Annotated in this window: 51 protein-coding genes (1 of these 51 cut by a window edge); 21 read left to right on the plus strand and 30 right to left on the minus strand. The window is 71.8% G+C overall.

The features are described from left to right. A partial coding sequence (locus tag JYK17_RS16935) for a phage holin family protein (protein ID WP_222810658.1) occupies window positions 1-334 on the minus strand: 334 nt, incomplete at its 3' end. Window positions 335-455: 121 nt separating this feature from the next. On the opposite strand from JYK17_RS16935, the gene JYK17_RS16940 reads away from it, so the two are divergent. Then, entirely contained in the window at window positions 456-803 is a 348-nt protein-coding gene (locus JYK17_RS16940) for a VOC family protein (protein WP_128801506.1), read from the plus strand. A 21-nt stretch (window positions 804-824) separates the two neighbouring features. Here JYK17_RS16940 and JYK17_RS16945 read toward each other — a convergent pair whose 3' ends face one another. After that, window positions 825-2,789 carry a DUF5107 domain-containing protein gene (locus JYK17_RS16945; RefSeq protein WP_108006381.1) on the minus strand — a complete coding sequence of 655 codons (1,965 nt, stop codon included), beginning with the start codon at window positions 2,787-2,789 and terminating at the stop codon, window positions 825-827. A 159-nt stretch (window positions 2,790-2,948) separates the two neighbouring features. Here JYK17_RS16945 and JYK17_RS16950 point away from each other — a divergent pair, with 159 nt between their 5' ends. Next, a complete protein-coding gene (locus JYK17_RS16950) occupies window positions 2,949-3,296 on the plus strand; it encodes a DUF6204 family protein (protein WP_108006383.1) in 348 nt (115 codons plus the stop codon). On the opposite strand, the gene JYK17_RS16955 is transcribed toward JYK17_RS16950, so the two are convergent. From JYK17_RS16955 to JYK17_RS17000, 10 genes are all read right to left on the minus strand, one after another. Next, window positions 3,268-3,843 carry a GNAT family N-acetyltransferase gene (locus JYK17_RS16955; RefSeq protein ID WP_108006385.1) on the minus strand — a complete coding sequence of 192 codons (576 nt, stop codon included), beginning with the start codon at window positions 3,841-3,843 and terminating at the stop codon, window positions 3,268-3,270. The two genes, JYK17_RS16950 and JYK17_RS16955, sit on opposite strands and share 29 nt — an antisense overlap. Before the next feature lie 20 nt (window positions 3,844-3,863). After that, window positions 3,864-5,648, minus strand: a complete 1,785-nt coding sequence (locus JYK17_RS16960; RefSeq protein WP_108006387.1) for a CocE/NonD family hydrolase — start codon at window positions 5,646-5,648, stop codon at window positions 3,864-3,866. Between the two features lie 131 nt (window positions 5,649-5,779). Then, a complete protein-coding gene (locus JYK17_RS16965; RefSeq protein WP_222810659.1) occupies window positions 5,780-6,715 on the minus strand; it encodes a S66 peptidase family protein in 936 nt (311 codons plus the stop codon). Then, window positions 6,712-8,664 (minus strand): prolyl oligopeptidase family serine peptidase, encoded by a 1,953-nt coding sequence (locus JYK17_RS16970; protein WP_308011688.1) that lies wholly within the window; start codon window positions 8,662-8,664, stop codon window positions 6,712-6,714. Before JYK17_RS16970 ends, JYK17_RS16965 begins: the two co-directional genes overlap by 4 nt. An 18-nt stretch (window positions 8,665-8,682) precedes the next feature. After that, on the minus strand, window positions 8,683-9,987 hold the full coding sequence (locus tag JYK17_RS16975; protein ID WP_108006391.1) for a M20/M25/M40 family metallo-hydrolase: 1,305 nt from the start codon (window positions 9,985-9,987) through the stop codon (window positions 8,683-8,685). Continuing rightward, a complete protein-coding gene (locus JYK17_RS16980; protein ID WP_222810661.1) occupies window positions 9,980-10,813 on the minus strand; it encodes a M55 family metallopeptidase in 834 nt (277 codons plus the stop codon). The genes JYK17_RS16975 and JYK17_RS16980 overlap by 8 nt, the downstream gene beginning before the upstream one ends. Window positions 10,814-10,864: 51 nt before the next feature. Then, complete coding sequence (locus JYK17_RS16985) at window positions 10,865-11,590, minus strand: class I SAM-dependent methyltransferase (RefSeq protein WP_108006395.1); 726 nt, start codon at window positions 11,588-11,590, stop codon at window positions 10,865-10,867. 216 nt (window positions 11,591-11,806) lie between these two features. Next, window positions 11,807-14,302 (minus strand): ATP-binding SpoIIE family protein phosphatase, encoded by a 2,496-nt coding sequence (locus tag JYK17_RS16990; RefSeq protein WP_181362314.1) that lies wholly within the window; start codon window positions 14,300-14,302, stop codon window positions 11,807-11,809. A 186-nt stretch (window positions 14,303-14,488) separates the two neighbouring features. Further along, on the minus strand, window positions 14,489-16,879 hold the full coding sequence (locus JYK17_RS16995) for an MFS transporter (protein ID WP_108006397.1): 2,391 nt from the start codon (window positions 16,877-16,879) through the stop codon (window positions 14,489-14,491). Window positions 16,880-17,062: 183 nt separating this feature from the next. After that, window positions 17,063-17,506 (minus strand): SRPBCC family protein, encoded by a 444-nt coding sequence (locus JYK17_RS17000; protein ID WP_108006399.1) that lies wholly within the window; start codon window positions 17,504-17,506, stop codon window positions 17,063-17,065. A gap of 177 nt (window positions 17,507-17,683) precedes the next feature. Between JYK17_RS17000 and JYK17_RS17005 the strand changes: the two genes are divergently transcribed. The 4 genes from JYK17_RS17005 to JYK17_RS17020 all read left to right on the plus strand — a co-directional run bounded on the left by JYK17_RS17005 (window position 17,684) and on the right by JYK17_RS17020 (window position 21,434). After that, window positions 17,684-18,727, plus strand: a complete 1,044-nt coding sequence (locus JYK17_RS17005) for an Rv2578c family radical SAM protein (protein ID WP_222810662.1) — start codon at window positions 17,684-17,686, stop codon at window positions 18,725-18,727. A gap of 135 nt (window positions 18,728-18,862) precedes the next feature. Then, a complete protein-coding gene (locus tag JYK17_RS17010) occupies window positions 18,863-20,443 on the plus strand; it encodes an alpha/beta hydrolase (protein WP_108006403.1) in 1,581 nt (526 codons plus the stop codon). Between the two features lie 71 nt (window positions 20,444-20,514). Further along, window positions 20,515-20,913 (plus strand): RidA family protein, encoded by a 399-nt coding sequence (locus tag JYK17_RS17015; protein WP_108006405.1) that lies wholly within the window; start codon window positions 20,515-20,517, stop codon window positions 20,911-20,913. Then, on the plus strand, window positions 20,910-21,434 hold the full coding sequence (locus JYK17_RS17020) for a GNAT family N-acetyltransferase (RefSeq protein WP_108006407.1): 525 nt from the start codon (window positions 20,910-20,912) through the stop codon (window positions 21,432-21,434). The genes JYK17_RS17015 and JYK17_RS17020 overlap by 4 nt, the downstream gene beginning before the upstream one ends. Before the next feature lie 87 nt (window positions 21,435-21,521). Here JYK17_RS17020 and JYK17_RS17025 read toward each other — a convergent pair whose 3' ends face one another. Further along, complete coding sequence (locus JYK17_RS17025; RefSeq protein ID WP_108006409.1) at window positions 21,522-22,097, minus strand: adenylosuccinate lyase; 576 nt, start codon at window positions 22,095-22,097, stop codon at window positions 21,522-21,524. A 392-nt stretch (window positions 22,098-22,489) separates the two neighbouring features. On the opposite strand from JYK17_RS17025, the gene JYK17_RS17030 reads away from it, so the two are divergent. From JYK17_RS17030 to pssA, 9 genes are all read left to right on the plus strand, one after another. Further along, window positions 22,490-24,295 (plus strand): 3-hydroxyacyl-CoA dehydrogenase family protein, encoded by a 1,806-nt coding sequence (locus tag JYK17_RS17030; protein WP_222810663.1) that lies wholly within the window; start codon window positions 22,490-22,492, stop codon window positions 24,293-24,295. 160 nt (window positions 24,296-24,455) lie between these two features. Further along, window positions 24,456-25,268 carry a TetR family transcriptional regulator gene (locus JYK17_RS17035; RefSeq protein ID WP_181362315.1) on the plus strand — a complete coding sequence of 271 codons (813 nt, stop codon included), beginning with the start codon at window positions 24,456-24,458 and terminating at the stop codon, window positions 25,266-25,268. 418 nt (window positions 25,269-25,686) lie between these two features. After that, the gene (ccrA, locus tag JYK17_RS17040; RefSeq protein ID WP_181362334.1) at window positions 25,687-27,024 is read left to right on the plus strand and encodes a crotonyl-CoA carboxylase/reductase; all 1,338 of its coding nucleotides are present in this window, start codon (window positions 25,687-25,689) and stop codon (window positions 27,022-27,024) included. 17 nt (window positions 27,025-27,041) lie between these two features. Further along, window positions 27,042-29,114, plus strand: a complete 2,073-nt coding sequence (locus JYK17_RS17045) for an ethylmalonyl-CoA mutase (protein WP_108006417.1) — start codon at window positions 27,042-27,044, stop codon at window positions 29,112-29,114. Further along, complete coding sequence (locus JYK17_RS17050; RefSeq protein WP_030948307.1) at window positions 29,111-30,073, plus strand: HpcH/HpaI aldolase/citrate lyase family protein; 963 nt, start codon at window positions 29,111-29,113, stop codon at window positions 30,071-30,073. Before JYK17_RS17045 ends, JYK17_RS17050 begins: the two co-directional genes overlap by 4 nt. A 5-nt stretch (window positions 30,074-30,078) precedes the next feature. Next, window positions 30,079-30,591 carry a MaoC family dehydratase gene (locus JYK17_RS17055; RefSeq protein WP_108006419.1) on the plus strand — a complete coding sequence of 171 codons (513 nt, stop codon included), beginning with the start codon at window positions 30,079-30,081 and terminating at the stop codon, window positions 30,589-30,591. Window positions 30,592-30,593: 2 nt separating this feature from the next. Then, window positions 30,594-31,799 carry an acyl-CoA dehydrogenase family protein gene (locus JYK17_RS17060; RefSeq protein WP_108006421.1) on the plus strand — a complete coding sequence of 402 codons (1,206 nt, stop codon included), beginning with the start codon at window positions 30,594-30,596 and terminating at the stop codon, window positions 31,797-31,799. Between the two features lie 170 nt (window positions 31,800-31,969). After that, window positions 31,970-32,626, plus strand: coding sequence for a phosphatidylserine decarboxylase (locus JYK17_RS17065; RefSeq protein WP_108006423.1), 657 nt, complete (start codon window positions 31,970-31,972; stop codon window positions 32,624-32,626). A 22-nt stretch (window positions 32,627-32,648) separates the two neighbouring features. Next, window positions 32,649-33,470, plus strand: coding sequence for a CDP-diacylglycerol--serine O-phosphatidyltransferase (gene pssA, locus JYK17_RS17070; RefSeq protein ID WP_108006425.1), 822 nt, complete (start codon window positions 32,649-32,651; stop codon window positions 33,468-33,470). Window positions 33,471-33,549: 79 nt separating this feature from the next. Here the strand turns inward: pssA and JYK17_RS17075 are convergent, their stop codons facing one another. The 5 genes from JYK17_RS17075 to JYK17_RS17095 are packed head-to-tail and all read right to left on the minus strand — an operon-like array spanning window position 33,550 to window position 38,476. Beyond that, complete coding sequence (locus JYK17_RS17075; RefSeq protein WP_108006427.1) at window positions 33,550-34,836, minus strand: ABC transporter substrate-binding protein; 1,287 nt, start codon at window positions 34,834-34,836, stop codon at window positions 33,550-33,552. Window positions 34,837-34,859: 23 nt separating this feature from the next. After that, entirely contained in the window at window positions 34,860-35,987 is a 1,128-nt protein-coding gene (locus JYK17_RS17080; RefSeq protein WP_372465156.1) for a branched-chain amino acid ABC transporter permease, read from the minus strand. A 1-nt stretch (window position 35,988) separates the two neighbouring features. Beyond that, window positions 35,989-36,879 carry a branched-chain amino acid ABC transporter permease gene (locus tag JYK17_RS17085; RefSeq protein ID WP_108006431.1) on the minus strand — a complete coding sequence of 297 codons (891 nt, stop codon included), beginning with the start codon at window positions 36,877-36,879 and terminating at the stop codon, window positions 35,989-35,991. Then, complete coding sequence (locus JYK17_RS17090; RefSeq protein ID WP_108007454.1) at window positions 36,876-37,670, minus strand: ABC transporter ATP-binding protein; 795 nt, start codon at window positions 37,668-37,670, stop codon at window positions 36,876-36,878. The genes JYK17_RS17085 and JYK17_RS17090 overlap by 4 nt, the downstream gene beginning before the upstream one ends. A 5-nt stretch (window positions 37,671-37,675) precedes the next feature. After that, window positions 37,676-38,476, minus strand: a complete 801-nt coding sequence (locus JYK17_RS17095; protein ID WP_108006433.1) for an ABC transporter ATP-binding protein — start codon at window positions 38,474-38,476, stop codon at window positions 37,676-37,678. Window positions 38,477-38,657: 181 nt separating this feature from the next. Here JYK17_RS17095 and JYK17_RS17100 point away from each other — a divergent pair, with 181 nt between their 5' ends. Next, window positions 38,658-39,854, plus strand: coding sequence for a PucR family transcriptional regulator (locus JYK17_RS17100; RefSeq protein WP_108006435.1), 1,197 nt, complete (start codon window positions 38,658-38,660; stop codon window positions 39,852-39,854). 844 nt (window positions 39,855-40,698) lie between these two features. On the opposite strand, the gene JYK17_RS17105 is transcribed toward JYK17_RS17100, so the two are convergent. Then, window positions 40,699-41,817 (minus strand): glycerate kinase, encoded by a 1,119-nt coding sequence (locus JYK17_RS17105; RefSeq protein WP_222810765.1) that lies wholly within the window; start codon window positions 41,815-41,817, stop codon window positions 40,699-40,701. 237 nt (window positions 41,818-42,054) lie between these two features. Here JYK17_RS17105 and JYK17_RS17110 point away from each other — a divergent pair, with 237 nt between their 5' ends. Further along, window positions 42,055-43,128: an ADP-ribosylglycohydrolase family protein gene (locus JYK17_RS17110; RefSeq protein WP_222810664.1), complete on the plus strand. Its 1,074-nt coding sequence runs from the start codon at window positions 42,055-42,057 to the stop codon at window positions 43,126-43,128. Between the two features lie 134 nt (window positions 43,129-43,262). Continuing rightward, window positions 43,263-43,757 (plus strand): NUDIX domain-containing protein, encoded by a 495-nt coding sequence (locus JYK17_RS17115; RefSeq protein ID WP_108006441.1) that lies wholly within the window; start codon window positions 43,263-43,265, stop codon window positions 43,755-43,757. Window positions 43,758-43,760: 3 nt separating this feature from the next. Here JYK17_RS17115 and JYK17_RS17120 read toward each other — a convergent pair whose 3' ends face one another. Next, complete coding sequence (locus JYK17_RS17120) at window positions 43,761-44,021, minus strand: hypothetical protein (RefSeq protein WP_222810665.1); 261 nt, start codon at window positions 44,019-44,021, stop codon at window positions 43,761-43,763. Between the two features lie 86 nt (window positions 44,022-44,107). Here JYK17_RS17120 and JYK17_RS17125 point away from each other — a divergent pair, with 86 nt between their 5' ends. Further along, on the plus strand, window positions 44,108-44,845 hold the full coding sequence (locus JYK17_RS17125) for an SIR2 family NAD-dependent protein deacylase (RefSeq protein ID WP_222810666.1): 738 nt from the start codon (window positions 44,108-44,110) through the stop codon (window positions 44,843-44,845). Here the strand turns inward: JYK17_RS17125 and JYK17_RS17130 are convergent. The 6 genes from JYK17_RS17130 to JYK17_RS17155 form a co-directional block, all read right to left on the minus strand. Beyond that, a complete protein-coding gene (locus tag JYK17_RS17130; protein WP_108006447.1) occupies window positions 44,842-45,054 on the minus strand; it encodes a DUF4287 domain-containing protein in 213 nt (70 codons plus the stop codon). The two genes, JYK17_RS17125 and JYK17_RS17130, sit on opposite strands and share 4 nt — an antisense overlap. Before the next feature lie 112 nt (window positions 45,055-45,166). Further along, window positions 45,167-45,649: a methylated-DNA--[protein]-cysteine S-methyltransferase gene (locus tag JYK17_RS17135; RefSeq protein WP_128804395.1), complete on the minus strand. Its 483-nt coding sequence runs from the start codon at window positions 45,647-45,649 to the stop codon at window positions 45,167-45,169. Window positions 45,650-45,669: 20 nt separating this feature from the next. Continuing rightward, a complete protein-coding gene (locus JYK17_RS17140) occupies window positions 45,670-47,145 on the minus strand; it encodes a DNA-3-methyladenine glycosylase 2 family protein (RefSeq protein ID WP_222810667.1) in 1,476 nt (491 codons plus the stop codon). A 143-nt stretch (window positions 47,146-47,288) separates the two neighbouring features. Continuing rightward, window positions 47,289-47,972, minus strand: a complete 684-nt coding sequence (locus tag JYK17_RS17145) for a DedA family protein (protein ID WP_222810668.1) — start codon at window positions 47,970-47,972, stop codon at window positions 47,289-47,291. Between the two features lie 125 nt (window positions 47,973-48,097). After that, window positions 48,098-49,711, minus strand: a complete 1,614-nt coding sequence (locus tag JYK17_RS17150; protein ID WP_222810669.1) for a transglycosylase domain-containing protein — start codon at window positions 49,709-49,711, stop codon at window positions 48,098-48,100. Next, window positions 49,708-50,766, minus strand: coding sequence for a sigma factor-like helix-turn-helix DNA-binding protein (locus tag JYK17_RS17155; RefSeq protein WP_222810670.1), 1,059 nt, complete (start codon window positions 50,764-50,766; stop codon window positions 49,708-49,710). The genes JYK17_RS17150 and JYK17_RS17155 overlap by 4 nt, the downstream gene beginning before the upstream one ends. 178 nt (window positions 50,767-50,944) lie before the next feature. Between JYK17_RS17155 and JYK17_RS17160 the strand changes: the two genes are divergently transcribed. Then, window positions 50,945-51,460 (plus strand): SigE family RNA polymerase sigma factor, encoded by a 516-nt coding sequence (locus JYK17_RS17160; protein ID WP_128801529.1) that lies wholly within the window; start codon window positions 50,945-50,947, stop codon window positions 51,458-51,460. Then, window positions 51,450-52,106: a hypothetical protein gene (locus tag JYK17_RS17165; protein ID WP_222810671.1), complete on the plus strand. Its 657-nt coding sequence runs from the start codon at window positions 51,450-51,452 to the stop codon at window positions 52,104-52,106. Before JYK17_RS17160 ends, JYK17_RS17165 begins: the two co-directional genes overlap by 11 nt. 12 nt (window positions 52,107-52,118) lie before the next feature. Here the strand turns inward: JYK17_RS17165 and JYK17_RS17170 are convergent, their stop codons facing one another. The 4 genes from JYK17_RS17170 to JYK17_RS17185 form a co-directional block, all read right to left on the minus strand. Further along, on the minus strand, window positions 52,119-52,628 hold the full coding sequence (locus JYK17_RS17170; protein WP_222810672.1) for an O-acetyl-ADP-ribose deacetylase: 510 nt from the start codon (window positions 52,626-52,628) through the stop codon (window positions 52,119-52,121). Next, window positions 52,625-54,034 carry a phytoene desaturase family protein gene (locus JYK17_RS17175; protein WP_108006461.1) on the minus strand — a complete coding sequence of 470 codons (1,410 nt, stop codon included), beginning with the start codon at window positions 54,032-54,034 and terminating at the stop codon, window positions 52,625-52,627. The genes JYK17_RS17170 and JYK17_RS17175 overlap by 4 nt, the downstream gene beginning before the upstream one ends. A gap of 134 nt (window positions 54,035-54,168) precedes the next feature. Beyond that, window positions 54,169-55,014 carry an inositol monophosphatase family protein gene (locus JYK17_RS17180; RefSeq protein WP_222810673.1) on the minus strand — a complete coding sequence of 282 codons (846 nt, stop codon included), beginning with the start codon at window positions 55,012-55,014 and terminating at the stop codon, window positions 54,169-54,171. A gap of 84 nt (window positions 55,015-55,098) precedes the next feature. Further along, a protein-coding gene (locus JYK17_RS17185; protein WP_222810674.1) for a gamma-glutamyltransferase family protein crosses the window boundary here: on the minus strand, window positions 55,099-56,761 show its 3' portion. Its footprint extends 167 nt past the window's final position; only the last 1,663 of its 1,830 coding nucleotides appear in the window; its start codon lies off the right edge, out of view — the gene reads right to left on this strand; it ends in the stop codon at window positions 55,099-55,101.

Genomic DNA, 56,761 nt, shown 5'->3' on the forward strand with positions numbered 1-56,761 from the left:
CCGCGGCGAGGTCGGCCTCGGACGGGCCCGCGGGCCGGGGCGCGGAGGGCCGGGCCGCCTCGCGCAGGGCGTAGGCGGCGATACCGAGGACGGCCGCGGTGATGAGGGCGGCGGCCCAGCCGGGCAGGCCGATCGCGAGGGCCAGCCCCACGGCGAGCGCGACGGCCGCGCCCGCGTACAGGGCCATGGCTCCGGACGCGCCGTACAGCGCGGCCGTGCGACGCTGCTTGCGAGCCTGTTCGCGCAGTTCGTCGCGCACGGCCTCGCGCGCCACCCGCGTCAGCTCGTCGACCAGGTGCTTGTCCAGGTGTTCCAGATGATCCAAGCCTTCCATGGGCGCCGGGTACCCGGACACCCGCACGCGTAACGCGCCCCGCGGCACGGCCGGCGATGCGTGCGGGCCGATCGCTGGAAACGATCACCTTCGCCCGGCCGCCCCAATTAGGCTCGTCCGCATGGACATTCTGGGAGCCACGCTGCGCATCTGCGTCGACGACCTGGACCGGGCGGTGCCCTTCTACGAACGGCTGGCGGGCGGCACGGCGCTCCGCTTCGAGCGCGGTGGCGTCCAGGTGGCCGCGGTCGGCTGTTTCCTGCTGATGAGCGGGCCCGAGGCCGAGCTGGAGGTGCTGCGCAAGGTCGCCGCGACCATCGCCGTCAAGGACGTCGAGGAGGCCCACCGGGTGCTGACCGAGCTCGGGGCGCACATCGTCGCGGGCCCGGTGGCCACGCCGGCGGGCCGCAACCTGATCGCGATGCACCCGGACGGCACGATCTACGAGTACGTGGACCGCAACCCGTAACCGCGCCCCGGGCGCACCCCCTCAGACCTCGGGCGGCCGCATCCGGAAGTCGTAGTGCTCCGGCAGCGGTTCGTCGGTCAGCCGTGCCCACAGGCGGCCCACGGCCTCGGCGCCCTCGCGCAGGTCGGCGGCCTCGAAGCCGGCCCGGAAGACGTCCAGCGCCTCCTGTGGCCTGCCCTCCGCGAGCAGCAGCTGTGCCTCGATCAGCCGGAACCGCCCGCGCTCCCGGGTGGCGGGGTGCAGCCGCTCCCACACAGCGCGCGCCTGGTCCGTGCGCCGTACGGCGAGCAGCGCCTCGATCGCCTCGCGACCCAGCGCGGCCGTGGCCGCCGTCCACCGCTCGCTGTCGTCGCGCCGCTCGTGGCACAGGTCGTCGAAGGCGTCGGCGTACCGGTCGGCGGCCCGCTCGTGGTTGCCGGCCTCCTGGTCGGCTACGGCCAGACAGCGCAGCAACGGCCAGAGCGACGGGGCGAGTTCGAGGGCCCTCTCCCAGCTGCGCACGGCCTGCGCCCGATCGCCGGCGTGCCACTGGGCGACGCCCAGGTGGTACTCGGTGAGCGGGGTCGCGGGCGCGGTCTCCAGCATGTCCCGCCAGTGGCGGGCGACCAGCGTCCCGCCGGGCGGCCGCACCCGGCGCGGCTCGGGCAGCGAGCCCGTCCGCAGCAGCTGCAGCCAGGGTTCCTGTGGCTCGCCGAGGGTGCTCTCGTCGAAGGGCGTGCCGGGCAGCTTCAGGTCCGCGCGCAGCACTTCGAGGGCGCCCCAGCCGGAGCCGGTGGCGAGCGGCTCGCCGGGTTCGGTGTCGGCGTACGGCTTCCAGGCGGCGTGGGCGGCGTCGACGTCGGCGCGCGGGAGCACGGCCTCCAGGCGGGCCTCGGCGGCGTCCACGACGGCGGACCAGGAGGCACCGTCGGGCGACGCGTCCAGCGGCCCGTACGCCTCCGTCCAGCTCACTTCGCTCTCCGGGTCCAGCCGCACGTGCTCCAGCTGGGTGCGGGCGAGCCCGGCCTGGATCTCGCAGTAGCCGCCGCTGCCCGGCTCGGTGAGCCAGTTCTGCCAGCGCCGCCCGCCGCTGCCCGCGCCCCACACGAACAGCTTGCGGCCGCGCAGCACGTCGGTGGACGTCTGCACCAGGCCGTGGCCGTCGTCGCCGAGGGCGGCGATCCAGCGTCGGCGTTCCTGCGGCACCTCGTAGAAGTAGTCGGCGGCGTAGGGGTTGTTGAGCGGATACGAGCGGTCGATGCCGTCGTACGCCGGTACCGGCACCCGGCGCAGCCGGCGCTCGTAGCTGAAGTGCCAGGCCTCCTGGGCGGGCGCCAGCACGCGGCGCTCCTCGGGCACGGCGATGTTGGACCACCAGTAGACCGGCGCGGGCCGCTGGTGCGGATTGCGGATGCGGACGCCGACGTGGAGGAAGTCGGAGTGGCGCGGCAGCCAGAGGTCGATCTGGAAGGGCAGGTCGCGCAGGCGTTCCCACTCCCACAGGCGGAGCATCTCGCCGCCGTCGGGGGCGGGGACGCGGGCGGCGTGCAGCGGGGAGCAGGACAGGGTGGTGTGGCCGGTGGCGCCGATGTTCCACTCGATGCCGCCGGAGAACCATGCGCCGTTGAGCGCGAAGTTGGCGGGCTGGAACACCGGGTTGCGGTAGAGGAGTTCACGGCCGGTGGGCTTGTGCAGGAGCGAGGCGACACGTCCGCCGAGGCCGGGCAGGACGGTCGCCCGCAGCCGGTCGTTCTCGATCACGAGCGCGTCGAGCTTCCGGGGTTCGCGGGTTCTGCCGTAACCGTCCCGCACGCGCACCGGCAGCAGGCTGCGCAGGGGTTCGTAGTCCGTCTGCCGCGCCATGTCGCGCGGCAGTTCGTCCCGGTCGCGTTCGTCGATGCGGTGGACCTCGTGGAGCAGCCGCAGCGGGGGCAGGGGGTTGTCCGGACCCAACTGTGCCGCGGGCAGGGTCAGTACCTCACGTCGGATCGTCGTCACGATCACCATGGAAGCCTCTCGCCGGAGCGAGGACCAGGGGACGTACGGGTCAGGATTGCGCAAAGGCGGTGGCCGCCGGGCGCCGGGAAATTCCGCGTGCGGTCCGTGCCCGGCGACGTACAGTCGGGCCTTCGACCCATTTCGGCGCGGAAGCACGGGAGCAGACGGATGAGCGAGCAGCACACGTACCGGGTGATCGTCCGGGGCACGTGGGAGGGGCTGAGCGAGGCGGCCCGGGAGCGGCTGCTGGCCGAGGCCGGGGAGCACGGCATGACGAGCATGCGGTTCACCGAGGAGGGCTCGCTGTCGTACGAGCCGAGCCCGCTCAAGCACTTCTCGATGCGGTACGTGGTGGTGTCGGACGCGGCGGACGGCGAGGAGATGGCGGGGGCGATCGCGGAGGACCGCGCCGAGGCCGCGCTGCGGGACCTCGGCTACGGCTTCGGCGAGCTGAAGTCCACCGTGACGGACCTCGACACCATGAAGATCAACCGGAAGTCCGCATCTCGGCGGTGAGCGCCCAGCGCTCGTGGTCGCGCCAGGCCCCGTCGATGAAGATCATGTCGGGCGAGAAGCCCTCCAGGCGGAAGCCGCAGGTCCGGGCGAGCGCGATCGACGCGAGGTTCTGCGGCTGCACGTTGATCTCCAGCCGGTGCAGCCGCATGGGGCCGAAGGCGTGGTCGATGACGAGGTTCAGGCCCTCGCGCATCAGCCCCCTCCCGGCGGCGTGCGCGAAGGCGCCGTAGCCGAGCGCGCCGCACCTGAAGCCGCCCTCGACGATGTTGTTGATGTTGATGAACCCGGCGATGGCCCCGTCGGCCGCCCCACCGCCCTGCCCGCCCTGCTTCTCGCAGACCAGGAACCCGGCCTTGGCCGGGTCCTCGATCAGCCGGCTCGCGTACGAGGTGTACGCCGTCGGGGTGTCCGGCGGGAACAGCCAGGGCTGGTGCAGCGCCTTGCTCTCGCGGGCCCGTGCGGCGAACTCGACGCCGTCGTCGTAGGTGAAGTGACGTATGCCCACGCGGGGGCCCTCGGCCAGATAACGGGATGCGGTGTGCGGCATTCCGCCACCCTACGGCGGGCTCAGTCGCCGAGCACAGGCAATTTCAGCAGCCCGGTGTCCCCGGGCGCGCTGACCACGGTCACCGGCTTGATCCCCCGGTTGCCGGTGTACGCGTCGTCGCTCGCGGCGATCACGAAGCGCAGCCGGTGGCCCTTCTCGAAGCGGTGCACGATGCCCGGCAGGGTCACGGTGAAACTCTTGGTCACGTCCGGCACCCGGACTGGCGCGATCAGCCGGTGCACCAGCGTCCTGCTGCCGTCGGGCGCGATGTCGTAGAGCTTGGCGAACAGGACGAGCCGGTCGGCGGCGTCGCCCGAGCGCTGTACGCGTGCGGCGGCCGGTGAGACGACCCTGAGCGTGGCCCGGGGCGAGCCGACCACGTCGGTGGCGCGGGCGAGCGGTGCCCCCGTCCAGCCGAGATAGGTGCCCGCGGTGTCGTACGGCGCCGGGTCCGGCAGTCCGGCGATCCCGGCCAGCATGTTCTCCGAATGGCTGGTGGGGATCAGGTGGTTGGTGTACGTACGGCTGCCGCGGGCCACCTTGTCGCGGTCGTCGACCAGCTTGCCGTCGCCGGAGAGGTACAACGTCCGGGTGAGGGACGGGAGTTGTGCGGACGTGGCGTAGGTGCGGGCCGTGTCGGTGATCCAGTCGCGGTAGTACGCGAAGGCCGGGCCGGTGTCGGTGCTGCGCCGGTGCAGATAGCGGTCGAACCACGCGAGGATGCGTCTGCCGACGTAGCTCGTCTCCAAGTTGCCCTGGGTGAGGTTGAGTTCACCGCTCGCCGGGTCGGTCATGCCGCCGCTGTGGCCCCAGGACTGCCAGATCATCTTGGTGGTCGTGCCCTGCGCCTTCAGCGTGTTGTACGTCGCGGTCGCCTCGTTGAGGTTGAACAGGGTGTCGGCCTGTCCCTGGATCAGCAGGGTGGGCGCCTTGACCCGGCTCAGATACGAGCGGGGGGAGACGCTGTGCGCGTAGGCGAGCATCGCGGCGGTCGGGGCGGAGCGGTAGCTCCCGGAGTTCAGCAGCCGCATGGTCTCGCAGGCCTTGGTGACGAAGTGCAGACAGGCGAGGGAGTTGATCCGCGACGGGTCGAGGTTCGGCGCGGTCAGCGGCTGGCCCTCGCCGATGAGGTAGAAGCCGTTGGACCACTGCCACTTGAAGGCGCCGGGGACGGCGCTGGAGGCGTTGTTGGGGTCGAGCGAGTAGGCGAGGTCGTTCCAGGTGATCAGCGGGACGAGCGCGTCCACCCGGTGGTCGACCGCGGCCGTCGCCAACTGGATGGCCCCGCCGTACGAGCCGCCGATCATGCCGACCCGCGGGTCGCCCGGGCCGTCGAGGGTGACGAAGTCGGCCCTGGTGCCGTCGTCGGCGGCACGCTTGCCGCCGAGGAAGTCGATCAGCCGGGCGGCGGCCGTGCCGTCGATGCCCGGGTCGTCCAGCGAGATCAGGCAGCCGGACTTGCCGAAGCCGAGTCCGGAGTAGATCAGGGACACATAGCCGCGCTCGGCGAAGGCCTTGCCGATGGCGTCGGTGGAGCCGTCGGACTTGCTGCCGCCGAAGCCGTTCGTGGCGACCACGGCCGGGGCGGGATGCGTCGGGTCGACGCCCGCGGGACGGTACAGATCGGCGTCGACCGCGCAGGTGCGGCCGCCGGCCTCAACGGTGAACTTCAGTGCGGTGACGCTGTACTGGCCGGCCGAGGCCGCGGGCGCGGTGACGGCCAGGGGCGCGGTGAGCGCCGCACACAGGGCGACGGCGAGGGCAGGCCCTCGTGCGGCTCGGGAACGGGGCACGCGTCGGGACACTGAGACCTCCACACTCGGGGCAGCCCTGCTTACCGACCAGTAAGTACTGGCCGGTTGTCATGGTGTGACACGTGTCAGAGGAGGTCAATCGCCCAGACGAGTGTTGTTGACGGATGTTCAGTACAGAGGGCTCAGGCGAGGGCGGGCTGATCGAGCGTCAGCGTGCGCGCGTCGGCGTCCAGTTCCGCGGTGACCCCGACGGGGACGGTCAACGCCCCCGCGCAGTGCCCGAATCCGAACTGCTCGACGACGGGCACACCGAGTCCGGCCAGCCGGTCCGTCAGCACCGCGCGCACACGGTCGTAGGGACCGCACTCCTCCCACGACCCGAGCGCGATCCCGCCGACGCCGTCCAGCCAGCCGCTGCGCAGCAGTTGGGTCAGCATCCGGTCGATGCGGTACGGCTGCTCGCCGACGTCCTCGACCAGCAGCAGTCCGCCGCGGGTGCCGGGGTGGGCGTGGGGCGTGCCGAGGTCGGTGGCGAGCAGGGCCAGACAGCCGCCCACGGTGACGCCGCGAGCCCGACCCGGCACCACGGTGGCACCCCCGGAGGCAATGATGCGGGCGTCCTCGGGGGTGAACAGCGTGGTCCGCAGATGCTCCTGCGCCCGGGCGTTCTTGATGAAGTCGACACCGGCGGCGGCAGGGCCGTACAGCGTGACCAGGCCCAGCCGGGTGGCGAACGCCTGGTGCAGCGTGGTGACGTCGCTGAAGCCCACGAACACCTTGGGGCCCGCGGCCCGCATGGCCTCCCAGTCGAGCAGGTCGACCATGCGCTGCGCCCCGTAACCGCCCCGCGCACACATGACGGCTGCCACCGACGGATCGCACCAGGCGCGCTGCAGATCGGCGGCCCGGTTCGCGTCGCTGCCCGCCAGATAGCCGAACTCCCCGTGCCGGTCCAGCACATGGGGCGCCACCACCGGGTCGAGGTCCCAGCCGCGCAGCACGTCGAGCCCCGCCTGCACCCGCTCCTCGGGCACGGGCCCACTGGGTGCGACGATCGCCACGCGGGCGCCGGGGGCCAGCCGCGAGGGCCGTCGCAGTTGCCGGAGGTGTTCGCTCACTTGGACAGCTCCAGGGTCGGGACGCCGCGCGGGTTGAGGCCGAACACCTGGGCGTACAGGGAGAGTTCGGACTCCAGGACGCGGATCATGGTGTCGGCCCGGCGGAAGCCGTGCCCCTCCCCCTCGAAGGCGATGTAGGCGTGCGGCACCCGTCGTCCCTCCATCCGGGCCAGGAAGCGTTCGCACTGCGCGGGCGGGCAGATCACGTCGTCCAGGCCCTGCAGCAGCAGGAAGGGCGCGGTGATGCTGTCGGCGTGCTCGACGGGCGAGCGCTCCGTGTACCGGCCCGGCACCTCGGCGAGCGGCCCGACCAGTGTCTCCAGGTACTGCGACTCGAAGTCGTGGGTCTCCCCCGTGCCCCAGGCGGTGAGATCGAGGATGGGGTAGATGATCGTGCCGCAGGCGTACACGTCGGTGGCGGCGAGCGAGGCGGCCGAGGTCCAGCCGCCCGCGCTGCCGCCGCGGATCGCGAGCCGGCGGCGGTCGGCGGTGCCCTCCTCGGCGAGCGCGAGGGCGACCGCCGCGCAGTCCTCGACGTCGACCACGCCCCACTGCTCGCGCAGCCGTCCGCGGTACTCACGCCCGTAGCCGGTCGAGCCGCCGTAGTTGACCTCGGCGACCCCGATGCCCCGGGAGGTGAAGTAGGCGATCTCCAGGTCGAGCACGAGCGGCGCCCGGCTGGTGGGGCCGCCGTGCACCCACACGACGTAGGGCGGCAGTTCGCCGCCGGGCGCGACGCAGCCGGGGTTGTGCGGCGGGTAGATGTGCGCGTGGATGTCGCGCCCTGCCGGTCCGGTGAAGGTGCGGATCTGGGGTTCGGGGTAGTAGGCGGGATCGACGGCGTCGTCGTGCTCGGCGCCGATCACCCGGGCCCGGCCCGTGCGCGTGTCCAGCTCCACGACCTCGTACGCGCTGCGCGGGCTGGCCCCGACGGAGACGACCCGCTCCCCGTGCACCGCGAGCGTGGGGCTGAACTCGGTCCAGGGTCCGGCCGCGTCGACGACCTCGCCGGTGTCGGGGTCCAGTATCCCGAGCGCGGTGGCGCCCCGGCCGTGCACGACGGCGATCAGCCCGCTCTCCAACGGAGCGAACCAGCGCTGGCCGAGCTTCCACAGCGGCCCGCCGAACTCCTCCTCGCGCGGGCACAGCGGGGTGCCGTCGCGGTAGAGGTTCCACCAGCCGGTGCGGTCGCTCGCGTACAGCAGCGAGCCGTCGCGCGCCCACTCCACCTGGGCGACGGACTCCTCCGGGCCGCCGGCGAGGGTGCGCGCCGCACGGAAGGTGCCGTCGTCTCCGACCTCGGCGACGATCAGCTCCGTGCCGTCCCAGGGCATCCGGGGATGGTCCCAGGCCAGCCAGGCGGCGCGCCCTCCGTCCGGCGAGAGGCGGGGCCCGGTGACGAACCGGTGCCGGTCGTCGGTGAGTTCGCGCACGGCGTCCCGGTCCTGGGCCGCCGAGCCGTCCAGCGGAACCGCGGCCAGGACGCGCCGTACATCGGTGGGGCCGTCGCCGGTGAACTCCTCCAGCACGCACCACACTTCACCGCGCTCCACCAGCACCTGCGGCTCGGCCCAGCGCAGTCCGCCGCCCACCGGGGAGAGGGGGGTCAGGGGGCGCGGCTCGCCGCCGGGTTCGAGGCGGTAGAGACGCTGGTCGGCGAAGTCGGCGAACACCACGAGCGGTGCGCCGTCCACCACGGCGGCGGACCAGGGCTGTCCGCCGTACTCGATGACGCGGCTGCGGACGTTCCACGGCGCGGGCAGCACCTGCTCCTCGCGGCCGTCGGCGCGGCGCCGCACCAGGGTGCGCCTGCCGCCCTCGGCGGGGCGCGGCTCGGTCCACCACGCCTCGTCGCCGACGAAGCCGACGAACTCGGGCCGCCCGTCGTGCGCGGCGGCCAGCGCCGCGCCGATGGGCGACGGCCAGGATCCGTACGCCAGGGTCTGCACGCTCTCCCCCACCTTCACTCAGGCCGTCCGCAGGAACCGGTCGAGTACCCGCACACCGAAGTGCAGTGCCCCCACCGGGACCCTTTCATCCACTCCGTGGAACATGGCCTGATAGTCGTAGCCCTCCGGGAGCTTCAGCGGGGTGTACCCGTAGCCCGTGATGCCGAGGCGGGAGAACTGCTTGGCGTCCGTGCCGCCCGACATGCAGTACGGCACCACATGCCCCTCGGGCGCGAACTCCTCGATGGCGGCCCGCATCCTCGCGTACGTCGGCGAGTCGACGGGCGCCTCCAGGGCCACCTCGCGGTGCAGGAACTCCCACTCCACGTCGGGCCCGGTGAGCCGGTCCAGGGTGGCGCGGAACTCGTCCTCGGCGCCGGGCAGAAAGCGTCCGTCGACGTGGGCGAGGGCCTGTCCGGGGATCACGTTGACCTTGTAACCGGCGTCCAGCATGGTCGGGTTGGCGCTGTTGCGGACGGTCGACTCGACCAGCTTGGCGGCCGGGCCGAGCTTGCGCAGCAGCCCGTCGACGTCGGACAGGTCGGCGTCGAGGCCGTAGACCTCGGCGAGTCCGGCCAGTGCGGCCCGCACGGTCGCGGTGGGCCGCAGCGGCCACTCGTACTCGCCGATGCGGGTGATGGCGGCCGCGAGGCGGGTGACCGCGTTCTCCTTGTTCACCTTGGAGCCGTGTCCGGCGCGCCCGTGCGCGCTGAGTTTCAGCCAGCCCGTGCCGCGCTCCCCGGCCGCGAGCGGATAGATCTGCCGGCCGCTGCCGTCGTGGAAGGTGAACGCCCCCGACTCGCTGATGCCCTCGGTGCATCCCTCGAAGAGCTCCGGGTGCTCGTCGGCCAGGAACCCCGAGCCGTCCCGGGCGCTGTCCTCCTCGTCGGCGGTGAACGCGACGACGACATCGCGGCGGGGCCGGACCCCCTCGCGCGCCCAGGCCCGCACAAGGGCGAGAATCATCGCGTCCATGTTCTTCATGTCGACCGCGCCGCGCCCCCACACGACGTCGTCGCGGACCTCTCCGGAGAAGGGGTGCACGCTCCAGTCGTCGGCCTGCGCCGGGACGACGTCGAGGTGACCGTGGACGAGCAGCGCGTCGGCGGACGGGTCGCTCCCCTCGATCCGGGCCACCACGTTGGTCCGCCCCTCGGTGCGCTCCAGAAGCGTGGGCTCCAGCCCCGCGCCCGCAAGTTGCTCCGCCGCGTACTCGGCGGCGGGCCGCTCCCGGCAGTCGCCGCCGCCCCGGTTGGTCGTGTCGATGCGGATGAGATCGGAGGTGAACCGGACGACCTCGTCCAGCGCCTGCTCGTCAGCCATACTGCTCCTCCACCGCGGCCGAGACGATCGTGGTGACCGCCTTGAAGGTACGGATGCCCTCGTACATGGTGTCGCTGGTGTACGCCACCTTCCGCTCGCCGATCCGTTCCACGCCCGGCACGACGGTCGCGGAGAGCGCGAGGTGCTCGGCGTCGAACTCCAGCGCCACGGTGAACGGGCCGCCCCGCACCGGCTCCTGACGGACCGCCAGTCGCGCGGCCTCCTTCGCGGCGGCCCGGATGTCGGCGGCGGTCCTGGCCGGGGTGCGGCATACGGCGGCGTAGCGCGAGACATGGTCCTTGACGGCGACCTTCAGCGCCTCCGGGGCATAGCCGAGGGCGTCCTCGCAGGCCAGGTCGTCGCCGGTGACGAGGACCACGGGCACGCCGTACTCGGCGACGACGTGCGCGTTCAGCAAACCCTCGCTGGCCCGTACGTCGTTGAGCCACACGCCGGTGATGGAGTTGGCGAGGTAGGTGTGGGCGAGCACGCCCTCCATCCCGGCGCCCGTGTGGTAGCCGACGAAGGCGATGCCGTCCACGTCGCCGTGCTGGACGCCCTCCACCATGGACAGGGACTTGTGCCGCCCGGTGAGCATCTCGGTGCGCTCGTCCAGCTGCTCGAGGAACAGGTTGCGCATGCTCCAGTGGGCCTCGTTGACGACGACCTCGTCCGCGCCGCCGTCGAAGAACCCCAGCACGGCCGCGTTCACGTCCGAGGTGAACATCGAACGGCACCGCTCCCACTGCGGTGTGCCCGGCAGCACGTCGGCCGGCCAGGTCACCCCCGTGGCGCCCTCCATGTCGGCGCTGATCAGGATCTTCATGGAGCGCCACGTTACGCGCCGCGGGGGAAACCGGCCAGGAAGCCGCCGCTCTCAGCCCGTGCGGCCCGCCACCAGCCACTTCGAGGGCAGCACGATCCGGCTGCCGTCGGGGCCCGACTCCGTGGTCGACAGCGGGAGTTCGCCGCTCGCGAGGACGGTGAGGCCCGCGGCGCGCAGATACCGCGGCATCGCGTCGTCGGCCACTTCGCCGGGCGCGATGCCGTGCTGGAAGATCGGTGCGAGCTTGGGCGGCGGTCCCGTGGGGCTCTGCGCCAGGCCCATCAGCACGGGCTTGGCGGATTCGGACAGTTCCACGAGGAAGACCCGGCCGCGCTGTCCGACGAGCGCCGCGAGCCCGTCCGCCATGGGCTGCCGGTCGTCCGGTTCGGCCTGGTGCAGTACGCCGCGCATATAGACGTTGGCGTCGCCGAGTTCGGCGTGCAGCGTCTCCGTCTCGCCCTTCTCCACGGCGTCGAGCACACGGTAGGTGGCCTGTCCGGCCGGGTCGGCGTGCCGGGCGTGGTCGAGGGCGGCGCCCGACAGGTCGGCGCCGACGACATGCCGGAAGCGCTGGGCGAGGAACCGCGTCTGGGTGCCGTTGCCGCAGCCGAGGTCCACCATCGCCAGGCCGGGGTCGGCGAGGTGCGGCTCGAACAGCGCCAGGTGGACCCCGACGGTCTCGGCCGGATCGGCGTCCCAGAACACCGCCCCCTGCTCCTCGGGCGCCTCACGCCAGAAGCCCTCCCAGGCCTCCCGGTACCGACTCGTCACGCTCATGCCCACTCCCCAGGGTGCGACGATCCCGCCCGTCCGCGCGACGGGCGAGTACGGTCTATCGCGCCCTGGTCACCGCTACAAGCGCGGGGCGCATTCCTTCACTCCGCATTCGAAGGGATGCGCCCCTGGTGCGCCCTTCGCACCCCGGAGTCGTGATCAGCGCCGCGGATGCGGGATCAGCTCCACGGATGCGGGATCAGCTCCGCGGATGCGGGATCAGCGCCGTGGCAGGGTCAGTTCGCACCACACGGTCTTGCCCGTCTTCGTGCGGCTGGTGCCCCACTCCCGGGAGAGAGTGCTCACCACGCGCAGCCCGCGCCCGAACTCGTCGGCCGGACCGGCGTTGCGCAGCGTCGGCAGGTCGTGGTCGTCGTCCTCCACCTCGAACAGCAGGTGGTCGCCCCGGACCAGCCGCAGTGCGACGGGGCGGCTGTGGGAGTGCCGTACGGCATTGGTGACGAGTTCGCTGACCATCAGCTCGGCGGTGGGGACGAGCCCGGCGAGCCCCCAGTCGTGGAGCTGTTCCCGGACGACGGCACGCGCGCGTGCGACCTCGATCGGGTCGAGGGCGAGACGCCACTCGGCCACGTCGTCGGCCGCGACGCCGTTGAGCCGTGCCATCAGCAGCGCCACGTCGTCCTTGCGGCCGCCGCGGGTGTTCAGGGCGCGGATGATCCGGTCGCAGGCGTCGTCCATGGAGGCGGCGGGATGCGCCGCGGACTCGCAGAGCGTCGCCAGGCCCACGGCGATGTCCTCGCCGCGCACCTCGACCAGCCCGTCGGTGCACATCACCAGCCGGTCGCCGGGCCGCACGGACACGCGTGCCGCCTCGAAGGCCACCCCGCCGACCCCTATCGGCGCGCCCGTCGGCAGTTCGAGCAGCTCGCTGCGGCCGTCGGCGGCACGGACCAGGACGGGCGGGATGTGACCGGCGTTGGCGATCTGCAGCTCGCCGGCGATCGGATCGTAGACGGCGTACAGACAGGTCGCGAGGTAGTTGTCGCCGAGCCGCTGGGCGAGGTCGTCGAGATTGCGCAGGAGCTGGGCGGGCGGCAGGTCCAGGGCGGCCATGGTCTGCACGGCCGTACGCAACTGGCCCATCATCGCGGCGGAGTTGAGGCCGTGCCCCATGACGTCGCCGACGACCAGCGCGGTGCGGGCGCCGGGCAGCTTCACCGAGTCGAACCAGTCGCCGCCGACCCGGCCCAGCAGCGTGCCGGGCAGATAGCGGGTGGCGATGTCGCAGCCCGCCATGCGCGGCGGGATGTGCGGCAGCATGCTGTCCTGGAGGGTCTCGGCGACACTCTCCTGGTAGGTGTACATGCGCGCGTTGTCGAGCACGAGGCCCGCACGGGCGGCGAGTTCGGCGCCCGTGACCCGGTCCATGTCGTTGAACTCGACGCGCTCCGGGTGGCGCAGCAGGATCATGAAGCCGAGCACGACGTTACGGGCCTTGAGCGGCACGACCAGCATGGAGCGGTTGGTGATCAGCGGCCGGATGTCGCGCTTCTCGAACTGCGAGGCGATGGCGTGGCCCATCTCCTCGCTGATCCGGGGCACGAGCACGGGCTCGCCGCTGGTCATGCACTGGAAGAACGGCGTGTGCGCCGGAAAGGGCATGGCCTCGCCGACCGGCACGACGTCGTCCCAGCGGCCGGGTTCGTCGGTGTGCTCCAGGGCCACTCGGTGCCACATGGTGGTGGTGTCCGGGACGCCGTCGGGGAACCCCTCGCCGGCGACCACCTGTTCGCGCAGATAGGTCCCGGCGACGTCCGTGAAGCGCGGCACGACGGCCCTGCTCACCTCGACGATGGTCCGGGACAGGTCGAGGGAGGTGCCGATCCGGGCGCTGACCTCGTTGAGGAACTCCAGGTGTTCCCGTACGGCGGCGTACTCGAGGTCCTGGGCCTCGTCGGCCGCCTCCTGCGGCACAGCCAGACCCTCGGCCGCCGCCCGCGCGGCCAGCTCGCGGCGGGCCTTGCGCTCGGCGCGCCGCGGCACACCCCAGTCGGGGGTGACCGGCACCCGGTCGCTCTGGCTGAACTCCAGCACGGGGTAGCCCAGTTCGAGGACCTGCGCGACGATGCGGGCGCTCTCGTCGACGCTCATGCTGGGCAGGATCTCGGGCAGCCTGCGGGCCAGCTGCTCGGCGCCGGGGAAGTCGGTGTGCAGGGCGAAGCCGGGCGCGATCCGCTCGAAGGCCATGTCGGCGGCGCCGCCGTCGGGATCGTCCTGGCGCAGCCCGTTGGCGTCCGCGGCGAGCACCAGCAGCCGCTCACTCCCCGGGCCCACCAGGGGGTACGCCCACCACAGCACGTCCACGCGCGCGTGCTCCGGTTCGGGGGCGGGCACGGTGAGGCGGGCGCGGCCCGCCGCCGGGTAGGAGAGCCTGCCGTCGAGGGAGGATTCGAGGTCGGGCCCGAGTCCGTCGTAGACGGCGTACGCCCCGTACGGCGTGAGGTCGTCGGGCTCGGGCAGGGCGCCGGAGACGGGCAGCAGGTCGACCGCCGAGCGGCCGAGCGCCTCCTCCTTGGGGACCCCGAACAGCCGTCCCGCGCCGCGGCTCCAGTGGGAGACCAGGCCGTCGCGGTCGGCCACGACCACGGCCAGCGGGATGCGGCCGACCGCGACGGATTCCGTCGCCGTGCCGCTCCCGGTTCCGCGGGCGGGAGGGGTGTCCCTCCCGGTGCCACGGTCGGTGCCGTACTCCATGGCCCAGGGCCTCCCTCCCCCACGGCTTCGCAAGATCTGTGCCGCCTGCTCCACCGTACGGCCCCGGTCGGAGGCGATGTGCGGCAATGCGGGAATTGGTGCGGCGGTGGCGTGCCCCCGCGCGCGGGGCGCGTGCGCAGGGGGCGCCGGGCCGACCCGGATGTGACCGGCGCGGGTGGGTTCCCGTCAGTCCTCGTGCCCCAACTGCAGGTCCCGCTCGGTCCGTCCGCCTCCCGCGACCTGGAGCACGGTGGCGACAGGCGGGTAGCCCGCGGCGATGACGGTGTACTCGCCGGAGGAGAGATCGACGAACCGGAACGTTCCGTCGGGTCCGGTGGTGAGCGTGTCCACGACGTTGCCCGCCGCATCGAGCAGCGTCACGCGCGCGTCCTCGACGGGCCGTCCGCCGCTCGCCCGTACGGTGCCGCGCAGCACGGCGCCGCCCGCGAGCTCGACGTCCTGGCGGGTCTCCCGGGCGGCCTGGACGCTGACGGGGAGCGCGGCGGGACGGAAGGCGGGCGCGCTGGCGGCGAGGGTGTACTCGCCCGCGACCAGCTCGGTGATGACGTAACCGCCCTCGCGTGCGCTGCGGGTGGTGGCGACGACCTCGCCGTGCACATTGGTGAGCGTCACGGTGGCGTCCCGCACGGGACTGCCGTCGGCGGTCAGCACGGTGCCGGCGAGGCGTCCGGCGCCGCCGAGGACGACGTCCAGTTCGACGGGGCGCTCGCCGACGGTGACGGAGACGGCCTGCGGCTGGTGGCCGCCCGCGGCGGCGATGAGGACGTAGGAGCCCGGGCCGGGCGTGGACAGTGCGTACCGTCCGTCCTCGCCGCTCGCGCCCCGGCCGATCTGCACTCCCGCCACGTCGATGAGCGTGAGCGCCGCGCGCGGGACCACGGTTCCGTCGGGGTGCTGCACCGTGCCGCAGACGGGGATGCCGGCGGAGTGGGGCGAACGGGCCTGCGGCACCGTGATGTTCAGGGGCTCCGATTCGGCCGCGTGAGGGGACGCTGCGCTGTTCAAGAGGGGGATCTCCTTGAGGAAGAAGGCGATGACGAGGCCGAGGGCCAGTACCGGCACCAGGTAGAGGAAGATCCGGGGCATGGCGTCGGCGTACGCCCGGATGTAGTCGTCGCGCAGCGGCGCGGGCAGCGCGTGGACGAGCTGCGGGGTGATGGACTCGGGGTCGGGCAGGCGCTCACCCGCGCGCGTGGGCAGCCTCTTCGCGAGGGCGTCGGTGAGCCGGTGCGCGAAGAGGGTGCCGAAGATCGCGGCTCCGACGCTGCCGCCGATCTGCCGGAAGTAGTTGTTGGCGCTGGTGGCCGTGCCGAGGTCGGCGGGGCGCACGGAGTTCTGCACGGCGAGGACCAGGACCGGCATCACCATGCCGATGCCGGCGCCGAGGACCGCCATCCAGATGCTGTAGTGCAGCCGGGGCGTGTCGGCCTGGAGCCGGGACAGCAGCCACATGCCGAGCACGGAGACGGCGCTGCCGAGCATGGGGTAGATCTTGTAGCGCCCGGTGTGGCTGATGAGCTGCCCGGAGATGATCGAGGCGCCGACGATGCCACCCATCATGGGCAGCATCAGCAGACCCGACTCGGTGGCGGAGGCCCCGTCGACCATCTGCAGGAACGTCGGCAGATAGCTGGCGGCGCCGAACAGCGCGACGCCGATCACCAGGCCCACCAGGCCGGTGACGTTGAAGACGGAGTCCCTGAACAGCCGGAGCGGGATGAGGGGTTCGGCGGCGAAGTGCTCGGCGACGACGAAGAGCACCGTGGCGGCCAGCGCCGCGGCCCCGAGCCCGAGGATGACGCGTGAGCCCCAGGCGTACTCGGTGCCGCCCCAACTGGTCAGCAGGACCAGGCAGGTTGATGCGGCGGCGAGCAGCAGCGCACCGAGGATGTCGAGCCGTGGCCTGGTTTTCGGCCTCGGCAGTTTCAGTACGACGGTGACGACGGCGAGCGTGAGGAGGCCGAAGGGGACGTTGAAGTAGAAGCACCAGCGCCAGGAGAGGTGGTCGGTGAAGTAGCCGCCGAGCAGTGGGCCGGCGACGGACGCGAGGCCGAACGCGGCGCCGATCAGGCCCATGAAGCGGCCCCTGCGGCGGGGCGGCACGATGTCCGCGATGATCGCCTGCACGCCGATCATGAGCCCGCCCGCGCCGACGCCCTGGACCGCGCGGAAGGCGATCAGCTGGTCCATGGACTGCGCCCGGCCCGCGAGCGCGGCGCCGATCACGAAGATGACGATGGCGAACTGGAAGACGCCCTTGCGGCCGAGCAGATCGCCGAGCTTGCCGTAGATCGGGAGCCCGACGGTGGCGGTGAGCAGATACGCGGTGATCGCCCAGGACATCCGGTCCAGGCCGTGCAGCTCGCCGACGATCTTCGGGAGCGCGGTGGCGACGATCATCTGCTCCAGGGCGGCGAGCAGCAGGGCCAGCATCAGCCCGAGGAAGACCAACCGCACCCGGCGCGGGCTCAGTTCGGCCGGAACGGCCGGTGCGGCGGCGGGGGCCCGCACAGGTGCCGGCGCCGCTTCCCGGTGCACCAGAGTCGTCCCGCCCACGTACCGCTCCCCTCGTCACGCTGCCACGCAATTCCCGCGTAAGGCGACAACTGCGAGCAAGCGCGACGAGTTACGGCGAACCGGAGCGATCCCTGCAGATCCACTCGATCCGGTGAGAGGGTCAACGCCCCCTGCGCACCGGGGACTTATTCCTCGTACCGGGAGTTCCTCGTGGCGGTGGGACTACTTCTCGACCTCGGTGGCGAGCCTGGCGAGCACGGCGTCGTAGATCCGGCCCAGGCCCTTGGGGGCGAAGGTCTTCTCGAAGAAGCCGCCGATGCCGCCGGCGCCGTTCCACACGGTGGTCACGACGACCCGGGAGCTGCCCTCGCCGGCCGGGGTGACCCGCCAGGTGGTGACCATGGAGGAGTTGCGGTCCTTCTCGACGAGTTCGCCGTCGGTGGGCTCGCTGACCTCCAGGAGGCAGTCGCGCACCCGCTTGCTGGTGGCCTGGAGCTTCCAGTGGACGAGGGTGCCCTCGCCGTCACCGCCCTCGCGCACCTCGTACTCGCTGAAGTGCTCGGGCAGCAGCTTCGCGCGCGTGCCGCTGTAGTCGGCGAGGGCGTCGAACACCTTCTCCGCGTCTGCTGCGACGACCCGCTCGGTAGTCGCCTCGACCTGCGCCATCGGTTCCTCCAGGACTTGCGTTCTCGGGCTTGGGGCAAGCCAACCACCCCCGCCCACGGCCGCCCAAATCGGGGTGCCCCCGGCGTTCGAAGGAAGCGCGCCCGCCCACCGAAGTGCCCTTGCACGGGAAATCGAACACGTGTTTCACTCTGGGGGCAGTGCTACCGAGGAGGCGTCATGCGCTGGGAGAACCTCACAGTGGAGTCCGGCGGTCACAGCAGGGCGGCCGACGCCGCGCTGTTCGGCGCGGACGCGGTGGTCAGCCGTACCTTCGACACGCCGGAGTTCCGCGGGATCACCTTCCACGAGGTGCGGGCCCGCTCGATCATCAACCGGGTGCCCGGGGCCTCGCGAATGCCCTTCGAGTGGACGGTCAACCCCTACCGCGGTTGCTCGCACGCGTGCGTGTACTGCTTCGCGCGCAGGACGCACACCTATCTGGACCTCGACTCGGGCCTCGACTTCGACTCGCAGATCGTGGTGAAGGTGAACGCGCCGGAGCTGCTGCGCCGCCAGCTCGGCTCGCGCCGCTGGCAGGGCGAGCACATAGCGATGGGCACCAACGTCGACTGCTACCAGCGCGCCGAGGGCCGCTACCGCCTGATGCCGGGCATCCTGTCCGCCCTGCGCGACCACGCCAACCCCTTCTCGATCCTGACCAAGGGCACGCTGATTCTGCGCGACCTCGACCTGCTGGTGCAGTCGGCCGAGGTGACGGACGTCGGCATCTCCGTCTCGGTCGGCTTCACCGACCCCGAGCTGTGGCGCACGGTGGAGCCGGGCACACCCGCCCCGGAGCGCCGCCTCGACGTCGTGCGCACGCTCGCCGACCACGGCCTCGGCTGCGGTGTCCTGATGGCCCCGGTGATCCCGTTCCTCAGCGACCACCCGGCCCAACTGCGCGCCACCGTACGGGCGATCGCGGCGGCCGGGGCCACCTCGGTCACCCCGCTGGTGCTGCATCTGCGCCCGGGGGCGCGCGAGTGGTTCATGGCCTGGCTAGCGCAGCACCACCCCTATCTGGTGCGCCGCTACGAGCGGCTGTACGCGGACGGCTCGTACGCCCCGAAGTGGTACCAGCGCCGGATCACCCGTCAGGTGCACGACCTGGCGCGGGAGTACGGGATCGGGCCCGCGCGCGCGGGAATGCCCCGCCGGATCCAGCCACCTGAGCCGCCCGAGCCGACCGTGACCGAATCAACCCAACTTACGTTGATTTGAGATCATTCGAGGGCATCCGGCGGCCCAATTGGGTCAAGTATTGCCAGAACGAGTTCCTCCGCAGCCGCTTTCCGGGACGATGCGGCGAGGACCGTGAGACTCGCGGCCCAAAACCCTCCGTCCTGGGAGGACTCCATGAGAAAACGCGCAGCCGTGCTGTGCGGTGCCGCCGTCGTCGTGGCCGGGACCTTCACGGCCCTCCCCGCCGACGCGAGCACCTCGCAGACCTCGCACACCGCTCCCGCGGCGAAACTCACCTGGAAGAACTGCGGCACCGCCGACTATCCGACGCTGCAGTGCACCTCGCTGAAGGTGCCGTTGGACCACGACAACCCGCACGGGCGGCAGATCACGCTCGCGCTCTCGCGCGTGCAGCACACCGCCGAGAAGAGCCAGGGCCCCCTGCTGGTCAACCCCGGCGGCCCCGGCGGCAGCGGACTCTCACTGGCCGGATTCGTCGCCTCCTCGCTGCCCAAGGCGGTCGCGGCGCAGTACGACGTCATCGGCTTCGACCCGCGCGGGGTGGGCCAGAGCACGCCCGCACTCGACTGCAAGCCGGGCTACTTCGACCCGGTGCGCCCCGACTCCGTGCCGAAAACGCGGGTCCTTGAGAAGGCGAATCTCTCCCGTGCCAAGTCCTTCGCCGCCGCCTGCGGCACGAAGTACGCGAGCCTGCTGCCGTACATCAACACCGTGCAGGCCGTGCGCGACATGGACTCCATCCGCGCGGCCCTGGGCGCCAGGCAGACCAGTTACTTCGGCTACTCCTACGGCACCTACCTCGGCGCGGTCTACGCGAAGCTCTTCCCGCAGCGCGTCAAGCGTCTGGTCCTGGACTCGATCGTCGACCCCACGGGCGTGTGGTACGACGACAACATCGCGCAGGACTACGCCTTCGACGCCCGGCAGAAGGCCCTGATGGCGTGGATCGCCAAGTACGACTCGACGTACAAGCTGGGCACCGACCCGGCCAAGGTCGAGGCCAAGTGGTACGCGATGCGGGCGGCGCTCGCCAAGAAGCCGGCCGAGGGCAAGGTGGGGGCCTCCGAGCTGGAGGACACCTTCATCCCGGGCGGCTACTACAACGGCTACTGGCCCTATCTCGCCGAGGCGTTCGCGGCCTATGTGAACGACAAGAACGCCGACCCGCTGGTCGAGGCGTACGACAACTTCGCGGCCGTCGACGCGTCCGGGGACAACGGCTACAGCATCTACACCTCGGTGCAGTGCCGTGACGCCGCCTGGCCGCGCGACTGGAACCAGTGGCGCAAGGACAACTGGGCCGTGTACCACAAGGCGCCGTTCATGGCATGGAACAACGCCTGGTACAACGCGCCGTGCGCCTTCTGGCCGACCGGCACGAAGCACCCGGTGAACATCACCAACCACAAGCTGCCGCCGGTGCTGCTGTTCCAGGCGACCAATGACGCGGCCACCCCGTACGAGGGCGGTGCGACGGTCCACCGGAAGCTGGCCCGCTCCAGCTTCGTGGTCGAGCAGGGCGGCGGGAACCACGGCATCACGCTGAGCGGGAACGCCTGCCTGGACAAGTACCTCGCGAACTATCTGTCCGACGGGACGGTGCCGCGCAGCGGCGGCGAGGTCGACGCGGTGTGCCCCAAGGTGCCCGATCCCACTCCGCTGGCAGCCGCGAAGTCGGCGTCCGGCTCCTCCAACGGTTCGGAGCTGCACGGAATGCTGGGTTTCCGCGGCTGAGCCCGGCCTGGACATCCGGCGGATGAGGGCCCGTCGGGGGCGTTGTCAGACCCATGGTCCACGATGGACGCATGAGTGAGCTGACCAGGATTCCCGCCCCCGACGGGGTCTTCCCCGCCGCCCAGTACAGCCATGTCGTGATGGGCACCGGCCGCCTCGTCGCGATCGCCGGGCAGGTCGCCGTGGACGAGCAGGGCAGGATCGTCGGCGAGGGTGACGCGGAGGCCCAGGCCCGCCAGATCTTCGAGAACCTCCGCCGCTGCCTGGCCGCCGCCGGCGCCACCTTCGACGACGTCGTCAAACTCACCTACTTCGTCACGGACATGGCCCACATGCCCGCGATCCGCACGGCCCGCGCCGCCCACATCCCCGACGACCGCCTCCCGGCCGCCTCAGCAGTACAGGTGTCCGCCCTGGTGCGCCCCGAATTCCTGCTGGAGATCGAGGCACTCGCGGTCCTGGGCACATGAGCGGCTACCGCGTCCGCGAGATGACCCTCGCCGACTGTGACCGCGTGGCCGAGATCAGGGTGGGCGGCTGGCAGTGGGCGTACCGCGGGCTGATACCGCAGGCGCACCTCGACGCGATGAGCACGCGCGAGGACGCGGACCGCCACCGCACCCGCTTCCGGCAGGGAAAACCCGGGGTGCTGAACCTGCTCGCCGAGCGCGACGGCGAGACGGTGGGCTGGCTCTGCCACGGGCCCTACCGCGACGGCGAAGTGCCGCCCGGGAGCGTCGAGTTGTACGCCCTCTACGTCGACCCCCTGCACTCCGGCACCGGCGCCGGGCGGGCGCTCCTGCACGAGTCGATACGGCGCTGCTCGGCCGCCGGGCACACGCGGATGTACCTGTGGGTGCTGCGCGACAACGCACGCGCCCGGCGCTTCTACGAGCGGTCCGGCTTCCGCCCCGACGGCGTCGAGGAGCCGTACGAGGTGGCGGGCGTCGCGGTGCCCGAGGTGCGGTACGTCCGGGAGTTGACGGGGTGACGGGGGCGCCCGCCGCCCAGGGTCACCGTCGCACCAGGTCACCGTCGCCCGAGGTCACCGTTGGCCAAGGTCACCGCCGCCCGGGGGTCACCTCTGCTTCGGGATGCGTGCCAGGGCTCGTACCGCTGCCTCCGCGAGGGCCGGGTGGGCGAGGGCCTCGTTCAGGACGGGGCGGGCGCGGGGGTCCTGGAGGGTGCCGAGGCCGTCGACGCAGGCGAGGGCCACGCGGCGGTAGGGGTCGTGCGGGCGCAGTCTGCGTTCCAGTGTCGTTATGAGCGCGGGCACGGACTCGGGTGCGCGCAGGTCCGCGAGCAGCCTGACCGGGTGCAGGGCGTAGGCGACCCGGAGTTCGTTGGTGGCGAGGGCGGCGGCCGCGCGGGCGGTGCGCGGGTCGCCGAGGCGGGCGAGGGCGTGGGCGGCGGACCCGCAGCGCTGCGGGTCGCGGTGGTTGAGGAACAGGACGAGGGACTCGAAGGCGCGCCGGTCGCCCGCGAGCCCCAGCCGGAACGCGGCCAGCTCCCGGGCCCACAGGGGCCGCCCCGGCTCGGTGAGCACCCGTGCCAGCTCGTCGAGGTCATCGGTCGCCACCAGACGTTCGTACGCGAGGGAGCCTCCCGACTCCGTCCGTAAGCGCTCCGTGAGTGATCGCAACTCTTCGTCCATGGCTCCGACATTAGAGGGGGCGGCGATCTCTCGGGACGTACATCACAAACACGGGGGCTGGCGCGCTCGTTACCCGCCGGTTAAGCTCATAAGAGCGAGTTACCCACTCGCACCCTCTTACGCCGGCCTGGTGACGCAGCCGGCTTGAGAAGTCGGTTCGGTACGTCATGTACCGCAGCACGACCCGGCCACGGGACAGGGCCGGTCGGTTTCCCACCGTTCGCTCCAGGCGTGTGCGCGCCCACGGCGACGGCACCGGGCGTGTGCGCTCGCAGCCCGGCAACACCCGCATCCCTCACGCACCCTGTGCGCCGAGGTCCGGCCACGGCCGTCCCTCTCACGGCGCACCAGGGCGCGCTCCCAGTCGTCACCCCTCATCCTGGAGTCCCGCGATGGCCACTCCCCTGTCCCCCTCTTCCTCCTCCTCGCTGTCCACCGTCGCCGTCGTCGGCCTCGGCACCATGGGCACCGGTATCGCCGAGGTCCTCGCCCGGGCCGGCCGCGAGGTCGTCGGCATCGACATCAGCGAGGCCGCGGCCGCCAAGGCCGTCACCGCCCTGGAGACCGCCACCGCCCGCGCCGTGGAGCGTGGCCGGCTGACCGAGCAGGAGCGCGCCGACGCCCTCGCCCGCGTCCGCACCTCCACCGACCTGCGCGCCGCCGCCGAGGCCGATCTGGTCATCGAGGTGGCCCCGGAGTCGTACGAGATAAAGCAGCAGATCTTCCGTGAACTCGACGGCGTCGTGCGGCCGGAGACGATTCTCGCGACCGGCACCAACGCCCTGTCGGTGACCCGTCTGGCCGCCGACTCCTCCCGCCCGGAGCGTGTTCTCGGCCTGCACTTCTTCAACCCGGCGCCCGCGATGAAGCTCGTCGAGGTCGTCTCCTCGGTGCTGACCGCGCCGACCGCCGTCACCGCGGTCACCAACCTCGCCCTCGACCTCGGCAAGGAGCCCGTCGCCGTCGGCGACCGCCCCGGATTCGTCGCCGACGGGCTGCTGTTCGGCTACCTCAACCAGGCGGCCGCGATGTACGAGGCGAAGTACGCCTCCCGCGAGGACATCGACGCCGCGATGCGGCTCGGCTGCGGGCTGCCGATGGGCCCGCTCGCGCTGCTCGACCTGATCGGCGTGGACACGGCCCGCACGGTCCTGGAGGCCATGTACGCCGCCTCCCACGACCGGCTGCACGCCCCGGCACCCATCCTCAAGCAGCTCAGCGAGGCGGGTCTGACGGGCCGCAAGTCGGGCCGCGGCTTCTACAGTTACGAGGCACCGGGCAGCGCCACCGTCGTGCGCGACGCGCTGACACCGCTGGAGGGCGCCACGCTCACCCCCGGCCGCGAGGTCCGCTCGGTCGGCGTCGCCGGTTCCGGGACGATGGCCTCCGGCATCGTCGAGGTCTTCGCCAAGGCGGGCTACGAGGTCGTGCTCACCGCCCGCAGCGAGGAGAAGGCGCAGGCCGCCAAGGCCCGTATCGGCAAGTCGCTCGCACGCTCCGTCGACAAGGGGCGGATGACCGCCGAGGCCGCCGCCCAGACCCTGGACCGGATCACCGCGGCGGGTTCGTACGACTCCTTCGCCGACGTCGACCTGGCCGTGGAGGCGGTCGCCGAGGACCTGGAGATCAAGCAGCAGCTGTTCGCCACGCTGGACAAGGTCTGCAAGCCGGGCGCGGTCCTCGCCACCACGACCTCCTCGCTGCCCGTCGTCGCCTGCGCCCGCGCCACCTCGCGCCCGCAGGACGTGATCGGCATGCACTTCTTCAACCCCGCGCCGGCGATGAAGCTGGTGGAGGTCGTGCGTACGGTGCTGACGGCCGAGGACGTCCACGCGACCGTCCGCGAGGTCTGCACGAGGATCAGGAAGCACGCGGTGGACTGCGGCGACCGGGCCGGCTTCATCGTGAACGCGCTGCTCTTCCCGTACCTCAACAACGCGATCAAGATGGTGCAGGAGCACTACGCGACGCTGGACGACATCGACGCCGCGATGAAGCTGGGCGGCGGCTACCCGATGGGCCCCTTCGAGCTGCTGGACGTCGTCGGGCTCGATGTCTCGCTCGCGATCGAGAAGGTCCTGCACCGCGAGTTCCGCGACCCGGGCCTGGCCCCCGCCCCGCTCCTGGAGCATCTGGTGGCCGCGGGCTGCCTCGGCCGCAAGACCGGCCGCGGCTTCCGTGAATATGCCCGCCGCTGACGCCGTCGGCGACCGGTTCGAAGGCGGCGAGGACTGGGGCGGACTGCTCGACCCGGGCAGTCCGCTCCCGCTCGCGGGCCCGGGCACCGTCCCGCCCGCCGGGGGCGGGGGAAACCCCGTACACGCGCAACAAGCTGCGCACATGCAGTACGTTCGGGTCATGCCCCAGCCCGCCAGGTCCTCACGTACACCAGCCACGCCCGACGCGCCGGAAAGTGCCGCAGGCAGCCGCGCGGCCGCCCAGCGGCTCAGGATGCGCCGCGAACTGGCGGCCGCGGCGATGGAGCTGTTCGCGACCAAGGGGTACGAGGCGACCACCGTCGACGAGATCGCGGCCGCGGCCGGGGTCGCGCGCCGCACCTTCTTCCGCCACTTCCGCTCCAAGGAGGAGGCGATCTTCCCGGACCACGACGACACGCTGGTCCGCGCGGAGGCGGTGCTCAACGCGGCGCCCCCGCACGAGCACCCGCTCGACACGGTGTGCCGCGGCATCAAGGAGGTCATGCGGATGTACGCGGCCCGGCCGGAGATCTCGGTCGCCCGCTACAAGCTGACCCGCGAGGTGCCCACCCTGCGTGAGGCGGAGATCGCGTCGGTGGCCCGCTACGAGCGCCTCTTCACCCGCTATCTGCTCGGCCACTTCGACGAGCACGCGCACGACGACGACGCCAACGACGACCCGCTGCTGGCGGAGGTCGCCGCGTCCGCCGTGGTCACCGCCCACAACCACGTGCTGCGGCGCTGGCTCAGGGCCGACGGGCAGGGCGACGTGGAGGCGCAGCTGGACCACGCCTTCGCGATCGTGCGCAGGACGTTCGGGACGGGCATCGGGGCGGGCCGCTCCACGGCACCGCGGCAGCCGGCCCCGGCGACGGTCTCGCACCAGGGCGAGGTCCTGGTCACGGTCGCCCGCACGGACGCACCCCTGGACGAGGTCATGCGGACCATCGAGGAGGCGCTCAAGGAGCGCTGAGCGGCCTCTCGCCGCTGTGATGACGGCCACCCTTCGGGGTGGCCGTTTTGGCATGTCAGAGCCCCTTTTCGAGCGCTTTCCAGGGCCCGTTCGATCGATCATCGCTCATCTGTCGCGTAAAGATTTCGCCTGAGCGCAATCTCTGGCACTCAGTGCCTTGCGGGGTGACACGCGGTGTCATACGTTGAAGGAGTCCGGGCGGCCGGCGTGCAGCGACCTTTCGTACGCCGGCTGTCCCCGCAAGCCCCCGGCCTGCGCGCCCGGACGCCTGCGTCACAGGCAACCTCCCGCGCCACAAAGCGCTGCCGAAGCACCACCGAGCCGAACCGACGGCACCTTCGAAAACCATCAGCAGCACCGACGTAACCCTCAGCGCCCTTCCCGAAGGGCGCGTATCGCCGGAGGCAACACCGTGACCGTGAAGGACATCCTGGACGCGATCCAGTCGCCGGACTCGACGCCGGACGACTTCGCCGCTCTGCCGCTCCCCGAGTCGTATCGCGCGATCACCGTGCACAAGGACGAGACGGAGATGTTCGCGGGCATCGAGACCCGCGACAAGGACCCGCGCAAGTCGCTCCACCTCGACGAGGTGGCGCTGCCCGAACTGGGCCCGGGTGAGGCACTGGTGGCTGTCATGGCATCGAGTGTCAACTACAACTCGGTGTGGACCTCGATCTTCGAGCCGATGTCCACCTTCGGGTTCCTGGAGCGCTACGGCCGCCTCTCCGAGCTGACCCGGCGCCACGACCTGCCGTACCACATCATCGGCTCCGACCTCGCGGGCGTCGTCCTGCGCACCGGCCCGGGCGTGAACGCCTGGAACCCCGGCGACGAGGTCGTCGCGCACTGCCTCTCGGTCGAGCTGGAGTCCAGCGACGGCCACAACGACACGATGCTCGACCCCGAGCAGCGCATCTGGGGCTTCGAGACCAACTTCGGCGGCCTCGCCGAGGTCGCGCTCGTCAAGTCCAACCAGCTGATGCCCAAGCCCGGCCACCTCAGCTGGGAGGAGGCCGCCGCCCCCGGTCTGGTCAACTCCACCGCCTACCGCCAGTTGGTCTCCCGCAACGGCGCCGGCATGAAGCAGGGCGACAACGTCCTGATCTGGGGCGCGAGCGGCGGACTGGGCTCGTACGCCACGCAGTTCGCGCTCGCCGGCGGCGCCAACCCGATCTGTGTCGTCTCCAGCCCGCAGAAGGCGGAGATCTGCCGGGCCATGGGCGCCGAGGCGATCATCGACCGCAACGCCGAGGGCTACAAGTTCTGGAAGGACGAGCACAACCAGGACCCCAAGGAGTGGAAGCGCTTCGGCAAGCGCATCCGCGAACTCACCGGCGGCGAGGACGTCGACATCGTCTTCGAGCACCCGGGCCGCGAGACCTTCGGCGCCTCCGTGTACGTCACGCGCAAGGGCGGCACCATCGTCACCTGCGCCTCCACCTCGGGCTACAACCACGAGTACGACAACCGCTACCTGTGGATGTCGCTGAAGCGGATCATCGGCTCGCACTTCGCCAACTACCGCGAGGCCTGGGAGGCCAACCGGCTCGTCGCGAAGGGAAAGATCCACCCGACGCTGTCGAAGGTCTACTCCCTGGAGGAGACCGGCCAGGCGGCCTACGACGTGCACCGCAACCTCCACCAGGGCAAGGTCGGCGTGCTGTGCCTGGCCCCCGAGGAAGGGCTCGGCGTGCGCGACGAGGAGATGCGCGCCCGGCACATCGACGCCATCAACCGCTTCCGCAACATCTGAGACACCCGGGGTCATAGATGACTGAGCGTCAGACCGCCGAAGGCGAGCGGGAGTCCACGCCGCAGGCGCAAAAGGACAAGGACCGGCCGTGGCTCATGCGCACGTATGCCGGTCACTCCACAGCCGAGGCGTCCAACGAGCTGTACCGGCGCAACCTCGCCAAGGGCCAGACCGGACTGTCGGTCGCGTTCGATCTCCCTACGCAGACCGGCTACGACTCCGACCACATCCTCGCCCGCGGCGAGGTCGGCCGGGTCGGCGTGCCGGTGGCCCATCTCGGTGACATGCGGCGGCTGTTCCAGGACATCCCCCTGGAGCAGATGAACACCTCGATGACGATCAACGCCACCGCCATGTGGCTGCTGGCGCTCTACCAGGTCGTCGCCGAGGAGCAGGGTGCGGACATCACCAAGCTCCAGGGCACGACCCAGAACGACATCGTCAAGGAGTACCTGTCGCGGGGCACTCATGTGTTCCCGCCGGGACCGTCGCTCCGCCTGACGACGGACATGATCGCGTACACGGTCTCCCACATGCCGAAGTGGAACCCGATCAACATCTGCAGCTATCACCTGCAGGAGGCGGGCGCCACGCCCGTGCAGGAGATCGCGTACGCGATGTCCACGGCGATCGCGGTCCTGGACGCCGTCCGCGACTCCGGCCAGGTGCCGCCGGAGAAGTTCGGCGACGTCGTCGCCCGTATCTCCTTTTTCGTCAACGCGGGCGTGCGCTTCATCGAGGAGATGTGCAAGATGCGGGCGTTCGGCCGCATCTGGGACCGGGTCACCCGCGAGCGCTACGGCATCGAGAACGCCAAGCAGCGCCGCTTCCGCTACGGCGTCCAGGTCAACTCCCTGGGCCTGACCGAGGCGCAGCCGGAGAACAACGTCCAGCGGATCGTCCTGGAGATGCTGGCCGTGACCCTCTCCAAGGACGCACGCGCGCGTGCCGTCCAACTCCCCGCCTGGAACGAGGCGCTGGGCCTGCCGCGCCCCTGGGACCAGCAGTGGTCGCTGCGCATCCAGCAGGTGCTGGCGCACGAGAGCGACCTGCTGGAGTACGACGACATCTTCGAGGGCTCGCACGTCATCGAGAAGAAGGTCGCCGCCCTGGTCACGGACTCGCTCGCGGAGATCGAGCGGATCCAGGAGATGGGCGGCGCGATGGCCGCCGTCGAGTCCGGCTATCTGAAGTCGCAGCTCGTCTCCTCGCACGCCGAGCGCAGGGCCCGTATTGAGTCCGGTCAAGAGAAGATCGTGGGCGTCAACATCTTCGAGACGACCGAGCCCAATCCATTGACGGCCGATCTCGATACAGCCATCCAGACGGTTGATCCAGCTGTCGAGGCCCGAGTCATCGCCTCGCTGCAGCACTGGCGCGACACCCGCTATCAGCCGCCCTTCAACCACCCGCGTCCCTGCAAGGCGCTGGAGCGGCTGAAGGAGGCCGCGAGGGGCACCGGCAACCTCATGGAGGCCACCCTGGAGTGCGCCCGTGCCGGGGCCACGACCGGCGAATGGGCCGGGGCCCTGCGCGAGGTGTTCGGCGAGTTCCGCGCGCCGACCGGCGTCTCCTCGGCGCCGGTGGCGGTCCCCGCCGAGGAGGGCTCGGCGATGGCGCAGGTGCGGCGCAAGGTCGACCTCACCGCCGAGGACCTGGGCGTCGGCAAGCTGCGCTTCCTGGTCGGCAAGCCCGGCCTGGACGGTCACTCCAACGGCGCCGAGCAGATCGCCGTCCGTGCGCGCGACGCCGGCTTCGAGGTGGTGTACCAGGGCATCCGGCTCACCCCGGAGCAGATCGTGGACGCGGCCCTCGCGGAGGACGTGCACGCGGTCGGCCTGTCCATCCTCTCCGGCTCGCACGCCCAGTTGGTGCCGGACGTGCTGGAGCGGCTGCGTGTGGCCGGTGCCACAGACATCCCGGTGATCGCCGGTGGCATCATCCCGAATGGTGACGCCGAGCAGCTCAAGGAAGCCGGAGTGGCCGCCGTCTTCACCCCGAAGGACTTCGACATCACCGGCATCATCGGCCGCATCGTCGACGAGATCCGGAAAGCGAACAAGCTCGACCCTCTGGAGGTCCCCGCATGACGACCGTCAACCGTCTCCGCCCGCGGCGCTCGTGCCTGGCAGTGCCCGGTTCGAACCCCCGCTTCCTGGAGAAGGCGCAGGGCCTCCCCGCCGACCAGGTCTTCCTGGACCTGGAGGACGCGTGCGCGCCGCTGGCCAAGCCCGAGGCGCGGCACACCATCGTCAAGTTCCTCAACGAGGGCGACTGGACCGGCAAGACCAGGGTCGTGCGGGTCAACGACTGGACGACCGAGTGGACGTACCGCGACGTCGTGACCGTCGTCGAGGGCGCCGGCCAGAACCTCGACTGCATCATGCTGCCGAAGGTGCAGACGGCCGAGCAGATCGTCGCGCTCGACCTGCTGCTGACGCAGATCGAGAAGACGATGGGCTTCGAGGTCGGCAAGATCGGCATCGAGGCGCAGATCGAGAACGCGCAGGGCCTGAACAACGTCAACGAGATCGCGACCGCGTCCCAGCGCGTCGAGACGATCATCTTCGGCCCGGCCGACTTCATGGCCTCGATCAACATGAAGTCGCTGGTCGTGGGTGAGCAGCCGCCCGGCTACCCGGCGGACGCCTACCACTACATCCTGATGAAGATCCTGATGGCCGCCCGCGCCAACAACCTCCAGGCGATCGACGGCCCCTACCTGCAGATCCGCAACATCGACGGCTACCGCGAGGTCGCCCAGCGCGCCGCCGCGCTCGGCTTCGACGGCAAGTGGGTGCTGCACCCGGGCCAGGTCGAGGCGTCCAACGAGATCTTCTCGCCCTCGCAGGAGGACTACGACCACGCCGAGCTGATCCTGGACGCGTACGACTACTACACGTCCGAGGCGGGCGGCAAGAAGGGCTCGGCGATGCTCGGCGACGAGATGATCGACGAGGCCAGCCGCAAGATGGCCCTGGTCATCTCGGGCAAGGGCCGGGCCGCCGGCATGCAGCGCACCAGCAAGTTCGAGATCCCGGAGGCCTGACGGTCATGCAGTTCGGACGCACCTACGAGGAGTTCGAGGTCGGGGCGACGTACAAGCACTGGCCGGGCAAGACGGTCACGGAGTACGACGACCACCTGTTCTGTCTCCTCACCATGAACCACCACCCGCTCCACATGGACACCAACTATGCGGAGAAGACGACGGACTTCGGGCAGAACGTCGTCGTCGGGAACTACATCTACTCCCTGCTGCTCGGCATGAGCGTGCCGGACATCTCCGGCAAGGCCATCGCCAACCTGGAGATCGAGTCGCTCAAGCACGTGGCGCCGACCTTCCACGGCGACACCATCTACGGCCAGACGACCGTGCTCGACAAGTGGCCGTCGAAGTCCAAGAACGACCGCGGCATCGTCCACGTCGAGACCAAGGGCTACAAGCAGGACGGCACGCTGGTCTGCGTCTTCCGCCGCAAGGTGATGGTGCCGACCGAGACGTACATCAAGGAGCGCGGCGGCGAGCAGCCGGGCCGCCCCGAGCTCAAGGAGCAGGAGAAGTAGCCATGGCGCGACTCGCCCAGACCGCCGGTCTCACCGACATCCAGCAGGAGATCCTCTCCACCGTCCGCGACTTCGTGGACAAGGAGATCATCCCGGTCGCCACCGAGCTGGAGCACCGCGACGAGTACCCGCAAGCGATCGTCGACGGCCTGAAGGAGCTGGGCCTGTTCGGCCTGATGATCCCCGAGGAGTACGGGGGTCTGGGCGAGTCGCTGCTCACCTACGCCCTGTGCGTCGAGGAGATCGCCCGCGGCTGGATGTCGGTCTCCGGCATCATCAACACCCACTTCATCGTGGCGTACATGCTCAAGCAGCACGGCACGCAGGAGCAGAAGGACCACTTCCTGCCGCGCATGGCGGCCGGCGACATCCGCGGCGCCTTCTCCATGTCGGAGCCGGGCCTCGGCTCGGACGTGTCCGCCATCACCTCCAAGGCGGTCAGGGACGGCGACGAGTACGTCCTCAACGGCCAGAAGATGTGGCTGACGAACGGCGGGACGTCGTCTCTGGTCGCCGTACTCGTGCGAAGTGACGAAGGACACCCCGAGGGGACCGCGCCCCACAAGTCGATGACGACCTTCCTCGTCGAGAAGGAGCCCGGCTTCGGAGAGGTCCGCCCCGGCCTCACCATCCCCGGGAAGATCGACAAGATGGGTTACAAGGGCGTCGACACCACCGAGCTGATCATGGACGGCCTGCGCATTCCGGCCGATCGGGTGCTCGGCGGCAGCACCGGCCGAGGTTTTTACCAAATGATGGACGGCGTCGAGGTCGGCCGCGTGAACGTGGCGGCGCGTGGCTGCGGTGTCGCTCAGCGTGCCTTCGAACTGGGTGTCCAGTACGCCCAGCAACGGCACACTTTCGGCAAGGCGATCGCCCAGCACCAGGCCATTCAGTTCAAGCTGGCGGAGATGGCCACCAAGGTCGAGGCCGCGCATGCGATGATGGTGAACGCTGCACGCAAAAAGGACTCCGGAGAACGAAACGACCTTGAAGCCGGGATGGCGAAGTACCTCGCATCCGAGTACTGCAAGGAGGTCGTGGAGGACGCCTTCCGGATCCACGGCGGCTACGGCTTCTCCAAGGAGTACGAGATCGAGCGGCTCTACCGCGAGGCCCCGATGCTGCTGATCGGTGAAGGCACCGCCGAAATCCAGAAAATGATCATCGGTCGCAGGCTGCTCGAAGAGTATCGGTTCCAGGGCTAGATGTCCGGATACGGGGTGTTTTCTTGGAGAAGAAGGTCACACCCCGTCATCCCTCTTCGGCCGCCGACTCGGCTTCCTGGCTTGCCCAGTTGTGGTCCGCGACCGGTACGATCCCCGGAAAGCCGCCGTCCCCCGTTACTGCGCGGCATCATCCGCTACGAAGGTCATCCATGCCCCACAGCCAAACCTCTGCACCAAGCGACAGCCGGGCCGGCGTACGCCTCGCGCGCGGAGCATCGCCGTGGCTTCTCCCGACCGTCGCCACCGCAGCCCTCAGCCTCGCCCGTGCGCGCCGCTCCGGCGTCGCCAAGGCCGTGGCCGTACCCGCCACCGCGCTCGCGGCGGGCATGCTGTGGTTCTTCCGCGACCCCGAGCGCGAGATCACCCGGGGCCGGGTCATCTCCCCCGCCGACGGTGTGGTGCAGAGCATCATGCCGTGGAAGGACGGCCGCACCCGCGTCGCGATCTTCATGAGCCCGCTCAACGTCCACGTCAACCGGGCGCCGCTCTCCGGCACGGTGACGTCGGTCGAGCACATCCCCGGCGGGTTCGTTCCGGCTTTCAACAAGGAGAGCGAGAACAACGAGCGCGTAGTCTGGCACTTCGACACCGAGCTCGGCGACATCGAGATGATCCAGATCGCCGGCGCGGTGGCCCGCCGCATCGTGCCCTACATCCCGCAGGGCACGAAGGTCGAGCAGGGCGACCGCATCGGTCTGATCCGCTTCGGATCGCGCGTCGACATCTACCTGCCCGAGGGCGTGGAGGTCGCGGTCGAGGTCGGTCAGAAGACGGTGGCTGGGGTGACTCGCATTGACCGTGATTGATCCAGAGACCCAGGCGGGCTGGGTGCCCGAGGCCGACGAGGTCGACGACGAGGAGGAGATGCCGCTCTCTCTCCGCCTCTCGATAGCGGACACCCTCACCCTCGGCAACGCCACCTGCGGCTTCATGGCGGTGTACTTCACCACCACCGGCATCCTGATCCCGCACCTGACCGGGGACGACCAGTCGGCGGGCATGGCCCGGCACAGCGCGGCCACCGCGGTGATCCTGATGCTGTGCGCGGCGGTCTTCGACCTGTTCGACGGCCTGGTGGCGCGCAAGCTGCGCTCCTCCCCCATGGGCGCCGAGCTGGACAACCTCTCCGACCTGATCAGCTTCGGCCTGGCTCCGGCGTACTTCGTCCTCGTCTACGGCATGGTCGCGGACGACGCGCATCAGCGGGTGGCGGCGGTGGGGGCGATCGTGGTGCTCCTCGCCGTGGTGCTGAGACTCGCGCGCTTCTCGTGCGTGACGGTGCCCAACGGCATGTTCCAGGGGATGCCCTCGCCGTTCGGGGCGCTGACGGTCGTCTCGATCGTGCTGCTTGAGCTGCCCTTCGTGGCGACGCTCCTGGCGATCCTGGGCACCGCCTGGCTGATGGTGAGCCGGGTGGAGTACCCGAAGCCGCGCGGTCGGCTCGCGGTCGCGATGCTGGGCTGGATCGTCGTGTCCATGGGCCTGCTGGCCTCCTGGGCCTTCGACGCCCCGGGCGGTCAGCTGCTGCTCCAGACGGGCTGCGCGCTGCAGCTGGTCACGGGCGCGGTCATCCCGCTGTTCGCCACGGCCCGCCGGGTGAACAACTTCCGCGGCAACCGCCGCGAGGCGCGCGCGGCCCAGCTGCCGTAGCCGCCGACGCGACACGCCCGAGGGGGCCCGGACCGCTCATGGTCCGGGCCCCCTCGCACGTCCGCCCCCCGGGGGGAGTTCAGCTCGCCGGGGTGTACTCCTGGGCCGCCTTCGACGCCCCTGCCTGGCGTACGACCTTCATGCCGCCGGTGACGTTCTTGTCCGGCTTGAGGATCACGCTCTCGCGGGAGGAGGCGGCAGCGGGGTCGCTGAAGTCCTGGGTCGTGCCGAAGCCCATGTCGAAGGAGTCGATCGACAGCAGGGCCTTGTCGACGCCCTCCCGGGTGAGGTCCTTGCTCGCGCAGGCCTTCTTCAGGGCCTCGCCGAAGGCCGACGCGGCGGTCCAGCCGGCCACGATGCCGTTGTCGAGGGAGTCCTTCGGATAGGCCGCCTTGTAGTCGGCGACCAGCTTCTTCGCCTCGGGGGTGTCCGCGCCGATCGGCAGCGACGGGGAGGCCACGTAGTAGTTCTTCATCAGGGCCGGACCCGCCTCGGTGGCGAGGAGCTGGGGTGCGAAGGCGGAGTTGTTGCCGATGATCGGCACATTGAAGCCGCTCGCCGCGGCGACGCCGACGAGCGAGGCCGCCTGGCGCGGGCCCGCACTGAGGACGATCGCCTTGACCCCTGCCTTCTTCAGGGCGGCGACCTGGGCCGTCATGTCGTTGTCGGTCGCCTTGATCTTCTGCTGCACCACGGTCAGACCGGCTTCCTTCGCCATGTGCTCGGAGCCGACCAGGGCGTTCTCGCCGTAGTCCCCCTCGAAGTAGACGTGTCCGATCCTGTCGCCCTTCTTGAGGCCCTTCTCCCGCATCAGGAAGTCGACGGCGTTGATCGTCTCCAGGTCGTACGTGGATCCGATGACGCGGATGTACGGGCTGCCGAGCAGCGTCGCCGACCAGGCCTGCGGCAGGACCAGGTCCTTGTCCTGGCCGTCGATGCGCTTCTTGACGGCGGCGACGAACGGCGAGCCGATGAACTGGACGAAGCCCAGCACGTTCGGCTCCAGTTCGGTGTAGCCGGAGACGGCCTTCTGCGGGTCGTAGCCGTGATCGCGGATCGTGAGCTCGACCTTGTAGCCGCAGACGCCCCCGGCGGCGTTCAGCTGCTTCACATACAGCTGCTGCGCCTGGGTGACGCTCTTGCCGAGGGTCGCGTAGACGCCGCTCATGTCGGTGAGCGCGCCGAGTGTGATCGTCTTGCCGGAGATGCCCTCTCCGGTCTTCATCCCGCCCGCGGCGGCCTTGTCGCCGTCGTCCTTGGCCTTGGAACTGCATCCGGCCAGCACGAGCGCGGCGGCGAGCACACCCGCGGCTGCCCTGGCCGCCAACGCCCCGTTCACCCTGCTCGCCCTGTTGACCCTATTCATCCTGTTCGCCCTGTTCGTTCGGTTCATCGTTCCTCCCCTGGGTGGGTCCGTGCTGATCGGGTTCTGGCTCGACGCCGTACGACCGCCCCGGTCAGGCCGCCCGGCAGGAACAGCACCACCAGGACGACGGCGGCGCCGTAGAGGTAGCGGGCCGCCTCGCCCGGGGCGATGCCGTCCGTGCCCGGCGCGGAGACGAGGGGCAGTGTGTCGCTGTAGCGGGTCAGCACCTGCGGCAGCAGGGAGACGAAGGCGGCCCCGGCCACCGCTCCGGAGACCGAGCCGAGTCCGCCGATGACGATCATGGCGAGGTAGTCCAGGGACAGCGTGATGCCGAAGTAGTCGGGCACCGTCCGCTGGAACACCAGCGCGAGCAGGACGCCCGCGAGGCCCGCGTACATCGACGACAGCACGAAGACCGCGGCGCGGTGGCGGGCCACCGGGACCCCGAGCACGCCGGCCGCGATGCGGTGGTCGCGGATGGCGTTCATGGCCCGCCCGGGACGGCCGCGCAGCACCCCGCGGGCGAACAGCGCGCAGGCCGCGAGCAGGACGAGACCGGCGTACCAGAGCTTCTCGGCGGAGCCGAACGGCACGGCGGCGACGTCGATTTCACGGTCGTCGAAGGTGAGGCCGAACAGGCTCAGCGGGGGTACGTCGCGGCCGTTGGCGCCGCCGGTCAGGTCGTGGGCGTTGAACATGATGTGCTGGCCGATGAAGACCAGGGCGAGGGTGGCGATGCCCAGGTAGGCGCCGCTGAGCCGGCCCGAGATGGGGCTGAACAGTCCGCCCGCGAGGCCCGCGACCAGTACGGCGAGCACGGCCGCGAGCCAGGTCGGCAGGCCGAGCCCGGTCAGGCCGTCGCCGCCGTCCGCGGCGAGGACGCAGTAGCCGTAGGCGCCGACGGCGAGGAAGAAGGCGTGTCCCATGGAGAGCTGGCCCGTCGCCCCGGTGAGGAGATTGATGCCGATGGCACCGATCGCGGCGGCCATCGCGAACAGCCCGGCCTCCAGCCAGAAGCGGTCCAGGTAGAACGGGAACGCGAGGAGAAGGACGACGGCGACGGCCCACGCCCAAACACGCGGTCGGACGAGCCGGATCCGATGGAGGCCGGACCGGGGAGCCCTCTCGCGCGCCTCGTCACGGTGCAGCACCTCAGACACGGGCGAGCTCCTTCGTGCCGAACAGCCCCGCGGGGCGGATGAGCAGGACGGCGACCATGACGAGGTAGGGCGCCAGGTCGCCGAGGCCGCGTCCCAGGAAGGTCAGATCGCTCTGGTATCCGGTGGCCAGGGACTCCGTGACGCCGACCAAAAGGCCGCCGACGAGGGCGCCCGTCGTGGAGTCGAGGCCGCCGAGGATGGCCGCCGGGAACGCCTTGAGCGCGGCCAGCGAGGTGGCCCGTTCCAGGCCCGGGGTCGGGAAGACCGTGAGGAACAGCGCGGCCACGGCGGCGAGACCGCCCGCCACCGCCCAGGCCCCGAGCGACACCCGCCCCAGCCGTACGCCCATCAGCGCCGCCGTCTCCGCACTCTCGGCGGCGGCGCGCATCGCCACGCCCCACGAGGTGTAGCGGAAGACCAGCAGGAACGCGGTGATGAGCAGGGCCGCCGTCACGAACGCGGCGATCCGGGTCTGCGCGAGCGAGATCGGCCCGACGCTGACGACGGCGTCGCCCCAGGGATCGCCGAGCGTGAGGACGTCCGTGCCGATACGGCGCGTCAGTTCGGTGGTGAGCAGGATGTCGACGCCGATGGTGACGATGGCCAGGACGCTGTGGTCACTGCCCCGGTAACGCCGTATGACCACGAACTCCACGGCGGCGCCCACCAGCGCCGCACCCGCGATCCCGGCCACGAGGGCGGGCCAGAAGCCGATGTCGTCGTGCAGGACGGCGGTGATGTATCCGCCCGCGAGCAGCAGCGAGGCATGGGCGAAGTTGACGACCTCGGTGGCCCGGAAGATCACCACGAACCCGAGCGCGATGAGCGCGTAGACGGAGCCCAGGGACAGTCCGTTGAGGAGGATCTCGGCGAAGGTGCTCATGCTCCCGCTCCCAGGTACGCGCGGACGACTTCCGGGTCGTTCTGTACGTCGGCGGGAGGGCCGTCGGCGATGCGGCGCCCGAAGTCCAGGACGGTCACCGCGTCCGCGAGCCGCATCACCACCCCCATGTCGTGCTCCACCAGCACGATCGAGATGCCGAGGCCGTCGCGGACGCCCGCGATGACGGCGGCGGTGCGGCGCCGTTCGTCGGCGGTCATGCCCGCGACCGGCTCGTCGAGGAGCAGCAGACGCGGTTCCATGCACAGCGCGCGGGCGAGTTCGGCGAGCTTCTGCTGTCCGTACGGCAGGGAGCCCGCGGGCGCGTCGAGGCAGTCGTCGATGCCGACGAACTCGGCGATCTCCCGCACCCGCGCCCGGTGCAGCCGCTCCTCGCGCGCCGCCGAGGGCAGCCGCAGCCCGGCGGCCAGGAAGCCGGTGCGGGTCAGCCGGTACCGGCCGAGGAGCAGGCTGTCGGCCACGGTGGCGTGCGGCGGCAGCGCGAGGTTCTGGAAGATACGGGCGACACCGAGACCGGCGATGCGGTGCGCAGGCATCCGGGTCAGCTCGTGCCCGCCGAAGCGGACGCTGCCCGCGGTGGCCCGGTAGACACCGGACAGCACGTTGAAGCAGGTGGACTTCCCGGCGCCGTTGGGCCCGATGAGGGCGTGCACGGTGCCGGGGCGGACGGTGAAGCCGACGTCGTCGAGTGCGGTGAGCCCGGCGAAGCGGACGGTGAGGTGCCGTACTTCCAACGTCTCTGTCGTGGTCCGTGCGCCGGGGGTCTCCGTCACGCCGCTCACCCCTGCCACCGCGTCAGCGTCCGTGTGCCGGCGCCGGCCTCTGCCGCGTCCGCCGCCGCGTCCTCGTCGACCACGCCCAGGTAGCGGCGGCGCACCTCGTCCGAGGCGGCCAGCTCTGCGGCGGGTCCGGACAGGGTCACCTCGCCGACTTCGAGGACGTACGCCCGCTCGGCCAGGCGCAGGGCGAGTGCCGCGTTCTGTTCGACGAGGAGGACCGAGGTGCCCTGGTCGTTGATCTCCTTCACGGTCTCGGCGATCCGCTCGGCCATCAGCGGGGCGAGGCCGAGGGAGGGCTCGTCCAGGAGGAGGACCGCGGGGGCGGCCATCAGGGCGCGGGCGACGGCGAGCATCTGCTGCTCGCCGCCGGAGAGCAGACCGGCGCGCTGCCGGGCGCGTTCGGCGAGCACCGGGAAGAGTTCGTGGACGCGGTGCAGAGCGGCCGCGCGCCGCGAGCGGGGGCTGCCGAGTGCGCCCGCGGCCAGGTTGTCGGCGACCGTCATCCGGGCGAACACCTGCCGCCCCTCCGGCACTTGGGACACCCCGGCGGCGACCACCCGGTCCGGCGGCAAGGTGTCGAGGCGGCGACCGCCCAGGCTCACCGTGCCCCCGACGACCGCGCCGCCGTGGAAGGACAGCGTGCGGCTGATGGCCCGCAGCAGGGTCGACTTGCCCGCGCCGTTCGCGCCGAGCACCGTCACCACGGCCCCTTCGGGCACGTGAAGGGACACGCGTCGCAGTGCCCGCACGGGTCCGTATCCGACCGAAAGATCGTCGACGACCAGCCCGGATCCGCCCATGGACTCCCCCCTCGCTCTCGCCCGGTGTGGCGCTCACCCCAGCACCGGCGGGGGCGCGCGTCCACGCCGTACGGCCGAATCGCTGCCGACGCCCAGCGCGCCCCGCCGGACGTTGTGCGCGTGCACAACACCGCGTGTCAGGGGCCTGTGCGCGACCGTGTCCCGGTGGCATGCTCCGGCCATGGGAGGGCGCCGACCGCGGACCGGTCATGACTGGAAGCTGCTGGCGGAGGCCTGCGAGGCCCTGCTGGAACGGCTGCCGGAACTTGTCGACGAACATGTCCGGCAGCTCATCGAGTACTCCCCCGTCTACGGGCAGGTGCTCCCGTACGACCAGCAGTGGCGGGAGGCGGAGGAGGCGATGCGGGTCGGGATCGAGACGCTCGCCGCGCCCCGGGACTCGCCGCGCCGCGACCTGGAGCGCGCCGAGGACGCGGGACGGCGCAGGGCCCGGCAGGGACTGCCGCTCGACCTCCTCGTGCACGCCTACCGCAACGCCGGCTATCTGCTGTGGGACGCGCTCGTGGAAGGGGCGTCGGGGCGCGAGCCGGAGCGGCTCGCGGCGCTGATGCGCTCGACGACGATGGTGTGGTCCGCGGTGGACGCGCAGACCCAGGCGGCCTCGGAGGCGTACCGGGCCACGGAGGCGGAACTGCGGCGGCGCACGGACGAGCAGTTGCAGGCGCTGCTCGACGCGCTGCTGGAGGGGCAGGCGACGCCCGGACTGGCCGCCCGGGCGGCAGCGGGCCTCGATCTGCCGGAGCACGGGCCGTACGCGGTGGTGGTGCTCCGGGCCGGGCGGCGGGAGGCGTGGGAGCGGCCCGTGCGGGGGGCCGGGTTCGGCTTCATCTGGCGGATGCGGGCGGACTGCGAGGTCGGGGTCGTCGCGCTGGGGCCGGGCCAGAGCCTGGACGAGGTGGCGCGGGTGCTGGACGGGCGGTGCGCGGGGCCGGGCGGCATCAGCCCGGTGGTGCCGGGGCTCGCCGAGCTGGGCCGGGCCCGACGGCTGGCCGAACTCGCCCTGCGCACCTGCCCACCGGACGCGAACACGGTCGTACGCCTGGACCAGCGCATGCCGACCGCGCTCGTGGTCAGCCAGCCCGAGCTGGCGGACCGTCTGGTGGCGGACGTGTTCGGCGGGTTGCTGGAACTGGAGCCCGCCGACCGGGCGGTCCTCCTGGAGACCCTCGACGTATGGCTGGGCTGCGAGGGCTCGGCGGGCCGCGCCGCGGGACGGCTGTACTGCCACCGCAACACGGTCTTCAACCGGCTGCGCCGCCTGGAACAGCTGACGTCCCGCTCCCTGGCCCGCCCCCGGGACCTCATCGAGATGACGCTGGCCCTGGATGCGTACAGGTTGTCGGGGGCACGGGGGTGAGGGGCGCCCGGTCCGGTGGTACCCAGGCAGGTCCGACGGGTGCCGGGGCGCGGGTGCGACCCGCGCCGGTTAACCGGAGCCGAGACGGGGCGGTCGACCGGCGCCGGTCGCCCACGCAGCCGAGATCGCGTGCGCGACCGGCCCACGTCCAATAGTTGCCGCGACCACGCGGGCTACCGGCCCGGGGCCGAAGCCTGCCGGGGCACGCCCCCGCGTGACCGGCTTGACTCCGACAGCTGCGAGGGCGCCCTGCCTGACCGGCCCAGGTCCGACGACCACCAAGGCACGCCGCGTGAACGGCCCGGATCCGACGACCGCCAAGGCACACCCCGCCTGACCGGCCCAGCCCAGCGCCCGCCAAGGCACACCCCACCGGGCCGCGGCCCGAGCCCGACGCCCGCCACAGCACACGCCGCGTGACCGGATCCGACGACTGCCAAGGCCCGCCCCACCTGACCGGACCGAGCCCAGCGCCCGCCACAGCACAACCCGCGTGGCCGGACCGGTCCGACGACCGCCACCGCACAACCCGCGTGATCGGATCCGACGACTGCCAAGGCCCGCCTTACGTGACCGGACCGCACCCGACAACCGCCAAGGCACACCCCACCGGGCCGGTCCGAGCCCGATGCCCGCCAAGGCACACCGCGTGACCGGCCCGGGTCCGACGACCACCACAGCACAACCCGCGTGACCGGACCGGGCCCGACGACCACCACAGCACACCCCACGTGACGGACCGGGTCCGACGACCACCACAGCACACCCCGCCCGACCGGACCGGCCCCGGCGACAGCCGAGGCATGCCCTGCGTGTCCGGCCCGGGCCCGGTGGAACGGCAGGCTCAGGTCAGGAAATCCCCGGCGACGCGCTCGGCGACCCGTTCCAGGATGGGGCCCGCCTCGGCGATGCACTTGGCCACGTCCGGCTCGGTGTCCGTGAGGGGGTAGACGCGGCGGATGCCTGCGCGGCCCAGTGCTTCGGGCGCCAGGGCGAGGCGGCCGCATACGGCGACGACCTCCTTGTTCGCGGCGCGGGCGGCGGCGGCGACGCCTGCGGGGGCCTTGCCGTGCAGGGTCTGCTCGTCGAGGGAGCCCTCGCCGGTGATCACCAGGTCCGCCCACTCCAGCGCGGGCGCGAAGCCGAGGACCTCGAGCATGACCTCGATGCCGGGGCGGAAGCGGGCGCCGAGGAGCAGGGCGCCGTAGCCGATGCCGCCGGCCGCGCCCGCGCCCGGGGAGGCCGCGTACTCCGCCGCCTTCGCCCCGACCGCTTCCTCCAGCACCTTGGCGTAGTGCGCGAGGGCGGCGTCCAGGGTCTCCACGTCGTCCGGGGAGGCGCCCTTCTGCGGGCCGTAGACGGCGGGCGCGCCCTTCGGTCCGGTCAGCGGGTTGTCGACGTCGCTCGCGAGCACCAGCTCGACGGAGCCGAGGCGCGGGTCGAGGCCGGACAGGTCGGCGGACGCCAGCCCGCTCAGACCGCCGCCGCCCGGAGCCACCGGTTCCCCGTCCGCGTCCAGGAACCGGGCGCCGAGTGCGGACAGCATCCCGGCGCCGCCGTCGGTGGTCGCGCTGCCGCCCACTCCGAAGACGATGCTCCGGGCGCCCGCGTCCAGGGCGGCTCTCAGCAGTTCTCCCGCGCCGTACGTGGACGCCGTGAGCGGTGCGAAGACGCCCGCGGGCAGCCGCTGCAGCCCGCTCGACTCCGCCATCTCCACGACCGCCGTGCCGCCGCGCAGGGCGAACGCCGCCGTCACCTCGTCCCCGAGCGGTCCGGCGACACGCACCTCGCGCCGCTCGAACCCGGCCGCGACCGCCGCGTCCACGGTTCCGTCACCGCCGTCGGCGACGGGCAGCGCCTCCACCTGAACGGTCGGCACGACCCGGCGCAGACCCGCCGTCACGCGCTCGGCGACCTGCACGGCCGTCAGCGACCCCTTGAACTTGTCCGCGGCGATGAGCACCCTCTGGGCGCTCCTGCCTGCAGCGTCCGCCACCTTGTCTTCCCCTTGCTCTCCGGGCCCCGCGCACGTCGGGGCCAGTCGCGCCGCTGCGACCTTAACCGCAGGACGCCCCCGCCGTCATGCACCGCCCGGCCCGTGGGACGGGGCTCGGAGCCTCCTGTGTGCCGACCCGTGACTCGCCCATGCTCCCTCACCCAGGCGCGGGCAGGCGCCCCGTAAGTGGGTAGACCATCAGCTATGACCCCTGTGGGCACTGAGCCAGAGCTCGCCGACCGCATCCTCGGGGGCTGGCTCGGCCGGATCGCGGGCAACATGCTCGGCAAACCGGTCGAGCAGGGCGACCTGTGGACACGTGAGCGCATCGACCGCTACCTGCGGCAGGCCGCCGCCCTGCCGCTGACCGACTACCTCCCCGAACCGGCCGTCGAGAGCGACGGCTTCGAGCTGCGCCCCGAGTGGCGCCAGTGCGTACGCGGCCGCATCCACGGCAGCTGCCGCGACGACGACGTCGACTACGCGATCCTCGGCCTGGACCTGCTGGAGACCCACGGCTTCGCCTTCAGCACCGAGCAGGTCGGCGAACTGTGGCTGCTGCGGCTACCGTACCTGCAGACCTTCACGGCCGAGCGGGCCACGTACCGCAATCTCGCCAATGGGCTCAAACCGCCGCTGACGGCCACGTACGAAAACCCGTACCAGGAGTGGATCGGCGCCCTGATCCGCGCCGACATCTACGGCTGGACCCGCCCGGGCGCCCCGCGCCGTGCCGCCCAGCTGGCCCGCCGGGACGCGGTGCTGTCGCACACCGGCAACGGCGTCTACGGCGCGATGTGGGCGGCCGCGCTGGTCTCGGCGGCGTTCACGGCGCCCACCGTGCGGCACGCGGTGGACCAGGCACTGGCCGTCGTCCCGGCGAGCAGCCGCCTCGCGCGCACCGTGAGACGGGTCGTCTCCCTCCATGACACCCGGATGACCTGGGAGGACACGCTGACGACGGTCTCCGAGGAGACCGCCGGGCTCGGCTGGATCCACACCATCCCGAACGCGGCCGTCCTCACCGCGGGCCTCCTCTACGGCGACGGCGACTTCACCCGCACCATCACCCTCACCGTCCGCGGCGGCCTCGACACCGACTCCAACGGGGCGACGGCCGGTTCGGTGGCCGGAGTGCTGACCGGAGCGGACGCCATCCCGGCGCAGTGGAAGGAGCCGCTGGAGGACACCGTCCGCAGCGCTGTGTTCGGCTTCGACGGGGTGCGGATCAGCGAGCTGGCGGAACGGACCCGCCGGCTGACTGAGGTGGACGGCTGACGGGTGCCGGACGGAGAGGACGGACGGCCGCGCATGGATGGGGGAGGCAGCGGCGCCGGGGAGCTGGTCACCCCCGTCCTGCTCACCCGTCCTGCTCACCCGTCCTGGTTACCCTTCCTGGTTACCCTTCCTGGATGACCAGCTCTGAAGAATTCGCCGCGTACATCGCGGGCCTCCCCCGGATCCTCTCCGGTGCCGCCGCCCTCTTCCGCGACGCGGAGGGCCGGGTGCTGCTCGTCGAGCCCAACTACCGCGAGGGCTGGGCCCTTCCGGGCGGCACGATCGAGTCCGACGGCGGGGAGACCCCGCGCCAGGGCGCGCACCGCGAGACGCTGGAGGAGATCGGGCTCGACGTCGAACTGGGGCGGCTGCTCGCCGTGGACTGGGTCTACCGCGCGGGCTGGCCGCCGCTGGTGGCGTATCTCTACGACGGCGGAGTGCTCACCGCGGACGACCTCAAGGCGATCCGTCTGCAGGAGGAGGAGCTGCTGTCCTGGCGTCTGGTGGAGCGTGACCGGCTCGCCGACCATCTGCACGGCACCCTCGCCCGGCGCGTCATGGTGGCGCTGGACGTCCTGGCGGAGGGCTCGGGCACGGCGGAGCTGGAGAACGGCCGCCGGGTGGGCTGACGCCTACCGCGGTGCCTCGTCCCGGCCGATGTGCCCGTGGTGGATCTCGCTGTGGTCGCGGTCGTTGCAGGCGTCGTCCACCGACTGGGCGGTCCACGGCGCGGCCACCGGCACGAGCGTCAGGGCGTCCTTGCAGAGGGCGTCGGGGGTCAGCGTCCTGCCCCCGATGTTGATACGCCCGTGATTGCCGTCGTCGGCGTGGGCGGGCGCGGCGAGCGTGAGGCCGACCATGGTGAGCGCAGCGAGGGCGCCGATCTTCTTCATGGCCTGGCCAACGACGCCGGGATGGCCAGGTCACGCCCACCGAAACTCCTTGGCTCCGAGCGGGGACGCGACCGTAGGCTCGCCCCATGAACAGGCCTCTCGTCGCCCTTCTCAGCGGCGCCGGTATCTCGACGGACTCCGGTATCCCCGACTACCGCGGCCCGAACGGCCTGTGGCGCAAGGATCCCGAGGCCGAGAAGCTCGTGACGTACGAGTACTACATGAGCGACCCGGACATCCGGCGGCGGTCATGGCTGATGCGCCGCGAGAACCGGACGCTGCAGGCCGAGCCGAACGCCGCGCACCGCGCCGTCGCCGAGCTGGAGCGGTCCGGCGTACCGGTGCGGGTCATCACGCAGAATGTGGACGGGCTGCACCAGCTCGCCGGCCTGCCCGCCCGCAAGGTGCTCGAACTGCACGGCAGCGCGCGGAGCGTGGTGTGCACCGGGTGCCGTGCGCGCGGGTCGATGGAGGAGGCGCTGGCCCGGGTCGACGCCGGGGAGGCCGACCCCGCCTGCCGGGAGTGCGGCGGCATCCTCAAGTCGGCGACCGTCATGTTCGGCGAGCGGCTCGACCCCGTGGTGCTCGGCGAGGCGGTCGCCGTCACCAAGGCCTGCCAGGTCTTCATCGCCGTCGGCAGCAGCCTCCAGGTCCAGCCCGCCGCCGGTCTCGCGGGCGTCGCCGCCGACCACGGGGCGCGCCTGATCATCGTCAACGCCGAGCCGACGCCGTACGACGAGCTCGCGGACGAGGTCGTGCGCGAGCCCATCGGCACGGCACTGCCCCGGCTGCTGCGCGGGCTGAGCACGGAATCGGCCGGCTAGTCGCCGCGTCCCTCGGCGAGGGTGTGGGCGACGAGGGCGTTGGCGTGGCCGTGGCCCAGGCCGTGTTCGGTCTTGAGCCAGTTCACGAGTTCCCTGTGCTTGGTCAGCGGCGAAGAACGGATGAGTTCCTTCCACTCGGCTATCGGGCGCCCGTACTTCTTCTCGATGGAGGGGAAGTAGCTCGCGGGGCCCTTGACGGTGTCGGTCATGTCTGCCGTTCCCTCTGTTCGTTCGTGGCGGTGCTGTCGCCTCTATGACCTGCGGTCACGGTCGATCTCATCGGGCCGCGCATGTGTACCGCGTCACAGCCAGAGGTGGCGGTCAGAAGAGGGAACTCCCCCTCTCGAAGTCCAGCAGGCGCTGCTTGCGCTCCAGGCCGCCGCCGTAGCCGGTGAGGCTGCCGTTGGCGCCGACGACGCGGTGGCAGGGGACGATGATGCCGATCGGGTTCCTGCCGTTGGCGAGGCCCACGGCGCGGGAGGCGGACGGTTTGCCGAGGGCGTCGGCGAGTTCGCCGTAGGAGCGGGTCTCGCCGTAGGGGATGCGGCGCAGCTGGTCCCAGACGGTGCGCTGGAAGGGGGTTCCGTTCAGGCGGAGTTCGAGGGTGAACTCCTTCAACTCCCCGGCGAAATAAGCCGTCAGCTGTTCCTCGGCCTCGGCGAACGGCCGCTCGTCGGGTTCGCCGAACGTCTCCTCGGGCGGACGGTGGCGCTGTTCGGTCATGTAGAGGCCGCTCAGCACGCCGTCGTCGGCGACGAGGGTGAGGAGGCCGTACGGACTGTCGATCACGGTGTGCTGCTTCACCGGGCTCATGGTGAACGTCCCTATACCGGAAGGAAGTTGATCGGGTGGTTGTCGGTCGCCCACAGGTACTGGACCGCGTACGCCCGCCAGGGGCGCCAGGCCGCCGCGCGGGCGGTGAGGGCCGCCGGGGTGGACGGCAGGCCCAGCTCCTTGGCGGCGCGGCGGATGCCGAGGTCGGTGGGGAGGAAGGCGTCGGGGTCGCCGAGGGCGCGCATGGCGATGACGTCGACCGTCCAGGGCCCGAAGCCGGGGAGGGCAAGCAGCCGGGCACGAGTCTCGGGCCAGTCGCTCTCGGGACCCAAGTGGATGCTGCCGTCGGCGAGTTGACCGACGAGGGTGGTGAAGGTGGTGCGCCGGGTGCGCGGCATCGCCAGGGAGTCGGGATCGACGGCGGCGAGCGCCTCGGGGGTCGGGAAGACGTGGGTGAGGCCGCCCTCGGGGTCGTCCACCGGGTCTCCGTGCGCCGTGACCAGTCGGGCGGCGTGGGTGCGGGCCGCGGCCGTGGAGACCTGCTGGCCGAGCACGGCCCGTACGGCGAACTCGGCCTCGTCGACCGTGCGCGGGACGCGCCGCCCCGGGGCCTTGTCGACCAGCGGGGCGAGCAGTGGGTCCGTGCGGAGCTGGTCGTCGATGGCGACCGGGTCGGCGTCCAGGTCGAGCATGCGCCGGCAACGGCTGATGGCCACGGTCAGGTCGCGCAGATCGCCGAGGGTGAGGCGGCAGGCGATGTGGTCGGGCTCGGGGGCCAGAGTCACGATGCCGTGGCCGTAGGGCAGGCGGAGCGTGCGGCGGTAGGCCCCGTCGCGCCACTCCTCCACCCCAGGTACGGCGGTGGCGGCGAGGTGGCCGAAGAGGTTGTCGGGGTTCAGCGGAGTGCGGAAGGGCAGCCGGAGCGTGAGCGTGCCCGGGGTGGCTGCTGCCGGTGCGCTCTTCTTCGGCAACCGGGCCCGTAGTTCGCTCGGGGCCAGGGCGTAGACCTCGCGCACGGTGTCGTTGAAGGTGCGGATCGAGGAGAAGCCTGCGGCGAAGGCGATCTCCGCCATCGGGAGGGTCGTCGTCTCGATCAACAGGCGGGCGGTCTGGGCGCGTTGGGCGCGGGCCAGCGCGAGCGGTCCCGCGCCCAGCTCGGCCAGCAGCTGGCGCTCCACCTGGCGGGTGCTGTAGCCGAGCCGGGCGGCGAGTCCGGGCACGCCGTCGCGGTCGACGACACCGTCAGCGATCAGCCGCATCGCCCGGGCCACGAGGTCGGCGCGCCGGTTCCACTCCGGGGAGCCCGGGCTGGTGTCGGGGCGGCAGCGCTTGCAGGCCCGGAAGCCGGCCTGCTGGCAGGCGGCGGCGCTCGGGTAGAAGGTCATGTTCTCGGTCTTGGGCGGTACGACCGGGCAGCTGGGCCGGCAGTAGATGCGGGTCGTCAGGACCGCCGTGAAGAACCAGCCGTCGAAGCGCGCGTCCTTGGACCGGACGGCGCGCACACAGCGCTCTTGGTCGGTGTGCATCCCGTTCTGCATACGTCCAGCATGGGCGACGGGACGGGTGCGGGCTGGCGAGAATCCGACATCGTCCTCGCGTGCGCTGGACCGGCCCGGATCACGGCGCACATGCTCAGGTGGTCGGCGCGGTCACGGCGTGCGCGTGGCCGTCAGGGGGTGGTCCCGTCGGAGGCGCGGCGGGCACGCGCGCGGCGCGCCTCCAGGGCGATCGGGGTCAGGGAGACGAGGACGACGAGTGCGACCAGGGGCAGCAGATAGCGGTCGACGTTCGGCACCGAGGAGCCGAGAGCGTAGCCGCCCAGTGTCAGACCGACGGTCCACACCACACCGCCCGCCACCTGCCACACGGTGAAGACCCGCACCGGCACCTCGAGCACTCCGGCCAGGGGGTTCAGCACGGTGCGCACGATCGGTACGAAGCGAGCCAGGACCACGGCCTTGGCGTGTCCGTAGCGCTCGAGGAGTTCCTCCGCGCGTGCCGCGCCCTCGTGCAGCTTCTTCGATCTGCTGCGCGCCAGCAGGGGGCGGCCGCCGCGGCGCCCGAGCCAGTACCCCGTCTGGGCGCCGAGCAGGGCACCGGCCACGGCGGCCACCAGTACCTGCCACAGCGAGAGATGCACCGACCTGTCGGAGTCCCCGGCGCACAGCAGTCCGGCGGTGAACAGCAGGGAGTCGCCGGGCAGGAAGAAGCCGACCAGCAGGCCGGTCTCGGCGAACATCACGACGGCGACGCCGAGCGCGCCGAACGCGGACAGCAGGGATCCCGCGTCCAGGACGTTCACCGCCTGGGTGACGGCCAGATGGGCAGCTGCCACGGAGACGACCCCTCTCATACCGGGAAGCGGGCGAGGCGGGGCCCGCTCCGCGCGACTACAGTCACGTAGACCGCCCACCGAACTGTAGACGAATGAGAGCCGAGGAGTGTTCCCATGTCCGGGCGGCACCGGTCCGGTACGGGTCAGGAGCGTGGAACCGGCGATGCCGAACCCTCTGCCCCACGGTCGAACGCCGACCGGATCCCCGCGGCCACGCTCTGGGCGAAGGCGGTCGGCGACGGGTCGTTCGGCAGCTGCGCCGGCACCGTCGTGCCCTTCCTGCTGCCCGCCCGGTCCGCGAACAGCGCGACGGTCAGTGCGAGTCGGCTGTCGTATCCGGTCGCCCACACGGTGCGCCGCGTGTTCCCGCCTCCCGCCCCCGCGGTGACGAAGACCTCCTTCGCGCCGGCGAGAGCCGTCCCCCTTCCGCCGGGTACACGCTGTACCTCCGCATGCGCTCGGTAGACGGTGCGGCCCGCCCGCGTGATGCGTGCGACGGTGTAGGGGATGGCGTACCGGCCGTCCGCCAGCGCCGCATACGCCGACGCCAGGTGCAGCGGGGTCGGTGCCGCCGTCCTCAGCAACGCGCGCAGGGGTTCGGCCGTGCTCAGCTTGCCGACGGGCCCCATGGCCGTCCCCGCCTCCACCGCCCCGCTCACCGCGTCGTTGAACGGCCGGTGCGCGTAGTCCGAGCCCCCGTACAGCACCCGCACCGCTCCGTCGCCGGGCACCACGCCCACGACGGCGGTGTGCAACCGGACGCCCTGGGCCGCGGGAGGGTCGTCCTGGATCAGTTGCGCGGCCCTGTCCTGCGAGGTCAGGTCGAAGGTGGTGGTCACGCTGTAGCCGCCCCTCGCGAGCTGGTCCTCGGTGATGCCGAGCCGGTCGGCGGCCTCCTTCGCGGCGACGTCGATCAGATACTGCCGCTGCCCGTCGGTCTCGCCCGGCGGATAGAACCGGAACGCCGGGAAGCGCGCCGCGGCCCGCTGCTTCGCCGTGATGCTCCCGCTCGCGACCATCGCGTCGAGCACCCACTCCCAGCGGCGGAGCAGCTTCGCGGTCACCTTCGGGTCGGAGCCCGCCTTCTCGTAGTACGACGGGATGTTGATGATGGACGCCAGGGCCGCGCCCTGGGCGATCGTCAGGTCCTTCGCGTCCACGCCGAAGTAGTTGCGCGCCGCGGAATGGATCCCGGCGGCGCCCCGGCCGAAGTACACGGTGTTCAGATAGCCCTGGAGGATCTCGTCCTTGCTGCGGGTGCGGTCCAGCTTGATCGCGACCAGTGCCTCGCGCGCCTTGCGGGACAGCGAGTGCTCCGGGCTGAGCAACGCGTTCTTCACGTACTGCTGGGTGATGGTGGAGCCGCCCTGCGGCTCGCCGCCGGTCAACGCCGCCAGCGTGGCCCGCGCGATGGCCTTCGGTGAGATTCCCTTGTCCGTGCGGAAGGAGCGGTTCTCCGCGGCGATCACCGCGTCCTGCACGGGCCGCGGGACCGTGGCGAGGTCGACGTCCTGCCGGTCCACGGGTCCGCGCCTGCCCAGATAGGCGCCGCCCGAGTCGAGGAACACGGTGCTCTGGGTGACCGTCTCGGGGTGCGGCTTCGGAATGGGCGTGAACCGGTACGCCACGACGACCGCCGTACACAGCGTCGCGATCAGGGCGAGGAAGGCGTACCCCAGCAGCCGCAGTCGCCGGCCCCTGGTGCGCCGGAACCGGATCCGCAGCGGCAGGCGTTCGCGGTGCCGGGGCCGCTTCATATCAGCCCCCCGTCGCGGGCCGAGCGCGCGACGGCCTTGCCGGAGGTGTCGTACACCGTGACGATCCGCTCGTCCGGGCGGGCGGACAGGACCGCCTTCGCGTCCTTGAAGGGCACCGGAGCGCTCGCGTACCAGATGCCCCAGCCCGGATCACCCGCCAGGACCAGGACCTTCGCCGTGGTCGCCCGGTCACCGGTGCGCACCGAGACGCGTCCCGGCTCACCGCGCAAGCCGTAGTAGAGGCCCGAAAGGAGGAAGCCGCCCTTCACGCTGTCAACACGCAGCGTGACTCCAGGCCTGTCGTCGAGCGGCTCGTCGCTGCTCCTGTGCCCCTCGATCACGGAGTGTCCCGACCAGTGGCCGCCGTCGGCCGTCAGCCACACCCGCACCCCCGGCCCGGTGGTCACCCGCTCGCCGGGAGCGACGACCCGCACAGGACTGGTCGCCGCAGGCGCGCCGCCCGCAGAGTCCTCCGTGCCCGAACCGCCGCCCCGGACCAGGCCGTCGGCCAGGAAGGCGACCGCCGTCAGCAGTACCGCGCAGCCGGCCCCGGTCACGGCGACTCGGCGCCGGCGTTGTCTGCGCCCGCGTGCCCGGACGTCGGCCAACGGCACCTCGGACGGCGTCAACTCCCCCACGGCACGGGCGTATTGCTCCCGCAGTCGCCCGACGTCGCCCCCGGCCGCTTCCAGGCCCCGCCGGGCGTGGGCCCGCACCGCGCCCACCGAGCACCCCAGCAGCTGCGCGATCTCGGCATCCGTGCGGCCCTCCCAGACACGCAGCACCAGAACGGCCCGGCGGCGCGCCGACCGGCGCCCCCGCAGCCGGCGCAGATGGCCGCGCACGAGACAGCGCCGTACATGGAAGTCGACGTCGTCACACGGCACACGTCGCCACTGCGCGCACATCCGCTCCAGCGTTCTGCGCGCCAACTCGTCTGCTGCACCGGGCTCGTCGGTGAGCAGCCGCGCGGTCGCCGTCAGACCGGACCAGTGTGTCCGGGCGTACGTGGCGAAGTCGTGGCCGGTGGGGGGTACGGCGGGGGTCGGTGGCACGTGGGGGGTTCCTTCGGCTCGGAAACTCGGGCCGTACAGGCAGGTCGAGCAGCCGAGGAGGCGACAACGTCCAAGAAAGGGAGCCTCGGGCCCCGGTGTGCCGTCTTCCTGTACAAGACCTGTACGCACGACGGAGGTGGCCGGGTTGCAATCAAAGGCCACGGATTCAGGCAGGGGCATGACCGAGGACGAGTTCGACGCCTTCTACGCCGCCGCGTTCCCCCGGCTGACCGGACAGCTCTACGCCTTCACGGGCGACCACGGCGAGGCCCAGGACGTCGTGCAGGAGGCGTTCGTACGGGCCTGGGACCGGCGGGACCGGTTCCTGGCGGACAGTGCCCCCGAGGCGTGGATCCGCACGGTGGCCATGCGGCTGGCGGTGAGCCGCTGGCGGCGCGCCAGGCGCTGGCTGGAACTGGTGCGGCGCACTCCGCCGCCCGAGACCCAGCCGGGGCCGGGCCCCGAGTACACGGCGCTCGTGGCCGCCCTGCGCGACCTGCCCGAGGCGCAGCGGATGGCGATCGTCCTGCACCATCTGTGTGACCTGAGTGTGGAGCAGGTAGCCTCCGAGACCGGTGCGCCCGTGGGGACGGTCAAGGCGAGGCTGTCCAGAGGGCGTACGGAGCTGGCGAAGCGGCTTGGCGGGAACGAGGCCGACGGGCCGGTCCGGAAGGAGAGCGGCCGTGTCCGATGAACTCTCGACCGCCCTGCGCGAGTTGGCCGCCGCACGGGCGACCCGGCCGGTCGTCGACGGTCCCGGGATCAGGGCCCGGGCGATGCGCCGCAGACGCCGCCGTCGCACCGCGTACGCCCTCGGGGGCGGGGGGACCGCGGCTCTCGCCCTGCTGGGCCTCGCTCTGCACCTGCACCCGGCCGGGGCACAGGACCCCCTGCCCGGCAGCCGGCCCCCGGCCGTGACGGCCCCCGTTTCCGCCCTGCCCTCCCCGAGTGCCGCGACGCCTGTCGTCGGTACGCTCGACCTGTCCCGGCACGGCCTGACGTGCGGCCGCCGAGTGCTGCCGGTCCTCGCGCAGTGGGGCCGTCCGCTCGCCTCCACGGGCCCGATGAGGGTGGTCGCGAAGCACAACCCGCGGGACCTGACCTTCGTACTGCGTTCGAAGAACCCGGTCGAGGTGCGCGTTCCGTATGTGGTCGAGCTGCGCGACCGGCAGGACCGGCCGTACTACATCGGCGTCTTCACCCCGAAACTCAAGGCCCTGAGCGAATACGCGGCCAAGAGCGACTGGATCGGCCTCGGCGCCGAGGACGCCGCCTGGTTCTACGCCCGGGCCCACATCGGCGACACGCTGGCCGTCACCGAGGATCCGGCGGCCCGCTGAGCACCGGCCTCTTCAGCCGACGCGCTTCGCGAACGCCTCGTACGCCCGCTCGTCGAAGAGCACGAAGCGGACCTCCTCGACCGCCGTGTCCGCGGCGCGGACCGTCTCCACCGCGATGCGGGCGCCGTCGTCGATCGGCCAGCCGTAGATGCCGGTGGAGACGGCGGGGAAGGCGACCGTACGGGCGCCGAGCTCGTCGGCGACGCGCAGGGACTCGCGGTAGCAGGAGGCCAGCAGCTGGGAGCGGTCCTCGCTCGCCGACCAGACCGGGCCCACGGTGTGGATCACCCAGCGCGCGTCCAGGTCGCCCGCGGTGGTGGCGACCGCCTGGCCGGTAGGCAGGCCCTTGCCGTAGTGGGAGGCGCGGAGTGTGCGGCACTCGTCGAGGATGGCCGGGCCGCCCCGGCGGTGGATCGCGCCGTCCACTCCTCCGCCGCCGAGGAGTGAGGAGTTGGCCGCGTTGACGACCGCGTCGACGCTCTCGCGCGTGATGTCGCCCTGGACGAGCGTGATGGTGGTCATGTCTGCCTCAGCCTCCTCCAGACGGCCTTCGCCGCGTTGTGCCCGGACATTCCGTGTACCCCGGGTCCCGGTGGAGTGGCCGACGAGCAGAGGAAGACCGCGGGGTGCGGGGTGCTGTACGGGGAGAGGGTGAGCTTGGGGCGCAGCAGGACCTGGAGCCCGGAGACGGCGCCGGAGGCGATGTCCCCGCCGATGTAGTTGTGGTTGCGGGCAGCGATCTCGGGCGGGCCCGCGGTCGCGCGGGCGATGACGCGGTCGCGGAACCCCGGTGCGAAGCGCTCCAGTTGGCGCTCCATCGCGTCCGTGAGGTCTCCGGTCCAGCCGCTCGGCACATGGCCGTAGGCCCAGAAGACGTGCTTGCCGTCGGGTGCGCGGGAGGGGTCGACGACGCCGGGCTGGACCGTGATCATGAACGGCCGCTCGGGCGCCCGGCCCGCGCGGGAGGCCTCGTGCAGGGCGGTGCCGATCTCCGCGCTGTCGGCACCGATCTGCACGGTCCCGGCGCCGCGCGCCTCCTCGGCGGTCCACGGGACCGGGCCGTCCAGGGCGTAGTCGATCTTGAAGATGCCCGGGCCGTAGCGGTAGCCCTCGTAGTAGTTGCCGAGGCCGGCGATGCGGGCCAGGGCGGTGGGCGAGGTGTCGAAGACGTACGCGCGGGCGGGCGGCAGGTCGTCGAGGCGCTTGACCTCGTAGTCCGTGTGGACCAGGCCGCCCAGGTCCTTGAGGTACGCGGTGAGCGCGTCCGAGATGGACTGGGAGCCGCCGCGGGCCACGGGCCAGCCGCGGGCGTGCGCGGCGAGGGCGAAGACCAGGCCGATGGCGCCGGTGGCGAGGCCGGTCAGGGGCGCCATCACATGCGCGACGAGACCGGCGAACAGGGTCTTGGCCGGCTCGTCGTGGAAGCGGCGGGTCAGCCATGCCGAGGGGGGCAGTCCGACCAGCCCGAAGCGGGCGAGGGTGACCGGGTCGCGCGGGAGCGCCGTGCCCGGCAGGGACATGAAGTCCCGCACCAGGGTGTCCCACTTGGGCAGGAACGGCTCGACCAGCCTGCGGTACGCACCGGCGTCCCTCGGTCCGAACGAGGCCGCCGTCTCGGCCACCGAACGGGACAGCACGGCGGCGGTGCCGTCGGTGAACGGATGCGCCATGGGCAGCCGGGGGTGCAGCCATTCGAGGCCGTACCGCTCCAGGGGCAGGGCGCGGAACGCCGGGGAGTTGATGCCCAGCGGGTGGGCCGCGGAGCACGGGTCGTGCCGGAAGCCGGGGAGGGTGAGCTCCTCGGTGCGGGCTCCCCCGCCGACGGTGTCACGGGCCTCGAACACGGCCACGGAGAAGCCCCGGCGGGCCAGCTCCACGGCGGCCGTCAGTCCGTTCGGCCCCGCTCCCACCACGACTGCATCGAGCATCGACGGCACCTTCGGACCCCTTCGTCAGCCGATGGCCACTGAGGATCAGGATATGCCGGGCAACCGGCCGTCCTGGGCGGCGGGTGGTTCACTGCTGAACAGTTGTCCGGATCACTCCTGAACCGGTGCCGGGATCACGCCCCGTCCGACAGCAGGGCGCTCACCCGCCGGGCCGTCGCCTCGTCGCGAGCGGCCGTGAACGGAAGGGCGTTGCCGCCCGTGATGCGGAACGGCTCCCCGGTGAGGGTCAGATGCGTGCCGCCCGCCTCCTCGACCAGCAGGATGCCGGCGGCGTGGTCCCAGCTCGCCTCCCAGCTGAAGGCGACGGCGTCCAACCGGCCGCGGGCGACGGCCAGATACTCCAGGCCGGCCGAGCCGCAGGGACGCGGTGCGACGCCCTCGGTGCGCAGGCCGAGCAGGGCCCGCTTCTCCTTCTCGGTCGTGTAGTCCGGGTGGGAGGTGGCCACTTCGAGGTCGCGGCCGGGCGCGGGCGGTCCGGCGTACAGCCGCTCGCCGTCGAGGAAGGCGCCCTGGCCCCTTACCGCCGTGGCGAGTCGGTCCGTGGCCGGGGCATAGGTCCACGAGGCGAGCAGGGCACCGCGGTGGGCGAGCGCGATCAGCGTGCAGAAGCCGGGGTCTCCGTGCACGAACTGGCGGGTCCCGTCGACCGGGTCGACGATCCACACCGGCGCGTCCTCGCATATCGCGCCGTAGGTCGCCGGGTCGGCGTGCACCGCCTCCTCGCCGACGACGACGGAACCGGGCAGGAGGGCGCCGAGGACCTCGGTGAGATAGCGCTCGGTGAGCCGGTCGGCGTCGGTGACCAGGTCGTGCGGTCCGCTCTTCTGGTCGACCTCGTGGTCGGCCAGGCGGCGGAAGCGGGGCATGATCTCGGCCGCGGCGGCCTTGCGGACCGCCTCCTCCACGTCGGCCGAGCGGTGGGCGAGAAACTCGTCGATGGTTTCCTTGTTCTCGATCATGTCTCCATGAGAGCACGCGCCACTGACAATCCCCGCCGGGCCGGTGGACGCCGGGTGGAATCCGCGTGAACTCGCGGTGCGCGCTCAGCGGCCGACCGCGTACCCCTGCATGCCCCGCGGGTTGGCGGCCGCCGACAGGACGCCGGTCTCCGGGTCCCGGGCGACCGCGCACAGCCGCCCCTCCGACCAGGCATCGCCCACCGTCACGTCGTGGCCCCGGCGCCGCAGCTCCTCGACGACCTCGGGGTCCATGCGGGACTCGACCGTCACGCTCCCCGGCCTCATGCCGCGCGGGTAGAAGGAGCCGGGGAAGCTGTCGTTGTGCCAGTTCGGGGCGTCGATCGCGCCCTGGAGGTCGAGGCCGCCGCGGACCTGTGCGCGCAGGGCGACGGCGAGGAAGAAGTGCAGCTGCCACTGGTCCTGCTGGTCGCCGCCGGGGGTGCCGAACGCCATCACCGGGACGCCGTCGCGCAGGGCGATCGAGGGCGTGAGCGTGGTGCGGGGCCGGCGGCCGGGCGTCAGCGCGTTCGGCAGGCCCTCCTCCAGCCAGGTCATCTGCAGCCGGGTGCCGAGCGGGAAGCCCAGTTCGGGCACGACCGGGTTGGACTGCAGCCAGCCGCCGCTGGGGGTGGCGGCGACCATGTTGCCCCAGCGGTCGACGACGTCGAGGTGGCAGGTGTCGCCGCGGGTGGTGCCGTCCGCGGCGACCGGGGGCTCGCCCGGCACGGGTGAGACCGTCGGCTTCGCCACGGTCGGCTCGCCGACGCCCATCGGGCTGAACCCGGGCTCGTCTCCGACGACCGTGTGCGCGTGCGCGCTGAGCCGCGGGGTGCGCCCGCCGGGGCCGCCGGGGCGCAGGTCGTACGAGGCCTTGGCGCCGACGAGATGGCGCCGGGCCGCGTTGTAGTGCGGGGACAGCAGGTCGCTCAGCGGGACCGCGGCCGCGTCGCCGTACCAGGCCTCCCGGTCGGCCATGGCGAGCTTGCAGCCCTCGATCAGCAGATGGACGTAGTCGGCGGAACCGTAGGCGGGCAGTTCGGGCGGGAGCAGGGCGAGCTGCTGGAGGAAGGCCGGGCCCTGGCTCCAGGGGCCGGCCTTGCACACCGTCCAGCCGTTCCAGTCGTACGTCGCCGGGGCCTCGTAGGTCGCGGACCAGCCGGCCAGGTCGGCGGCGGTGAGCGTGCCGCTGTGGCGTTCGCCGCTGGTGTCCATGGTGGGCCGCTGCGCCTGCCGTACGAGGGCCTCGGCGATGAACCCGGAGCGCCACACCTCGCGGGCGGCCTCGATCTGCGCGACGCGGTCCCCGGCCCCGGCGACCTCGGCGAGCAGCCGCTTCCAGGTGGCGGCGAGGGCCGGGTTGCACAGGAGCTCACCGGGCCTCGGGGCCTTTCCGCCCGGCAGATAGACGTCCGCCGACGAGGTCCACTCCGTCTCGAAGAGCTCCCGTACGGTCTCGACGGTCGCGCCGACGTTCTCCACGGGCGCGTGCCCGTGTTCGGCGTATCCGACGGCGTACTTGAGGATGTCGGCGAGGGGTTTGGTGCCGTGGTCGCGCAGCAGGACCATCCAGGCGTCGAAGGCGCCGGGCACGGCGGCGGCGAGGGGTCCGGTGCCCGGGACGAGGTCCAGCCCGAGCGAGCGGTAGTGGGCGACCGTGGCGCCGGCCGGAGCCACGCCCTGGCCGCACAGCACCCGTACCTCGCCGTCCGCCGGGGCGAGCAGGATCGGCACCTCCCCGGCCGGTCCG

It is taken from the genome of Streptomyces plumbidurans (genome assembly GCF_019857225.1).
Taxonomy (GTDB): domain Bacteria; phylum Actinomycetota; class Actinomycetes; order Streptomycetales; family Streptomycetaceae; genus Streptomyces; species Streptomyces plumbidurans.

Excerpts from the sequence above, each read along its gene's own strand:
- JYK17_RS16940 (WP_128801506.1), top strand. The coding sequence starts at position 456 with ATGGACATTCTGGGAGCCACGCTGCGCATCTGCGTCGACGACCTGGAC.
- JYK17_RS16945 (WP_108006381.1), bottom strand. The coding sequence starts at position 2,789 with ATGGTGATCGTGACGACGATCCGACGTGAGGTACTGACCCTGCCCGCG.
- JYK17_RS16950 (WP_108006383.1), top strand. The coding sequence starts at position 2,949 with ATGAGCGAGCAGCACACGTACCGGGTGATCGTCCGGGGCACGTGGGAG.
- JYK17_RS16955 (WP_108006385.1), bottom strand. The coding sequence starts at position 3,843 with ATGCCGCACACCGCATCCCGTTATCTGGCCGAGGGCCCCCGCGTGGGC.
- JYK17_RS16975 (WP_108006391.1), bottom strand. The coding sequence starts at position 9,987 with ATGGCTGACGAGCAGGCGCTGGACGAGGTCGTCCGGTTCACCTCCGAT.
- JYK17_RS16980 (WP_222810661.1), bottom strand. The coding sequence starts at position 10,813 with ATGAAGATCCTGATCAGCGCCGACATGGAGGGCGCCACGGGGGTGACC.
- JYK17_RS16985 (WP_108006395.1), bottom strand. The coding sequence starts at position 11,590 with ATGAGCGTGACGAGTCGGTACCGGGAGGCCTGGGAGGGCTTCTGGCGT.
- JYK17_RS16990 (WP_181362314.1), bottom strand. The coding sequence starts at position 14,302 with ATGGAGTACGGCACCGACCGTGGCACCGGGAGGGACACCCCTCCCGCC.
- JYK17_RS17000 (WP_108006399.1), bottom strand. The coding sequence starts at position 17,506 with ATGGCGCAGGTCGAGGCGACTACCGAGCGGGTCGTCGCAGCAGACGCG.
- JYK17_RS17005 (WP_222810662.1), top strand. The coding sequence starts at position 17,684 with ATGCGCTGGGAGAACCTCACAGTGGAGTCCGGCGGTCACAGCAGGGCG.
- JYK17_RS17010 (WP_108006403.1), top strand. The coding sequence starts at position 18,863 with ATGAGAAAACGCGCAGCCGTGCTGTGCGGTGCCGCCGTCGTCGTGGCC.
- JYK17_RS17015 (WP_108006405.1), top strand. The coding sequence starts at position 20,515 with ATGAGTGAGCTGACCAGGATTCCCGCCCCCGACGGGGTCTTCCCCGCC.
- JYK17_RS17020 (WP_108006407.1), top strand. The coding sequence starts at position 20,910 with ATGAGCGGCTACCGCGTCCGCGAGATGACCCTCGCCGACTGTGACCGC.
- JYK17_RS17025 (WP_108006409.1), bottom strand. The coding sequence starts at position 22,097 with ATGGACGAAGAGTTGCGATCACTCACGGAGCGCTTACGGACGGAGTCG.
- JYK17_RS17030 (WP_222810663.1), top strand. The coding sequence starts at position 22,490 with ATGGCCACTCCCCTGTCCCCCTCTTCCTCCTCCTCGCTGTCCACCGTC.
- JYK17_RS17035 (WP_181362315.1), top strand. The coding sequence starts at position 24,456 with ATGCCCCAGCCCGCCAGGTCCTCACGTACACCAGCCACGCCCGACGCG.
- JYK17_RS17045 (WP_108006417.1), top strand. The coding sequence starts at position 27,042 with ATGACTGAGCGTCAGACCGCCGAAGGCGAGCGGGAGTCCACGCCGCAG.
- JYK17_RS17050 (WP_030948307.1), top strand. The coding sequence starts at position 29,111 with ATGACGACCGTCAACCGTCTCCGCCCGCGGCGCTCGTGCCTGGCAGTG.
- JYK17_RS17055 (WP_108006419.1), top strand. The coding sequence starts at position 30,079 with ATGCAGTTCGGACGCACCTACGAGGAGTTCGAGGTCGGGGCGACGTAC.
- JYK17_RS17060 (WP_108006421.1), top strand. The coding sequence starts at position 30,594 with ATGGCGCGACTCGCCCAGACCGCCGGTCTCACCGACATCCAGCAGGAG.
- JYK17_RS17065 (WP_108006423.1), top strand. The coding sequence starts at position 31,970 with ATGCCCCACAGCCAAACCTCTGCACCAAGCGACAGCCGGGCCGGCGTA.
- JYK17_RS17075 (WP_108006427.1), bottom strand. The coding sequence starts at position 34,836 with ATGAATAGGGTCAACAGGGCGAGCAGGGTGAACGGGGCGTTGGCGGCC.
- JYK17_RS17085 (WP_108006431.1), bottom strand. The coding sequence starts at position 36,879 with ATGAGCACCTTCGCCGAGATCCTCCTCAACGGACTGTCCCTGGGCTCC.
- JYK17_RS17095 (WP_108006433.1), bottom strand. The coding sequence starts at position 38,476 with ATGGGCGGATCCGGGCTGGTCGTCGACGATCTTTCGGTCGGATACGGA.
- JYK17_RS17100 (WP_108006435.1), top strand. The coding sequence starts at position 38,658 with ATGGGAGGGCGCCGACCGCGGACCGGTCATGACTGGAAGCTGCTGGCG.
- JYK17_RS17110 (WP_222810664.1), top strand. The coding sequence starts at position 42,055 with ATGACCCCTGTGGGCACTGAGCCAGAGCTCGCCGACCGCATCCTCGGG.
- JYK17_RS17115 (WP_108006441.1), top strand. The coding sequence starts at position 43,263 with ATGACCAGCTCTGAAGAATTCGCCGCGTACATCGCGGGCCTCCCCCGG.
- JYK17_RS17120 (WP_222810665.1), bottom strand. The coding sequence starts at position 44,021 with ATGAAGAAGATCGGCGCCCTCGCTGCGCTCACCATGGTCGGCCTCACG.
- JYK17_RS17125 (WP_222810666.1), top strand. The coding sequence starts at position 44,108 with ATGAACAGGCCTCTCGTCGCCCTTCTCAGCGGCGCCGGTATCTCGACG.
- JYK17_RS17130 (WP_108006447.1), bottom strand. The coding sequence starts at position 45,054 with ATGACCGACACCGTCAAGGGCCCCGCGAGCTACTTCCCCTCCATCGAG.
- JYK17_RS17140 (WP_222810667.1), bottom strand. The coding sequence starts at position 47,145 with ATGCACACCGACCAAGAGCGCTGTGTGCGCGCCGTCCGGTCCAAGGAC.
- JYK17_RS17145 (WP_222810668.1), bottom strand. The coding sequence starts at position 47,972 with ATGAGAGGGGTCGTCTCCGTGGCAGCTGCCCATCTGGCCGTCACCCAG.
- JYK17_RS17150 (WP_222810669.1), bottom strand. The coding sequence starts at position 49,711 with ATGAAGCGGCCCCGGCACCGCGAACGCCTGCCGCTGCGGATCCGGTTC.
- JYK17_RS17160 (WP_128801529.1), top strand. The coding sequence starts at position 50,945 with ATGACCGAGGACGAGTTCGACGCCTTCTACGCCGCCGCGTTCCCCCGG.
- JYK17_RS17170 (WP_222810672.1), bottom strand. The coding sequence starts at position 52,628 with ATGACCACCATCACGCTCGTCCAGGGCGACATCACGCGCGAGAGCGTC.
- JYK17_RS17175 (WP_108006461.1), bottom strand. The coding sequence starts at position 54,034 with ATGCTCGATGCAGTCGTGGTGGGAGCGGGGCCGAACGGACTGACGGCC.
- JYK17_RS17180 (WP_222810673.1), bottom strand. The coding sequence starts at position 55,014 with ATGATCGAGAACAAGGAAACCATCGACGAGTTTCTCGCCCACCGCTCG.